This is a genomic window from Streptomyces sp. NPDC013317, from assembly GCF_055563155.1.
This window is the reverse complement of record NZ_JBVHDX010000006.1, coordinates 339,482-393,852: the sequence shown is the minus strand read 5'-3', so window position 1 is coordinate 393,852 and position 54,371 is coordinate 339,482. Positions and strand designations below refer to the sequence as shown.

57 protein-coding genes (2 of these 57 running past the window's edge) are annotated in these 54,371 nt (G+C 71.2%); 35 read left to right on the top strand and 22 right to left on the bottom strand.

The genetic code is table 11. The features are described from left to right. The 8 genes from ACZ3IJ_RS19345 to ACZ3IJ_RS19310 all read left to right on the top strand — a co-directional run. Positions 1–227: the 3' end of an HAD family hydrolase gene (locus ACZ3IJ_RS19345; RefSeq protein ID WP_467469686.1), read on the top strand. 421 nt of this gene lie to the left of the window's left edge; 227 of the gene's 648 nt are visible here — the last part of the coding sequence; the start codon falls outside the window, past its left edge; its stop codon occupies positions 225–227. 43 nt (positions 228–270) lie between these two features. Beyond that, a complete protein-coding gene (locus ACZ3IJ_RS19340) occupies positions 271–1,476 on the top strand; it encodes an MFS transporter (protein WP_467469685.1) in 1,206 nt (401 codons plus the stop codon). Further along, the gene (locus ACZ3IJ_RS19335; RefSeq protein ID WP_467469718.1) at positions 1,445–2,623 is read left to right on the top strand and encodes an acetoin utilization protein AcuC; all 1,179 of its coding nucleotides are present in this window, start codon (positions 1,445–1,447) and stop codon (positions 2,621–2,623) included. The genes ACZ3IJ_RS19340 and ACZ3IJ_RS19335 overlap by 32 nt, the downstream gene beginning before the upstream one ends. Positions 2,624–2,752: 129 nt before the next feature. Beyond that, positions 2,753–3,568 (top strand): phosphatase, encoded by an 816-nt coding sequence (locus ACZ3IJ_RS19330; protein ID WP_467469683.1) that lies wholly within the window; start codon positions 2,753–2,755, stop codon positions 3,566–3,568. Between the two features lie 128 nt (positions 3,569–3,696). Continuing rightward, positions 3,697–3,906, top strand: a complete 210-nt coding sequence (locus tag ACZ3IJ_RS19325; RefSeq protein WP_158988220.1) for a helix-turn-helix domain-containing protein — start codon at positions 3,697–3,699, stop codon at positions 3,904–3,906. A 120-nt stretch (positions 3,907–4,026) separates the two neighbouring features. Then, positions 4,027–4,125 (top strand): 30S ribosomal protein bS22, encoded by a 99-nt coding sequence (locus ACZ3IJ_RS19320; RefSeq protein WP_003948845.1) that lies wholly within the window; start codon positions 4,027–4,029, stop codon positions 4,123–4,125. Between the two features lie 194 nt (positions 4,126–4,319). Then, on the top strand, positions 4,320–5,360 hold the full coding sequence (locus ACZ3IJ_RS19315) for an NAD-dependent epimerase/dehydratase family protein (RefSeq protein ID WP_467469681.1): 1,041 nt from the start codon (positions 4,320–4,322) through the stop codon (positions 5,358–5,360). A 2-nt stretch (positions 5,361–5,362) separates the two neighbouring features. Next, positions 5,363–6,454: a lysophospholipid acyltransferase family protein gene (locus ACZ3IJ_RS19310; RefSeq protein WP_467469679.1), complete on the top strand. Its 1,092-nt coding sequence runs from the start codon at positions 5,363–5,365 to the stop codon at positions 6,452–6,454. Between the two features lie 65 nt (positions 6,455–6,519). Here ACZ3IJ_RS19310 and ACZ3IJ_RS19305 read toward each other — a convergent pair whose 3' ends face one another. The 3 genes from ACZ3IJ_RS19305 to ACZ3IJ_RS19295 all read right to left on the bottom strand — a co-directional run bounded on the left by ACZ3IJ_RS19305 (position 6,520) and on the right by ACZ3IJ_RS19295 (position 10,303). Further along, on the bottom strand, positions 6,520–7,725 hold the full coding sequence (locus ACZ3IJ_RS19305; protein WP_467469677.1) for a DUF5667 domain-containing protein: 1,206 nt from the start codon (positions 7,723–7,725) through the stop codon (positions 6,520–6,522). Positions 7,726–8,071: 346 nt separating this feature from the next. Next, on the bottom strand, positions 8,072–8,863 hold the full coding sequence (locus ACZ3IJ_RS19300) for an ECF subfamily RNA polymerase sigma factor, BldN family (RefSeq protein WP_137988687.1): 792 nt from the start codon (positions 8,861–8,863) through the stop codon (positions 8,072–8,074). 489 nt (positions 8,864–9,352) lie between these two features. After that, positions 9,353–10,303 carry an HAD family hydrolase gene (locus ACZ3IJ_RS19295; protein ID WP_467469675.1) on the bottom strand — a complete coding sequence of 317 codons (951 nt, stop codon included), beginning with the start codon at positions 10,301–10,303 and terminating at the stop codon, positions 9,353–9,355. Between the two features lie 135 nt (positions 10,304–10,438). On the opposite strand from ACZ3IJ_RS19295, the gene ACZ3IJ_RS19290 reads away from it, so the two are divergent. The 6 genes from ACZ3IJ_RS19290 to hemB all read left to right on the top strand — a co-directional run bounded on the left by ACZ3IJ_RS19290 (position 10,439) and on the right by hemB (position 16,987). Beyond that, entirely contained in the window at positions 10,439–10,729 is a 291-nt protein-coding gene (locus ACZ3IJ_RS19290) for a glutaredoxin family protein (protein WP_383178063.1), read from the top strand. 272 nt (positions 10,730–11,001) lie between these two features. Further along, complete coding sequence (locus tag ACZ3IJ_RS19285) at positions 11,002–11,793, top strand: redox-sensing transcriptional repressor Rex (RefSeq protein WP_467469672.1); 792 nt, start codon at positions 11,002–11,004, stop codon at positions 11,791–11,793. Beyond that, a complete protein-coding gene (locus ACZ3IJ_RS19280) occupies positions 11,790–13,145 on the top strand; it encodes a glutamyl-tRNA reductase (protein ID WP_467469670.1) in 1,356 nt (451 codons plus the stop codon). The genes ACZ3IJ_RS19285 and ACZ3IJ_RS19280 overlap by 4 nt, the downstream gene beginning before the upstream one ends. Continuing rightward, complete coding sequence (gene hemC / locus ACZ3IJ_RS19275) at positions 13,142–14,128, top strand: hydroxymethylbilane synthase (protein WP_467469668.1); 987 nt, start codon at positions 13,142–13,144, stop codon at positions 14,126–14,128. The genes ACZ3IJ_RS19280 and hemC overlap by 4 nt, the downstream gene beginning before the upstream one ends. After that, the gene (locus tag ACZ3IJ_RS19270) at positions 14,125–15,795 is read left to right on the top strand and encodes a bifunctional uroporphyrinogen-III C-methyltransferase/uroporphyrinogen-III synthase (protein ID WP_361438144.1); all 1,671 of its coding nucleotides are present in this window, start codon (positions 14,125–14,127) and stop codon (positions 15,793–15,795) included. Before hemC ends, ACZ3IJ_RS19270 begins: the two co-directional genes overlap by 4 nt. A gap of 190 nt (positions 15,796–15,985) precedes the next feature. Beyond that, positions 15,986–16,987 (top strand): porphobilinogen synthase, encoded by a 1,002-nt coding sequence (gene hemB, locus ACZ3IJ_RS19265; protein WP_467469666.1) that lies wholly within the window; start codon positions 15,986–15,988, stop codon positions 16,985–16,987. Between the two features lie 39 nt (positions 16,988–17,026). Here the strand turns inward: hemB and ACZ3IJ_RS19260 are convergent, their stop codons facing one another. After that, entirely contained in the window at positions 17,027–17,575 is a 549-nt protein-coding gene (locus ACZ3IJ_RS19260) for a hypothetical protein (protein WP_467469664.1), read from the bottom strand. 161 nt (positions 17,576–17,736) lie between these two features. Between ACZ3IJ_RS19260 and ACZ3IJ_RS19255 the strand changes: the two genes are divergently transcribed. Further along, positions 17,737–18,006 carry a DUF1876 domain-containing protein gene (locus ACZ3IJ_RS19255; RefSeq protein WP_467469716.1) on the top strand — a complete coding sequence of 90 codons (270 nt, stop codon included), beginning with the start codon at positions 17,737–17,739 and terminating at the stop codon, positions 18,004–18,006. Positions 18,007–18,016: 10 nt separating this feature from the next. Here the strand turns inward: ACZ3IJ_RS19255 and ACZ3IJ_RS19250 are convergent, their stop codons facing one another. Continuing rightward, complete coding sequence (locus ACZ3IJ_RS19250; protein ID WP_467469662.1) at positions 18,017–18,748, bottom strand: DUF4232 domain-containing protein; 732 nt, start codon at positions 18,746–18,748, stop codon at positions 18,017–18,019. A gap of 272 nt (positions 18,749–19,020) precedes the next feature. On the opposite strand from ACZ3IJ_RS19250, the gene ACZ3IJ_RS19245 reads away from it, so the two are divergent. Then, entirely contained in the window at positions 19,021–20,484 is a 1,464-nt protein-coding gene (locus ACZ3IJ_RS19245; RefSeq protein WP_467469660.1) for a helix-turn-helix domain-containing protein, read from the top strand. Between the two features lie 61 nt (positions 20,485–20,545). Here the strand turns inward: ACZ3IJ_RS19245 and argS are convergent, their stop codons facing one another. Further along, positions 20,546–22,306, bottom strand: a complete 1,761-nt coding sequence (argS, locus tag ACZ3IJ_RS19240; protein WP_467469658.1) for an arginine--tRNA ligase — start codon at positions 22,304–22,306, stop codon at positions 20,546–20,548. 196 nt (positions 22,307–22,502) lie between these two features. On the opposite strand from argS, the gene lysS reads away from it, so the two are divergent. Next, on the top strand, positions 22,503–24,227 hold the full coding sequence (lysS, locus tag ACZ3IJ_RS19235; protein ID WP_467469656.1) for a lysine--tRNA ligase: 1,725 nt from the start codon (positions 22,503–22,505) through the stop codon (positions 24,225–24,227). Between the two features lie 163 nt (positions 24,228–24,390). Next, positions 24,391–24,597, top strand: a complete 207-nt coding sequence (locus tag ACZ3IJ_RS19230) for a hypothetical protein (RefSeq protein ID WP_467469654.1) — start codon at positions 24,391–24,393, stop codon at positions 24,595–24,597. Between the two features lie 57 nt (positions 24,598–24,654). Here the strand turns inward: ACZ3IJ_RS19230 and ACZ3IJ_RS19225 are convergent, their stop codons facing one another. The 3 genes from ACZ3IJ_RS19225 to ACZ3IJ_RS19215 all read right to left on the bottom strand — a co-directional run bounded on the left by ACZ3IJ_RS19225 (position 24,655) and on the right by ACZ3IJ_RS19215 (position 27,724). Continuing rightward, positions 24,655–25,845 carry a DUF2637 domain-containing protein gene (locus tag ACZ3IJ_RS19225; protein WP_467469652.1) on the bottom strand — a complete coding sequence of 397 codons (1,191 nt, stop codon included), beginning with the start codon at positions 25,843–25,845 and terminating at the stop codon, positions 24,655–24,657. A 139-nt stretch (positions 25,846–25,984) separates the two neighbouring features. Continuing rightward, entirely contained in the window at positions 25,985–26,707 is a 723-nt protein-coding gene (locus tag ACZ3IJ_RS19220; RefSeq protein WP_467469650.1) for a DUF3558 domain-containing protein, read from the bottom strand. A gap of 141 nt (positions 26,708–26,848) precedes the next feature. Then, a complete protein-coding gene (locus ACZ3IJ_RS19215; RefSeq protein WP_467469648.1) occupies positions 26,849–27,724 on the bottom strand; it encodes a DUF3558 domain-containing protein in 876 nt (291 codons plus the stop codon). Between the two features lie 162 nt (positions 27,725–27,886). Between ACZ3IJ_RS19215 and ACZ3IJ_RS19210 the strand changes: the two genes are divergently transcribed. After that, the gene (locus ACZ3IJ_RS19210) at positions 27,887–29,080 is read left to right on the top strand and encodes an RtcB family protein (RefSeq protein ID WP_391802258.1); all 1,194 of its coding nucleotides are present in this window, start codon (positions 27,887–27,889) and stop codon (positions 29,078–29,080) included. A 104-nt stretch (positions 29,081–29,184) separates the two neighbouring features. Here ACZ3IJ_RS19210 and ACZ3IJ_RS19205 read toward each other — a convergent pair whose 3' ends face one another. After that, entirely contained in the window at positions 29,185–29,949 is a 765-nt protein-coding gene (locus ACZ3IJ_RS19205) for an SDR family NAD(P)-dependent oxidoreductase (protein ID WP_391802281.1), read from the bottom strand. 62 nt (positions 29,950–30,011) lie between these two features. Further along, entirely contained in the window at positions 30,012–30,347 is a 336-nt protein-coding gene (locus ACZ3IJ_RS19200) for a YnfA family protein (protein WP_467469645.1), read from the bottom strand. Between the two features lie 75 nt (positions 30,348–30,422). On the opposite strand from ACZ3IJ_RS19200, the gene ACZ3IJ_RS19195 reads away from it, so the two are divergent. Beyond that, complete coding sequence (locus ACZ3IJ_RS19195) at positions 30,423–30,905, top strand: hypothetical protein (RefSeq protein ID WP_467469643.1); 483 nt, start codon at positions 30,423–30,425, stop codon at positions 30,903–30,905. A 29-nt stretch (positions 30,906–30,934) separates the two neighbouring features. On the opposite strand, the gene ACZ3IJ_RS19190 is transcribed toward ACZ3IJ_RS19195, so the two are convergent. Next, the gene (locus ACZ3IJ_RS19190) at positions 30,935–32,317 is read right to left on the bottom strand and encodes an FAD-dependent monooxygenase (protein ID WP_467469641.1); all 1,383 of its coding nucleotides are present in this window, start codon (positions 32,315–32,317) and stop codon (positions 30,935–30,937) included. A 124-nt stretch (positions 32,318–32,441) separates the two neighbouring features. On the opposite strand from ACZ3IJ_RS19190, the gene ACZ3IJ_RS19185 reads away from it, so the two are divergent. Together ACZ3IJ_RS19185 and ACZ3IJ_RS19180 are read left to right on the top strand one after the other, a co-directional pair. Continuing rightward, the gene (locus ACZ3IJ_RS19185; protein WP_467469639.1) at positions 32,442–33,002 is read left to right on the top strand and encodes a TetR/AcrR family transcriptional regulator; all 561 of its coding nucleotides are present in this window, start codon (positions 32,442–32,444) and stop codon (positions 33,000–33,002) included. A 24-nt stretch (positions 33,003–33,026) separates the two neighbouring features. Then, on the top strand, positions 33,027–33,512 hold the full coding sequence (locus ACZ3IJ_RS19180) for a MarR family winged helix-turn-helix transcriptional regulator (RefSeq protein ID WP_467469637.1): 486 nt from the start codon (positions 33,027–33,029) through the stop codon (positions 33,510–33,512). 25 nt (positions 33,513–33,537) lie between these two features. Here ACZ3IJ_RS19180 and ACZ3IJ_RS19175 read toward each other — a convergent pair whose 3' ends face one another. Continuing rightward, positions 33,538–34,275, bottom strand: a complete 738-nt coding sequence (locus ACZ3IJ_RS19175) for a Mut7-C RNAse domain-containing protein (protein ID WP_467469635.1) — start codon at positions 34,273–34,275, stop codon at positions 33,538–33,540. An 84-nt stretch (positions 34,276–34,359) separates the two neighbouring features. After that, positions 34,360–35,211, bottom strand: a complete 852-nt coding sequence (locus ACZ3IJ_RS19170; protein ID WP_467469633.1) for an NmrA family NAD(P)-binding protein — start codon at positions 35,209–35,211, stop codon at positions 34,360–34,362. Positions 35,212–35,556: 345 nt separating this feature from the next. Between ACZ3IJ_RS19170 and ACZ3IJ_RS19165 the strand changes: the two genes are divergently transcribed. Then, positions 35,557–36,006, top strand: a complete 450-nt coding sequence (locus tag ACZ3IJ_RS19165; protein ID WP_467469631.1) for a GNAT family N-acetyltransferase — start codon at positions 35,557–35,559, stop codon at positions 36,004–36,006. On the opposite strand, the gene ACZ3IJ_RS19160 is transcribed toward ACZ3IJ_RS19165, so the two are convergent. Both ACZ3IJ_RS19160 and ACZ3IJ_RS19155 read right to left on the bottom strand, forming a co-directional pair. Next, the gene (locus tag ACZ3IJ_RS19160; RefSeq protein ID WP_467469629.1) at positions 36,003–36,563 is read right to left on the bottom strand and encodes a GNAT family N-acetyltransferase; all 561 of its coding nucleotides are present in this window, start codon (positions 36,561–36,563) and stop codon (positions 36,003–36,005) included. The genes ACZ3IJ_RS19165 and ACZ3IJ_RS19160 overlap by 4 nt on opposite strands. Positions 36,564–36,577: 14 nt before the next feature. Next, positions 36,578–37,462, bottom strand: coding sequence for a DUF6597 domain-containing transcriptional factor (locus tag ACZ3IJ_RS19155; protein WP_467469627.1), 885 nt, complete (start codon positions 37,460–37,462; stop codon positions 36,578–36,580). 76 nt (positions 37,463–37,538) lie between these two features. On the opposite strand from ACZ3IJ_RS19155, the gene ACZ3IJ_RS19150 reads away from it, so the two are divergent. Further along, positions 37,539–38,123, top strand: a complete 585-nt coding sequence (locus tag ACZ3IJ_RS19150) for a TIGR03086 family metal-binding protein (protein WP_467469625.1) — start codon at positions 37,539–37,541, stop codon at positions 38,121–38,123. Positions 38,124–38,169: 46 nt separating this feature from the next. Here ACZ3IJ_RS19150 and ACZ3IJ_RS19145 read toward each other — a convergent pair whose 3' ends face one another. Beyond that, positions 38,170–38,415: a hypothetical protein gene (locus ACZ3IJ_RS19145; protein WP_467469623.1), complete on the bottom strand. Its 246-nt coding sequence runs from the start codon at positions 38,413–38,415 to the stop codon at positions 38,170–38,172. Between the two features lie 236 nt (positions 38,416–38,651). On the opposite strand from ACZ3IJ_RS19145, the gene ACZ3IJ_RS19140 reads away from it, so the two are divergent. Further along, entirely contained in the window at positions 38,652–39,548 is an 897-nt protein-coding gene (locus ACZ3IJ_RS19140; protein ID WP_467469621.1) for a substrate-binding domain-containing protein, read from the top strand. A gap of 190 nt (positions 39,549–39,738) precedes the next feature. Here ACZ3IJ_RS19140 and ACZ3IJ_RS19135 read toward each other — a convergent pair whose 3' ends face one another. After that, positions 39,739–40,146: a MerR family transcriptional regulator gene (locus ACZ3IJ_RS19135; RefSeq protein ID WP_467469714.1), complete on the bottom strand. Its 408-nt coding sequence runs from the start codon at positions 40,144–40,146 to the stop codon at positions 39,739–39,741. A 94-nt stretch (positions 40,147–40,240) separates the two neighbouring features. Between ACZ3IJ_RS19135 and ACZ3IJ_RS19130 the strand changes: the two genes are divergently transcribed. Beyond that, positions 40,241–42,205, top strand: coding sequence for an APC family permease (locus ACZ3IJ_RS19130; RefSeq protein ID WP_467469619.1), 1,965 nt, complete (start codon positions 40,241–40,243; stop codon positions 42,203–42,205). Between the two features lie 80 nt (positions 42,206–42,285). Here ACZ3IJ_RS19130 and ACZ3IJ_RS19125 read toward each other — a convergent pair whose 3' ends face one another. Further along, on the bottom strand, positions 42,286–42,876 hold the full coding sequence (locus ACZ3IJ_RS19125; RefSeq protein ID WP_391802243.1) for a hypothetical protein: 591 nt from the start codon (positions 42,874–42,876) through the stop codon (positions 42,286–42,288). A 257-nt stretch (positions 42,877–43,133) separates the two neighbouring features. Here ACZ3IJ_RS19125 and hemL point away from each other — a divergent pair, with 257 nt between their 5' ends. The 8 genes from hemL (at position 43,134) to ACZ3IJ_RS19085 (ending at position 51,573) form a co-directional block, all read left to right on the top strand. Continuing rightward, positions 43,134–44,441: a glutamate-1-semialdehyde 2,1-aminomutase gene (hemL, locus tag ACZ3IJ_RS19120; RefSeq protein WP_467469617.1), complete on the top strand. Its 1,308-nt coding sequence runs from the start codon at positions 43,134–43,136 to the stop codon at positions 44,439–44,441. After that, entirely contained in the window at positions 44,438–45,118 is a 681-nt protein-coding gene (locus ACZ3IJ_RS19115) for a histidine phosphatase family protein (protein WP_467469615.1), read from the top strand. Before hemL ends, ACZ3IJ_RS19115 begins: the two co-directional genes overlap by 4 nt. 332 nt (positions 45,119–45,450) lie before the next feature. Then, a complete protein-coding gene (locus ACZ3IJ_RS19110) occupies positions 45,451–46,704 on the top strand; it encodes a polysaccharide deacetylase family protein (protein ID WP_467469613.1) in 1,254 nt (417 codons plus the stop codon). Positions 46,705–46,816: 112 nt separating this feature from the next. Beyond that, positions 46,817–47,422 carry a TlpA family protein disulfide reductase gene (locus tag ACZ3IJ_RS19105; protein WP_467469611.1) on the top strand — a complete coding sequence of 202 codons (606 nt, stop codon included), beginning with the start codon at positions 46,817–46,819 and terminating at the stop codon, positions 47,420–47,422. A gap of 4 nt (positions 47,423–47,426) precedes the next feature. After that, positions 47,427–48,164, top strand: a complete 738-nt coding sequence (locus ACZ3IJ_RS19100; RefSeq protein WP_467469609.1) for a cytochrome c biogenesis CcdA family protein — start codon at positions 47,427–47,429, stop codon at positions 48,162–48,164. 4 nt (positions 48,165–48,168) lie between these two features. Then, positions 48,169–49,911, top strand: coding sequence for a cytochrome c biogenesis protein ResB (gene resB / locus ACZ3IJ_RS19095; protein WP_467469607.1), 1,743 nt, complete (start codon positions 48,169–48,171; stop codon positions 49,909–49,911). A gap of 11 nt (positions 49,912–49,922) precedes the next feature. After that, on the top strand, positions 49,923–51,008 hold the full coding sequence (gene ccsB / locus ACZ3IJ_RS19090) for a c-type cytochrome biogenesis protein CcsB (RefSeq protein WP_467469712.1): 1,086 nt from the start codon (positions 49,923–49,925) through the stop codon (positions 51,006–51,008). A gap of 37 nt (positions 51,009–51,045) precedes the next feature. After that, complete coding sequence (locus ACZ3IJ_RS19085; protein ID WP_467469605.1) at positions 51,046–51,573, top strand: SRPBCC domain-containing protein; 528 nt, start codon at positions 51,046–51,048, stop codon at positions 51,571–51,573. A gap of 60 nt (positions 51,574–51,633) precedes the next feature. Here the strand turns inward: ACZ3IJ_RS19085 and ACZ3IJ_RS19080 are convergent, their stop codons facing one another. Further along, entirely contained in the window at positions 51,634–52,374 is a 741-nt protein-coding gene (locus tag ACZ3IJ_RS19080; protein ID WP_467469603.1) for a response regulator, read from the bottom strand. After that, a complete protein-coding gene (locus ACZ3IJ_RS19075) occupies positions 52,371–53,501 on the bottom strand; it encodes a sensor histidine kinase (protein WP_467469601.1) in 1,131 nt (376 codons plus the stop codon). Before ACZ3IJ_RS19075 ends, ACZ3IJ_RS19080 begins: the two co-directional genes overlap by 4 nt. Positions 53,502–53,624: 123 nt before the next feature. Between ACZ3IJ_RS19075 and ACZ3IJ_RS19070 the strand changes: the two genes are divergently transcribed. Beyond that, the gene (locus ACZ3IJ_RS19070) at positions 53,625–54,203 is read left to right on the top strand and encodes an RICIN domain-containing protein (protein WP_467469599.1); all 579 of its coding nucleotides are present in this window, start codon (positions 53,625–53,627) and stop codon (positions 54,201–54,203) included. 58 nt (positions 54,204–54,261) lie between these two features. Here ACZ3IJ_RS19070 and ACZ3IJ_RS19065 read toward each other — a convergent pair whose 3' ends face one another. After that, positions 54,262–54,371, bottom strand: partial view of a DUF5959 family protein gene (locus tag ACZ3IJ_RS19065; RefSeq protein ID WP_467469597.1) — the final stretch only. The gene runs 340 nt beyond the window's last position; the window shows 110 of its 450 coding nt (coding positions 341–450); the start codon falls outside the window, past its right edge; the stop codon is at positions 54,262–54,264.

The window sequence follows — 54,371 nt, the reverse complement described above, 5'->3', positions numbered from 1 at the left end:
GCAGGGGCAAGCCGGAGCCCGATCTGTTCCTCCATGCCGCCGCTCGCATGGGGGTCCCGCCCGAGCGGTGTGTGGTCGTCGAGGACAGCCGGCTCGGGGTCCAGGCGGCGCTGGCCGCCGGGATGGACGTGTACGGGTTCGCCGCGATGACGCCCGAGGAGCGGCTCACCGGAGCCAACGGGTTCTTCCGGTCGATGGCCGAGCTGCCGCCGATTTTGGGTCTGTGATCCATCTACCCATGGGTAGGCCCGGGTCCTACGCTGTGCCGCCATGACGGATGCGCGTGTGCGGCGTGGGCGGGGAGCCCTGGCGGTCAGTTTCTTCGTGCAGGGAGTGACGTTCGCGCTCCTGGTGACCCGAATACCGGCCATCCAGGACCGGTACGGCATCTCCGACGGGCTGCTGCCCGTCTTCCTGGCCGCCGTGCCGATCCTCGCCGGTGTGTCCAGCGTGGCCACGGAGAAGGTGGTGGCCCGAGTGGGGCCGGGGACTGTGCTGCGGTGGGCGCAGCCGGTCGTCCTGCTGGCGCTGCTGGCCGTCGGCGCGGGCACGCGGCTGTGGCAGGTCGCCGTCGCCCTCGGGGTCTTCGGGCTCGCCGTCGGTGCGCTGGACGCGTCCATGAACATGCTCGGGGTGAGCCTCCAGCGGGCGTACGGGCGGTCCATCATGCTCGGGTTCCATGCCGCGTACAGCCTGGGCGGTATCGCCGGGGCCTCGCTGGCCTGGGCGGGGGCGCACTGGGATCTGCCGCTGCTCGTGTCGTACCTGCCGGTCGTCGCCGTGCTGCTGCCGGTGGCTCTCGTGGGGAGCCGCTGGTACACGCCGGGGGTCAGTCCCGGGGCCGAGGAGGCCAGGGAGGCCGGGGTGCGTGGGGGCGGGGTCTCCTTCGCGCTCCTGCTGCCGCTCTGTCTCGTGATGACCTTCGCGTACATCGGGGACTCGACGGTCTCCAACTGGAGTGCCAAGTACCTCCAGGACGTGCTCGGCAGTTCGGAGGAGCTGGCGACCGTGCCGTACAACGCCTATATGGTCACCACGCTCCTGGGGCGTGCGGTGGGCGACTTCGGGGTGCGGCGGCTGGGGGCGGCCACCGTCGTGCGGTGTGGCGCGGTCCTCGCCGCGCTGGGGTTCGCGCTGGTCGCGGTGGCGCCGGGGGCCTGGGTGGGGATGGCCGGGTTCACCGTCCTGGGGCTCGGGTTGAGCGTGGTGGTGCCGCAGACCTTTGCGGCCGCCGGGCGGCTCTTCCCCGACGCGAGCGACGCGGCGGTCGCGCGGCTGAACGTCTTCAACTACGTGGGGTTCCTGATCGGGTCCCCGTTGGTGGGGGCCCTCGGGGACGCCTGGAGCTATCGGGGGGCGATGCTCGTGCCGATGGTGCTGGTCCTGGTGACGGTGGCGTACGCCACGTCGTTCGGTTCTCGAGCGGCCCGATACGGTGGCGGGCATGAGCGGCCGCGCACTGTTGATGTGGGATGAAGCTGTCACGCAGTACGACTTCGGGTCCGAGCATCCGATGGATCCGGTACGGCTCGCGCTGACCATGGGCTTGGTGCGAGCGTACGAGCTCGACCGTGCCGTGGACGTGGTGGCGGCGAGGCCGGCCGGTGACTCGACGCTGCGTCTGGTGCACCGTGAGGACTATGTGTCGGCCGTGCGGGCGGCCTCGGCCGATCCGCGTCATGCGGACCAGTCGTACGGCCTGGGGACGGTCGACGATCCGGCGTTCGGGGGGATGCACGAGGCGTCGGCGCTGATCGCCGGGCAGTCGGTCGGGGCGGCGGAGGCGGTGTGGCGCGGTGAGGCGGCGCACGCGGTGAACTTCGCGGGTGGGCTGCATCACGCGATGCCGGGTGCGGCGTCGGGGTTCTGCATCTACAACGACGCGTCTCTGGCGATCGCCCGCCTTCTGGAGCTGGGCGCGGAGCGGGTCGCGTACGTGGATGTGGACGTCCACCACGGTGACGGGGTGCAGGCGGCGTTCTGGGAGGATCCGCGGGTTCTGACGATCTCGCTGCACGAGCATCCGCGGACGCTGTTCCCGCAGACCGGGTGGCCGGAGGAGACGGGTGCGTCGGGTGCCGCCGAGGGGTCCGCGGTGAACGTGGCGCTGCCGGCGGGGACCGGGGACGCCGGGTGGCTGCGGGCGTTCCACGCGGTCGTGCCCGAGCTGATCGCCGACTTCCGGCCGCAGGTGCTGGTGACGCAGCACGGTGCCGATACGCATTTCGAGGATCCGCTGGCGCATCTGGCGGTGTCGCTGGACGCGCAGCGGGCGGTGCAGGTGGCCTGTCATGAGCTCGCGCACGCGCATGTGGACGGGGGGAAGTGGGTCGCGCTGGGTGGTGGCGGCTACGCGGTGGTGGACGTCGTGCCGCGGTCGTGGACGCATCTGGTGGGGATCGCCGCGCACGCGGAGATCGAGCCCGAGTCGGTGATCCCTTCCTCGTGGCGTGACCTGGTCTACGCACGGACCCGGCAACCGGGGCCGATCCGGATGACGGACGGGCGCTGGCCGGTGGAGTGGCGGGAGTGGGAGCAGGGGTACGACCCGGCGGACCGGCTCGATCAGGCGGTGCTCGCGACGCGGCGGTCGGCGTTCCCGCTCCGGGGGCTGCTCGCGTAGTCGTACGTCCGCGAGGCATTCCTCAGGGACCTCTGGAGGTTGTCCGGGGACGGGCCGGTTGTTACGCCGACTGTGCGGTCTCCCTTGGGTTCTGGCCCCTCGTCACCTCCGCTCGGGCAGCATCGAGAGGTGCTGAGTACCGGGGCGCTGCGGGCGCATCTGTTGGCGGCGGGGTTGGCCGGGACCGTGGCGACCTCGCGTGAGGAGAGTCTGCGGAGCTATCGGCTCTTCGCGGCGCGGGATCCGCGGGTGATGCTGGGCCTCGACCCCGAATGGGGCTGGGGCGAGGGAGACTTGCTGCGGCTGATGGCGGACAAGTGCGGGGTGTCGCGGGATCCGTCGCACCGCTCGGGGCCTGATGTCATCGATCCGGAACGGACGTTGAGCGCGCTGGACGCCTTCGCCGGGCGGCTCGGCGAGGCGGCCGGCCGACGCGCTCCGGTGCTGTTCGGGACCGGTCATCCGCATCGGCTGCTCGGCTTCTACGGAGCGCTCGCAGACGCTTTGTCGGCGGCGGGATGTCTTGTTCTCACACCCGCGCAGGGGCGATGTGTCGACATAACGACCCGGTTCGGTCTACGCACGTACGTCCTCGACTACGCGCGGGGTGTCGCGCTGGTGCGAGAACCGGGTCTGCCGGGAACCGGGCGTGAAACGGGGGCGCACACCCACTCGCCGCTGCCGGTCAGGGCCGCACTGGAGGGGGTGGTGGAGGAAGGATGGCCGCTTCCGGAACTCGTCGTGGGGGACCACGGATGGGTCTGCGGTGCAGGTCAGCTGGGTATCGAGGCCATGGGGCTGGCCGATACGGACGATCCCGCGCTGTTCGTCGGAGAGGCGGAGGGGCAGGTCTCCGTAGCAGTTCCGCTCGATGACGGGGTCCGGTCCGATTACTACCGCCCGCTTACTCGCTATGTACTCAATCGAGCGTGTCTGTCACGGTAAACGGCCGATGGCTGCTCCTCTTCCCCACTCGTACCACACGCCCCTAGTCTGGAGCGTGAGCGCACAGCGACGCAGGGTCACCGGAGGGGAAGCCGGTGGGCGTCGTGTGCGGAAGGTACAGGTGGGTCATGGCTGCTGGCGATCGGCCTCTGAACGAGGTCAAGTTTCTTACCGTGGCGGAAGTCGCCTCGGTGATGCGAGTGTCGAAGATGACCGTGTACCGCTTGGTGCACAGCGGTCATCTGCCGGCGATCCGGGTGGGCAGGTCCTTCCGGGTCCCGGAACAGGCGGTTCACGAGTACCTCAGGGAGTCCTTCGTGGGGGTGGAGACGGCCTAGCCGAGGGCCCCGTACCCCTCGGATTACAACTGCGGCGCTCTGGCCGGTAGGCTAGGCCGACGTAGGTCGTGTGGGCCCAGACGCCCCGCACCGAGTGAGAAGAAGTGAGCGAGGGTAGTCGTGGGCTCTGTTATCAAGAAGCGGCGCAAGCGGATGGCCAAGAAGAAGCACCGCAAGCTGCTCAAGCGCACCCGCGTTCAGCGTCGCAACAAGAAGTAAGCGACGGCTGTAACGACGGCTGTTTGTGCGTCGAAGCGTGGCCCTTCACCGAAATCGGTGAGGGGCCACGTTTTTTTCGGCCGGTTCCACCCGGTTGCCCACGGCGGTCATCGCGGCGCAACAACGAAGCGCTACGGTGGCGCACAGGGCCCTGCGGGAGAACCCGGGGCCGAGAGCGACGGAAGGCGCTGATCTTGGGCAAGGTCGTGCTCGTCACCGGTGCGGCCCGGCACCTCGGAGGCCGATTCGTACGGCGTCTCCAACGGGACCCCGACGTGGACAGAGTGGTCGCCGTGGACGCCGTTCCACCGGCACACGACCTGGGCGGAGCCGGTTTCGTACGGGCGGACATCCGCCAGCCCGCCATCGCCAAGGTGCTCGCGGAGCACGAGGTGGACACGGTCGTCCACATGGACGTCACGGGTATCGCGCTGGGCGCCGGCGGCCGTGCCTCCACCAAGGAGACCAACGTCATCGGCACCATGCAGCTGCTGGGTGCCTGCCAGAAGTCGCCGCGGATCCGGCGCCTTGTGATCAAGTCCAGTACGAGCGTCTACGGCTCCGCGCCCCGCGACCCGGCCGTCTTCACCGAGACCACGCCGCCCAAGTCGCTGCCGAGCGGCGGCTTCGCCAAGGACGCCGTCGAGGTCGAGGGGTACGTACGGGGCTTCGCGCGGCGCCGCCCGGACGTGGCCGTCTGTGTCCTGCGGTTCGCGAACATCCTCGGGCCGCGGGTGGACTCGCCGCTCGCCGAGTATCTGTCCCTGCCGGTCATGCCGACCGTCTTCGGCTACGACCCGAGGCTGCAGTTCGTCCACGAGGACGACGTCGTCGACGTCCTGGAGCTCGCCTCGGGCGAGCCGCGCCGGGCGACGCTGAACAGCGGCACGTTCAACGTGGCCGGTGACGGTGTGCTGCTGCTGTCGCAGTGCGCGCGGCGGCTGGGGCGCCCGACGGTGCCCGTGCTGCTGCCCGCGGTCACCTGGGTGGGCTCGGCGCTGCGGACGGTCGGGGTGACCGACTTCTCGCCCGAGCAGATCCGGCTCCTCACCCACGGCCGGGTGGTCTCCACCGTTCAGATGCGCGAGACCCTCGGTTTCACCCCTCGGTTCACGACGGCCGAGACCTTCGCGGACTTCGTCCGCAGCCGAGGGCCGGGGCTGCTGCCGCCGGAGACGCTCGCGGGGGCCGTGGACCGGGTCGCGGCCCGGCTGGATCAGAAGGAGCCCAGGTAACGATGGCGGACGCCAAGGTCATTCCCTTCGACGACGACCGTTCACGGGCGCGCCGGCGGCCCGGCAGGGCGGCCAGGGACGCCGCCGTACGGGCTCTGCCGGGGCAGCAGGGGCTCGAGGACGCTCCGGGCCCCGCCGTGCCGGTGGATGCCGCGAAGAGCCCGAGAGCCGTGGAGGCCGTGGAGGCTTCCGACGGTGGCCCGGACGGCGCCGCGGACCGGTCGGAGGGCGCCTCGGGTGCGCAGGGGCGTCGGAGCGGGTGGGAGCGCAGGCTCGCGGGCGGGCTGTCCTTCCTGCGGCGGCGCGTGACCGGTGAGTACGAGGTCGACGAGTTCGGTTACGACGAGGAGCTCACCGACCAGGTCCTGATGTCGCTGGTGCGGCCGCTCGCGGAGAAGTACTTCCGTGTGGACGTGAAGGGCGTGGAGAACATCCCCGCCGAGGGTGGCGCTCTGGTGGTGGCGAACCACTCGGGGACGCTGCCGCTGGACGGTCTGATGATGCAGGTCGCCGTCCACGACCATCACCCGGCGCGCCGTCATCTGCGGTTGCTCGCGGCGGACCTGGTCTTCATGCTGCCGGTGATAAACGAGCTCGCCCGTAAGGCCGGGCACACGCTGGCGTGCGCGGAGGACGCGGAGCGGCTGCTGCGGTCCGGCGAGATCGTGGGTGTGATGCCGGAGGGGTTCAAGGGCATCGGGAAGCCGTTCAGCGAGCGGTACAAGCTGCAGCGCTTCGGCCGGGGCGGATTCGTGTCGACGGCGCTGCAGGCCGGTGTGCCGATCGTGCCGTGTTCGATCGTGGGGGCGGAGGAGATCTATCCGATGCTCGGGAACGCGAAGACGCTGGCGCGGGTGCTGGGCTTCCCGTACTTCCCGATCACACCGACGTTCCCCTGGCTGGGACCACTGGGCGCGGTGCCGCTGCCGACGAAGTGGACGATCCAGTTCGGTGAGCCGATCCCGACGGACGGCTATCCGCCGGAGGCGGCGGAGGACCCGATGCTGATGTTCAACCTGACGGACCAGGTCCGCGAGCAGATCCAGCACACGTTGTACAAGCTGCTGGTGCAGCGCAGGTCCGTGTTCTTCTGATCTGCCGGCCGTAGGTGTGTGGGGCGCCCCCTCCGGAGAGGGGGCGCCCTACACCCGTATCGGCGCTAGGGGGCGTCCTCGCTGTCGATGCCGAGACCGGGGAGCAGGCCCGGCAGCAGCGGCGGCAGCGTGACATCCGGCATGTCGGGTGTCGTGTGGCTGCCGGACGGCGTCGGGAGCGTCCCCGTCGACGGGTTGTCGAGCAGGCCGCCGGTGTTCCCGCCGAGCAGGCCGTCGTCCTGAGGGGAGCCCGTGCCCGAGCCGGAGCCCGAGGGCTGCGGCCGGGTGGAGCCCTCGCCGCCCGTGGAGGGGGCGGCCGGGGAGGACGGCGGACGCTGGGTGTGCGTACGCGGGGTGTCCTGCGGGGTGCCGGCGCCGCCGCTCTCGACGGCTCCCTTCTCCGGCGTGCGGGGGAGCATGCTCTGGAGCGGCTCGACCTCTTCGTCTATGGCGACGAAGACGTCGTTCACCTCCTTGCCGACGTCGCTGAGCTGGACGGGCAGCCGGTCGCGCAGGCCGTTCCAGGTGGAGCGGTGGGCCTGGGCGAAGGAGTTCAGCCGAGCCATCGGCCCGATCTCGCCGTCCCGTTCGTACGCCTGGCGCAGCAGTCGGTGGCCCTCGGAGGCGTCGTGCTTCATGCCGCCGAGGACGCGGCGGATCTCGCTGAGGGACTCGTGGTCGAGGTCGCCCGCGCGTCCTCGCTCCATGAGCCTGCGCGCCTCGCTGAGCCGCGTCGACGCCTGGTCCAGGAAGATCCCGCCCCGCTCGGAGTCGTCGTCGGCCATGCCGCGCTTGATGTCCTCCATCCCGCGCTTCAGCCCGTAGAGCGAGTCACCGGGGAGGGCGTCGGAGCTGGCAGCGGCCACACCGCTGAACGCTCCTGCGGCCACACCGACCGTGAGACCGCCCGCGGCGATGCCCTTCGACCAGCGGGAGCGGGGGCGCAGTTTCCGGAGCGGGGAGGCCCGGTGGGCTCCCCGCCCGCTCGACGTCCGTTGCTCCGGCACCGTAGGGCCCGCGGCTGCGCTCCCCTCCGCGAGCATCGCTTCCATGGCGGCGACGAGCTGCGCTCGTTGCACCACCTTGACCTCGGGGTCCATCTCCGGTCTCGGCAGCTCGCCGAGACCGTTCGCCAGGGCCAACAGCCGCCCCTGCTCCGCCGGTTCGGCCGACGCCTCGGGCTGCTCGGCCGTCGCGTCGTCGGGCGTCCGGTCAGCCAGGGCCTGGGCGAAGGCGTTCGCCCGCCGGTGCGCCGATACGTTCGCGATCACTGGCGGCACCTCCTCTCGTCATGACGGTCGACTCCCCGGGGTGTCCGGAAGGTTGCACGCCTTGAACACATCCACACGAAAGAGTGAGTGGCTGTGGGCATGGCGTGACCACAGGGAGCCTGCATTCCGCACAACGAGCGGCGCGGCACTTGGGTTACGCGCGAAAGATGATCGGACCAGTGCGTCATCGAGGCGTCACCGACTGTGAGTTGGACGGGGGTCGGGGGACGTGGGGGGAGTGGGGGGCGTGGGGGTGGGTGGGGACGGGCGGGGACGAAGCCGGGCGCGAGCCGTTGCGCGGGCGCGGGCGCGGCGGGCGGGGGCGCGTGTGGGGGGCGTGCAGCGGTCAGCGGGCGTCGTCCGGGAGGAGACGTGCGAGGGTGCGCACGGCCCGGTACTGGAGGGTCTTGATCGCGCCCTCGTTCTTGCCCATGACCCGGGCCGTCTCGGCGACCGACAGGCCCTGCAGGAAGCGCAGGGTCACGCACTCCTGCTGCTGGGGGTTGAGTCTGCGGACGGCGTCGAGCAGCGCGGCGTTGGAGAGGGACTCCAGGACGGAGTCCTCGGGGCTGCGCTCGACCTCGTTGGCGTCGAGCATCTCGCCGGTGGTCACCTCCAGCCGGAAGCGGCTGGACTTGAAGTGGTCGGCGACCAGGTTGCGGGCGATGGTGACCAGCCAGGCCCCGAAGTCGCGGCCCTGCCAGGTGAAGGTGGAGATCCGGCGCAGGGCGCGCAGGAACGTCTCGCTGGTGAGGTCCTCCGCCGTCGCCTTCCCGCCGACGCGGTAGTAGATGTAGCGGTAGACGGTGTCGCTGTACTGGTCGTACAGGCGGCCGAAGGCCTCGGCCTCGCCGGCTTGGGCGCGCTCGACCAGGTCCATCATGCGGGCGCTGTCGCTGTCGGCGGTGGGGCGGCGGGCGGCGGTCGAGGTTCCGGTGCCGCCGCGGCTGCCCCGTCTGCCGACAGCGGCACCGCTCTCGGCGAGGGCATAGCAGGGACCGGCGGGTGCCGGTGCGGCGAAGGCAAAGGCGGGGACAGGGCCGGCGTACGCGGTGGGGACGAAGCCGCGCAAGTGGTCGAGGACCGTTGCGCGCAGCGTAGCCAGGCCCGAGGCGTCAACCCCGACGTGTGGGTACACGGGACTCCCAGAGGCAGAGCTTCCATCACGTGCAGTGCGGGACCGTTCACTCGTCGTGGCGACGTGTGGGTTCCGTTGTGCGTCTGAGGAGAATAACGCTTCGTACAGGCAGCGCTACACCCAGTTGCTCAAATCATCGATTCCGTCGCATCCGTTACTACTTGCGGACGGGATTCTTAGCACTTGGTGACCGGTTGTTGATCAGTTGGCTTCCGAGTGTGACTGTGTGCACGCTCTGTTGTGGTCGAGTGCTAGGGCCGTGAGTGATCTGGGCCGCTGCTGGGTAGGGAGCCGCGAATGCCCCTGAGTCGACCTGCGCGGCGGTGTTCGACCACGTAAGGGTGAGGGCGGCGGTTCCCGCGTTGTCGCAGACGATCGCAGCCGAAACGTATCGGCAGGGGATGACGTGCCGTCGGTGCCGTCGTGTCGCGGCAGTGCGTTCGGTGGTGCCCGGTGTGTCGCGCGCGGCGACCGGTGCCGGGCGCCAGGTCAGCGGCGGCGGCGGTGCAGGGCCACGGCGGCGGCCGTGCCGCCCGCGAGCGCGCCGACCCCGGCAGCGGCGGGGATGCCGACCTTGGCGGCCTTGCGGCCCGTCCGGTAGTCGCGCAGCCGCCAGTCACGGGCCTTCGCGTGCTTGCGCAGCTTGGTGTCCGGGTTGATGGCGTAGGGATGGCCGACCAGCGAGAGCATCGGGATGTCGTTGTGCGAGTCGCTGTACGCCGCGCAGCGGTTCAGGTCCAGGCCCTCGGCCGAGGCCAGGGCGCGCACCGCCTCCGCCTTGGCGGGCCCGTGCAGGGGCTCGCCGACGAGCTTTCCGGTGTAGACGCCGTCGACGGACTCGGCGACCGTGCCGAGCGCGCCGGTGAGGCCGAGGCGCCGGGCGATGATCGTGGCGGTCTCGACGGGCGCGGCGGTGACGAGCCACACCTTCTGTCCGGCGTCGAGGTGGGCCTGGGCGAGTGCCCGCGTGCCGGGCCAGATGCGGTCGGCCATGTACTCGTCGTAGATCTCCTCGCCGATGGACATCAGCTCGGAGACGCGGTGGCCCTTGACGATGGACAGCGCGCTGTCGCGAGCGTCCTGCATGTGCTCGGGGTCCTCGACACCGGCGAGCCGGAACCAGGCCTGCTGCCAGGCGAAGCGGGCCAGTTCGCGGCGCTGGAAGAACTTCCGCTTGTACAGGCCGCGGCCGAAGTGGAAGATCGCGGCGCCCTGCATCACGGTGTTGTCGAGGTCGAAGAAGGCCGCGGCCTCGGCGTCGCCCGCGACGGGGAACTCGGGCTCGGCCGGCTGCTCGGGCTCGGCGCGCGCCGCCGTCTCCCGTTCCAGTTCGAGCTGTTGCGAGGTCTTGCGCGCCGCCTCGGCGGCGGCCTCGCCTGCCAGAACGCTGCGCGCGGTGGCGGAGCGCCTACGGGGGGTGAGCCATCCCATTGCGGCCATGTCGTGAGCATAGCCAGTCTGTTCGGTAGTTCCCGACGCGTCGGGATGCGGCGGCGTGAACACTCCGCGACTCTCCTGTTAAGCGGACATCGGGGGCAAGCTGGAGACAGGGGGCACGGCGCGGCGCGGCGCAGAATGGACGGCATGTTTGGACGAGCGAAGAAGAACACCTCCGCCGCTCCGGCCGCCGCGCGGACGGTGACGCTGATCGGCAAGCCGGGCTGTCATCTCTGCGACGATGCCCGTGCCGTGGTCGAGGCGGTCTGCGCCGAGACCGGAGCGAGCTGGGAGGAGAAGGACATCACCCAGGACGAGGAGCTCCACCGGGCGTACTGGGAGCAGATTCCGGTGGTCCTGGTCGACGGCGAGCAGCACACGTTCTGGCGTGTGGACGCCGGGCGGCTCAGGCGTGAACTGGGTGGCTGACGCGAAGACGGTTACCATCGTGGACGTTTTGTTGGGTTTCGGGGGCATGATCGTGAGGAGAGTGTGCGGTTTTGCCCCCTTCGGTTTCCCAACGGCTTGAGGCGCTCCGCGGTTCCGTCCTGGCGCGAACCGGTCGCGTGACCCCGGTCACTTTGGCCGGACAAAACGGACACCATCTTTGTGCACGCGTTCACAAAGACATAGCCTGCATTCGACGGGGCGGTCTTGGGACACACGGCCGCCTGCAGCCCCGCTCATCCCGCAGGAGCACCGTGGCAACTGGCCGAACTCACCGACCGGCGACCCGTAGCCGAGGAATTCCCGAGGCCACCGTCGCCCGCCTTCCGCTGTATCTGCGTGCGCTCACCGCACTGTCGGAGCGCTCCGTACCCACGGTCTCCTCCGAGGAGCTCGCGGCCGCCGCGGGCGTCAACTCCGCGAAGCTGCGCAAGGACTTCAGCTACCTCGGTTCCTACGGCACGCGGGGCGTCGGCTACGACGTCGAGTACCTCGTCTACCAGATCTCCCGTGAGCTCGGCCTGACGCAGGACTGGCCCGTCGTCATCGTCGGTATCGGTAACCTCGGCGCCGCGCTCGCCGGCTACGGCGGCTTCGCCTCCCGTGGCTTCCGGGTCGCCGCGCTCATCGACGCCGACCCCGCCATGACCGGCAAGCCGGTCGCCGGGATCCCCGTCCAGCACAGTGACGACCTCGAGAAGATCATCGAGGAGGACGGCGTCTCGATCGGCGTCATCGCGACCCCCGCGGGCGTCGCCCAGCAGGTCTGCGACCGGCTCGTGGCAGCCGGCGTGACCTCGATCCTGAACTTCGCCCCGACCGTGCTCTCCGTGCCCGACGGCGTGGACGTGCGCAAGGTCGACCTCTCCATCGAGCTGCAGATCCTCGCCTTCCACGAGCAGCGCAAGGCGGGCGAGGAGGCGGAGACCGAGGCCACCGCCGTACAGGCGCCGCCCGTGCCGCTCGGCTCGACGGGCGAGACCGCGGCCAAGGGCACCGGCCGCAAGGGACCCGACGGGGACGTCCCCGCCGTGATGCCGGCATGAGTCTCCTCGTCGTCGGCCTCAGCCACCGCAGCGCTCCGGTCAGCGTCCTGGAGCGGGCCTCGCTCGCCTCGGACACCCAGGCCAAGCTGCTGCAGGACACCCTCGCCGCCGAACCGGCCGCCGAGGGCGCGGTCCTGGCCACCTGCAACCGGATCGAGCTCTACGCCGACGTGGACAAGTTCCACGCCGGTGTCGCCGAGCTGTCCACGCTCCTCGCCCAGCACAGCGGCGTCGGGCTGGAGGAGCTCACTCCCTATCTCTACGTGCACTACGAGGACCGGGCCGTCCACCACCTCTTCTCGGTGGCCTGCGGGCTCGACTCCATGGTCGTCGGCGAGGGCCAGATCCTCGGCCAGATCAAGGACGCGCTCGCGCTCGGCCAGGACCTGCACACCGCCGGCCGCCTCCTCAACGACCTGTTCCAGCAGGCGCTGCGGGTCGGCAAGCGCGCCCACAGCGAGACCGGGATCGACCGGGCCGGGCAGTCGCTCGTCACGTTCGGCTTGGAGCAGCTCGCGGAGGGCGCGGACGTCGACGGCTGGGCTGCGGGCAAGCGGGCCCTGGTGATCGGCGCCGGCTCGATGTCCTCGCTGGCCGCGGCCACCCTGGCGCGCTCCGGCGTCGCCGAGATCGTGATCGCCAACCGTACGGCCGCGCGCGCGGAGCGGCTGGTGCAGATCCTCACCGAGCCCGGCGGTACGGGCGTGGCCGCACGCGCGGTCGAGATGGTTGCCGTCGGCGACGAACTGACACGTGCCGACATCGTCGTCTCCTGCACCGGAGCCACCGGACTCGTCCTGACCGGCGAGGCCGTCGAGACCGCGATGGCGGGCCGTACGGCCCCGCTCGCTCTGCTCGACCTCGCCATGCCGCGCGACATCGACGCCGCCGCCCACCGCACGCCGGGCGTCCGGCTCGTCGACATCGAGTCGCTCGCCGAGGCCTCCGCCGACGCCCCCATGGCCGCCGACGTCGACCAGGTGCGCTCCATCGTCTCCGATGAGGTGGCCGCCTTCGGCGCCGCCCAGCGCGCCGCGCACATCACCCCGACCGTGGTCGCCCTGCGCACCATGGCCGCCGACGTCGTCGCGGGCGAGGTGGCACGGCTGGAGGGCCGGCTGCCCGGCCTCGACGACAAGCAGCGCGCCGAGATCACCCAGACCGTGCGCCGGGTGGTCGACAAGCTCCTGCACGCGCCCACCGTGCGGGTCAAGCAGCTGGCCAGCGAGCCCGGCGGCGCCGGGTACGCCGACGCGCTGCGGACACTCTTCGACCTCGACCCGGAGACGGTCGCCTCCGTCTCCCGGGCCGACCTGAATGACGCCGACGTCAAGAACCGAGGGCGAGTATGACCGAGAGGGCACTGAGGCTCGGGACCAGGCGCAGCAAGCTCGCCATGGCCCAGTCCGGGCATGTGGCCGACGCCGTCCGGCGGACGACCGGCCGGCCCGTCGAGCTCGTGGAGATCACGACGTACGGGGACGTCTCCCGTGAGCACCTCGCACAGATCGGCGGCACCGGCGTGTTCGTCGCCGCTCTGCGCGACGCGCTCCTGGCCGGCGAGGTGGACTTCGCCGTCCACTCCCTGAAGGACCTGCCGACCGCGCAGCACCCCGACCTCGTGCTGGCCGCCATCCCGGAGCGCGAGGACCCGCGTGACGTGCTGGTCGCCCGCGAGGGAGTGACGCTGGACCGGCTGCCCCAGGGCGCCCGGATCGGCACCGGCTCGCCGCGTCGCACCGCCCAGCTCAACGCGTACGCGCGCAGCCACGGGCTGGCCATCGAGACCGTGCCGATCCGCGGGAACATCGACACCCGCGTCGGATACGTACGTGGCGGAGAGCTGGACGCGGTGGTTCTCGCCGCGGCCGGCCTCAACCGCATCGGCGGGACGGCGGAGCTCACCGGCTCCCTGTCGCTCGACCACCTGTCGGTCGACTCCGTCCTGCCCGCCCCCGGCCAGGGGGCACTGGCGATCGAGTGCCTGGCGTCCAACGCCGACCTCGTCGCCGCGCTCGCCGCGCACGACGACCCGCCCACCCGGGCCGCCGTGACCGCCGAGCGCTCCCTGCTCGCCGCCCTGGAGGCCGGCTGCTCCGCACCCGTGGGTGCGCTGGCCGACCTGCTGGCCGAGGATTCCGGCCGCGGGCAGACTGTCACCGAAATGCGCCTGCGCGGCGTCGTCGGCACCACCGACGGCTCGACGCTGGTGCAGCTGTCCACCACCGGTCCCGTACCCGCGTCGCACGACGAGGCGATGGCGCTCGGACGCGAACTCGCGGACGAGATGCTCGCCAAGGGTGCGGCCGGTCTTATGGGGGAGCGAGCACTTTGAGCCCCACCAGCCCGACCACCAGCCCCGCGCCCTCGGCCTTCTTCGGCCACGGGAGCGTCACCTTCCTCGGCGCCGGTCCAGGCGACCCCGGACTGCTGACACTCCGGGCCGTCGAAGCCCTCGCCGGCGCGGACGTACTGATCGCCGAGCCGGAGGTGCTCGAAGTCGTCCGGTGCCATGCGCGCGCGGGCGTGAGCACGCCTGAGCTGACGATTGTTGACGAGGCGTCAACAACCGCCGGTGTCCCCGTGTTGAGGGATGCCACCAATCTTGTCATGGAGGCCGCACGGGGCGGCAAGCGGGTCGTCCGTGCGGTGACCGGCGACCCCGGCCTCGACGGAAACGCAGGTCAGGAGATGCTCGCCTGCGCCGCCGAGGGCATCCCCTTCGAGGTCGTGCCCGGTGTCGCCACGGCGGTGGGCGTACCCGCGTACGCCGGTGTCCCGTTGCGCGACGCGCAGGGCACCGATGTGCGCTTCGTCGACGCCCGGACCGCCGACGACCGCTGCTGGACCGAGGTCGGAGCCTCGGACGGCACCGTGGTCGTGTCCACCTCGCTGGACGCGGTGGCGGCGGCGGCCGGTGAGCTGGTGGCGGCTGGCCGTAAGCCGGACACCCCGCTCACCGTGACGATCGGCGGCACGACGACCAGGCAGCGGACCTGGACCGCGACGCTCGGCACGATCGCGCAGGTCTTCAAGCAGGGGAAGATCCTCCCCTCGCCCGAGGGCCACCGGCCGGTCATAGCCGTGGTCGGCGAGCGCAGCGCCCCGGCGCAGCGGGACCAGCTGGCGTGGTTCGAGTCCAAGCCGCTCTTCGGCTGGCGGGTCCTCGTGCCGCGCACCAAGGAGCAGGCCGCGTCGCTCTCCGACCAGCTGCGTTCGTACGGTGCGGTGCCGCACGAGGTGCCGACCATCGCCGTCGAGCCGCCGCGGACCCCGCAGCAGATGGAGCGGGCCGTCAAGGGCCTGGTGACCGGACGCTACGAGTGGATCGCCTTCACGTCGGTCAACGCGGTGAAGGCGGTGCGGGAGAAGTTCGAGGAGTACGGGCTCGACGCGCGTGCCTTCGCCGGGATCAAGGTCGCGGCGGTGGGCGAGCAGACCGCCGCGGCGCTCGTCGACTTCGGTGTGAAGCCGGACCTGGTGCCGAGCGGTGAGCAGAGCGCCGCCGGCCTCCTGGAGGACTGGCCGCCGTACGACCCGGTCTTCGACCCGATCGACCGCGTCTTCCTGCCGCGGGCGGACATCGCGACGGAGACCCTGGTCGCGGGTCTGATCGAGCTCGGGTGGGAGGTCGACGACGTCACCGCCTACCGGACGGTGCGCGCGTCGCCGCCGCCGGCGGACACGCGTGAGGCGATCAAGGGCGGCGGTTTCGACGCCGTGCTGTTCACCTCGTCCTCGACCGTGCGGAACCTGGTGGGGATCGCCGGGAAGCCGCACAACGTGACGGTCATCGCCTGTATCGGTCCGGCGACCGCGAAGACCGCCGAGGAGCACGGGCTGCGGGTGGACGTGCTCTCGCCCGAGCCGTCGGTGCACAAGCTCGCGGAGGCGCTGGCGGACTTCGGTCTGCGGCGGCGGGCGGCGGCGCTGGAGGCGGGGGACCCGGTGACGCGGCCCTCGGAGCGCCGGCCGGGCGCGCGGAGGCGTCGGACGACGTAGTCGCCGTCGTGTTGCGCACGGGGTGCGGGGCCTTGTCCGGGTCCCGCACCCCGGTGCGTTGTCGGGGGCTCGGGCAGCCGCGGGGATCGCGGGTGGGCACGAGGGAGTCCTTGCTCGCGGCGCGGTGGCGGGGTGTATGCCCACAGGCGGTCGGTAAGTGCATCGGTCCAGTCGGCGTAGCCTCGGGCGTATGAACTCGTACGGAACCTTTCCCGGGGCGCGGCCGCGGCGGCTGCGGACGACGCCCGCGATGCGCCGGATGGTGGCCGAGACGCGGCTGAGCCCGGCCGATCTGATCCTTCCCGCGTTCGTGCGCGAGGGGATCACCGAGCCGCGGCCGATCGCCGCGATGCCCGGCGTGGTGCAGCACTCGCGGGACACCCTGCGGAAGGCGGCCGTGGAGGCGCTGGAGGCCGGGGTCTCCGGGATCATGCTCTTCGGTGTGCCGGAGGACGCGAAGAAGGACGGCGCGGGGACCGCGGGCACGGACCCGGACGGGATCCTGCAGGTCGCGATCCGGGACGTGAAGGCGGAGGTCGGCGACGACCTCGTCATCATGTCGGACCTGTGCCTGGACGAGTACACCGACCACGGGCACTGCGGTGTCCTGGACGAGCACGGGCGGGTCGACAACGACGCGACGCTGGAGCGGTACGCCGAGATGGCCCAGGTCCAGGCCGACGCCGGCGTCCACGTCGTGGGGCCGTCCGGGATGATGGACGGCCAGGTCGGGGTGGTCCGTGACGCGCTGGACACCATCGGCAAGGAGGACGTGTCGATCCTCGCGTACACCGCGAAGTACTCCTCCGCCTTCTACGGGCCCTTCCGCGAGGCCGTCGGCTCGTCGCTGCAGGGCGACCGCAAGACGTACCAGCAGGATCCGGCCAACCTCCGTGAGTCGCTGCGGGAGTTGGCGCTCGACCTGGAGGAGGGGGCCGACATGGTGATGGTGAAGCCCGCGGGCCCCTACCTGGACGTGCTGGCGAAGGTCGCGGACGCCGTGGACGTGCCCGTCGCCGCGTACCAGATCAGCGGGGAGTACGCGATGGTCGAGGCGGCGGCCGAGAAGGGCTGGATCGACCGCGACAGGGCCATCTTCGAGACGCTGACCGGGATCAGGCGCGCGGGCGCGCAGATGATCCTGACCTACTGGGCGACCGAGGTCGCCCAGAAGCTGGGCCGCGGCGTCTGACGCCGGACGGACGGGCTTCCCGGCCGGCTCCGGGCCGGACTACCGTGCGGCTCCTCGCACGACGCCCCGACAGGGACGGAACCGCAGGACGGTTCCGTCCCCTTCGTCTTCGTGGGCCGTGAGGACATGGACGCTCCTGCCGTCGGCCGCCCGGTGGACGTACTGCGCGACGCCGTCCTCGGACGCGCCCGTGCTGAGGCTGCGTATCGGCGCGTCCCGCAGCCTCACCGTGCGGTCGTGGGTGTAGCGGCCGGGCGGGCCGACCGTGATGAGGGACCGGATGCGGCCGGCGATGGCCAGCTGGTTGGCGGGATCCGCGGAGAAGGCCAGGTGGGCGGCGGAGTCGGCCCACTGGGCGTAGTTGAGGATCGTGCGGCCGTCGGAGCCCGCCAGGCAGTGGCGTGCGAGGAAGGTGTCCGGAAGCTCGGCCTGCGCCCAGACGTCCACGACCGCGTCCATCACGAAGCGCTGCCGTTCGGCGTCCTCCGTGAGCCACTCGGAGATCAGGACGAGGCCCGCGTCCGGCCGGCCGAAGAGAGGGATCGCGTCGGTCTCCACGAGCCCCGCGGGAGCTAATTCGTTAGTCATGACTAACAGTTTGCCCAGATGCCACCGAACGCGCAAACGAATTAACGGACGGTGATCATCTCGGTCGGCCGTGACAACCCGCGTGCCGTGTGCTCAGGGCCGGTTGGTGAGGACGGGCCGCGCGGCGCACCCTGGAAGTACCTCAGGAGGTGGTCCTCATGATGCACACGCTCGTCGGATGGCACATCGAGATGGAGTTCCAGGAGGACGGCGACCGGACGAGGTCGGCCGCCATGGTGCGCCTCGGTGACGGAACCGAGTTCCGCGCCCAGGGCAACGCCCACAGGCACCCGTCCGACCCGGAGCAGCTGCGGGTGGGCGAGGAGATCGCGGGCGCCCGCGCACTCATGGATCTCGCCTCGCAGCTGCTCCAGAAGGCACACACCGAGATCGACGAGGTGTCCGGGAGGACCTCCCGCCCGATCCGCTGAACCGGCGGGCTCAGAAGGTCAGAGCCTGGTCCATCTCGCGCTGCCAGTACGTGACGGTGGCGTCGTCGTCGGCGTACGTGCCGCTCGGCGCCGCCACCGTCCTGCCACTGCCCACGGATCCGCCCGAACCATCGCCCCGGGCGAAGTGGACAGACACGTTCCGCACGGTGCGGCCGTGCGCGTCGGGGTCGACGCCCCGCTCGCCCGTGAGGATGACCGAGGCGTACGCCGAGGCGCCGGGGGTGAGGGAGACGACGGCCTGGGGGCGCGACTCCTCGAGGGTGCCGAGGGGGGCCTGGGCGTCGTCGAAGCCGACGAACGGTGCGCCGTAGGCGTTGCAGGCACGGCTGCCGGTGTTGGTGACGGTCAGCAGCAGGTGGTTGACGGGACGGGACACCTTGCTCACGACGACCTTGGTCGTGGCACCGGTGCAGGCCGTGGTGACCGGGCCGTCGTCCTTGGCTCCGCTCGTGGGCCTCGTCCCCTGCCGCGACGACGGCTGGTTCCCCTTCTGCGGCTGACGCGAGGACGGGGCCGAGGCCGGGGCGGCCGACGGCGACGTCCCGTTCGGCTCGGTGGACGGCTCAGGCGCCGGAGCCCGCACGGCCGATGTCGTCCCCCCGGACGACTGCGCGGAGGCCGAGTCGGCGGACTCCGCGCCGTCCCCCGCGCAGGCGGTGAGCGACAGCGCGGCGACCAGGGCGGTCGCGGCGGTCGTGGCGGCGCGAATGGTGATGCGCATGGGTGTTCCCCCGTGAAGTGCGATGAACGGCTTGATCAGTGACGGTTGATCAGCACGATGGCGATGGCGGTGCACACGATCAGCACCGCGAGGGCCACGGCGTCCGTGGCTCGGCTGTTCGGCATGGCTCATACCCTGCGGGCCGATGCGTTCCGTCTGCAATCGGCACGGGACAATGGGGGAAGCTGGAACGCACGCACCTACCTGACCTGGGGAAACAAGGCTTCCCTGGAACGCGTTCCTGGGACGGCGAGACGAGGGGGACGGGGCGGGTGGCAACGGAGACGGGCGGTTTCGCGGAGCTCGTACGGGGACTGAAGGAGCGATCCGGGCTCAGCTACGGGGCGTTGGCCAAGAAGCTGCACGTGAGCACGTCGACGCTGCACCGGTACTGCAACGGGGACGCGGTCCCGACGGAGTTCGCCCCCGTGGAGCGGCTCGGGCGGCTGTGCGGGGCCACACGCGAGGAGTTGATCGCGCTCCACCGCAGCTGGATCGTGGCCGACGACGCGAGAAGGCGGCGGACCCTTCCGGAGCCGGCGTCTCCGGTCGCCTCGCCGGCCGAGACGACGGACGACGTGACCGCCACTGCGGCGGCGCCTGCAGCGGCGGCCCCCGTCGAACACGTCGAGTCCGAAGTGCCGGTGGAGCGTGGCGAGTCGGCGGAGCCTGCCGGGCCCGTCGGGCCTGGCGAGTCGGCCGAGCCGGTTGCCTCCGCCGGGCCGGCCGAGACCGGCGTGGCCGCGCCTGAGGGCGTCGAGCCCGGGAAGGACCCGGCCGAGCCCCTCGTCACCGTCAGAGCACCCTCCACGGCCGTCCCCCGGTCCCGCAAGCGGCTGCGGATCGCGCTCGCGGCGGCCGCCGTCGTCGCGCTCGCCGTACCCGTCGCGTACGGCATCGGGCGGTCGGACTCCGTGAAGCCCACCGGTGACGCGGGCAAGGGCGGGCGCGTCGCAGCCGCTTCCTCCACGGCGCCCGGCGTGACCGTCTCCCCGAGCGGCTCGCCGTCCGCCGCGTCCCCGTCCGCCTCCACGCCCCCCGTCTCGGCCGAGCCGTCGGGCGCATCCGCGACTCCGAGCCGCGTGCAGGGCAGCTCGGCGCCCGGCGGCAAGGGTGCCGGAACGCCCGTGCGGGCCGGCATCAGCTCGTACAACTGGACGGGACCCTGCGGGCAGCACTACCTGCTCGACCGCCGGCCCGACCAGGTCCCGCCGCCGCCGATGCAGGAGCAGTCCCGCCGCTGGGCGGCGTCTTTCGACGGGGTCGACGCCGGGCACATGTACCTGGAGCTCACCACCACCGGCCGTACCGACGCCGCCGTGGTCATCACCGGCCTCCACGTACGGGTGGTGGAGCGCGGCGAGCCCCTCGACCGGACGGTCTACTCCATGGGAGAGGGCTGCGGCGGCGGCGTCACGCCCCAGACCTTCGACATCGACCTCGACGCGGCGCAGCCGTCAGCCAGGCCCATCGCGGGCCAGGACGGCGACCGGACGGTCCCCGCCAAGGACTTCCCGTTCAAGGTGTCCACGAGCGACCCGCAGGTCTTCAACCTCGACGTGCACACCGAGGGGCATGTCGTGACGTGGTACCTGGAGCTGGAATGGAGCGACGGCGAACAGCACGGCAAGGTCGTCGTCGACGACGGCGGCAAGCCCTTCAAGACCAGTGCGATGGAGGGCGAGAAGCGCTACGGCTACCGGTACGACACGGACGAGTGGGCCCTGCTGGAGTGAGCGAAGGCCCCGGCACCGTACGGATACGGTGCCGGGGCCTTCGTCGTACGGCGGCGCGTCGTCAGAGGCGCTCGGGCGTCCGGATGCCCAGCAGGGCCATGCCCTGGTGCAGCGTCCGGGCCGTCAGGTCGCAGATGAACAGACGGTTCTCCGCGACCTCCTGCGGCGGCTCGGGCTTGATGACCGGGCACTGGTCGTAGAACGTCGTGTACAGCGACGCCAGCTGGTACAGGTACGCGGCGAGCTTGTGCGGGGCGTACTCGGCGGCGGCCTCGGCCACCGTCTCGCCGAACTGGTCCAGGTGCAGGCCGAGCGCACGCTCCGCCGGGGCCAGCTCCAGCTCGGGATGGGCGACCGGAGTGCGGTCACCGGCCTTGCCGAAGATCGACTTGATACGCGCGTACGCGTACTGGAGGTACACCGACGTGTCGCCGTTCAGCGACACCATCTGGTCCAGGTCGAACTTGTAGTCCCGCGCCGCCGAGGTCGACAGGTCCGCGTACTTCACCGCGCCGATGCCGACCTGGGCACCCCGCTCGGCGATCTCGTCCTCGGTCAGGTCGCGCGCCTTCTCGCGGACCACGGACGCGGCCCGGTCGATCGCCTCGTCCAGCAGGTCCACCAGCCGGACCGTCTCGCCCTCACGGGTCTTGAACGGCTTCCCGTCCTTGCCGAGCACCGTGCCGAAGGCGAGCTGGACGGCCTTCACGTCCTCGTTCAGCCAGCCGGCCCGGCGGGCGGTCTCGAAGACCATCTTGAAGTGGAGGGACTGCCGGGCGTCGACCACGTACAGCAGGGACGTCGCCTTCAGGTTCTGCACCCGGTCCCGGATCGCCGACAGGTCCGTCGCCGCATAGCCGAAACCGCCGTCGGACTTCTGGACGATCAGCGGCGTCGGGTTGCCGTCCGGGCCCTTGACATCGTCGAAGAAGACACAGAGCGCGCCGTTGGAACGGACCGCGACGCCGGACTCCTCCAGGATGCGGCAGGTCTCGGTCAGCATGTCGTTGTACCCGGACTCGCCGACGATGTCGGGGTCGCGGATGTCCATGTCCAGCTTCTCGAAGACGGAGAAGAAGTAGATCTTCGACTCGTCGACGAACTTCTGCCACATGGCCAGCGTCTGCGGGTCACCGGCCTGGAGGTCGACCACCCGGCGGCGCGCCCGCGTCTTGAACTCCTCGTCGGAGTCGAAGAACTTCCGCGCGGCCTTGTAGAGCCGGTCGAGGTTCGACATCGCCTCTTCGCCGGACACCTGCGCGTCCTTGTGGTCCAGCTCGTGCGGGTGCTCCTCCAGGTACTGGATGAGCATGCCGAACTGGGTGCCCCAGTCGCCGATGTGATGGCGGCGGACCACCTTCTCGCCCGTGAACTCCAGGATCTCCACCATCGCGGCGCCGATCACGGCGGAGCGGAGGTGGCCGACGTGCATCTCCTTGGCCACGTTCGGCTGGGCGTAGTCGATCACCGTCGTGCCCGCGTCCTGCGCGAACGGCACGCCGAGGCGGTCGTCGGCGGCGCGCGCGGCGAGGGTCCTGACGATCGCCTCGTCGGTGACCGTGATGTTCAGGAAGCCGGGGCCCGAGACCTCGATCTCCTTCAGCACGTCGTTCGCCGGGATGCCGTCGACGACCTTCGTCGCCAGCTCACGCGGATTGCCCTTGAGCTGCTTGGCGAGCGCCAGGATGCCGTTGGCCTGGAAGTCGGCCCGGTCGCTTCGTCGCAGCAGCGGGTCGGCGGAACCGGCCTCCGGCAGGGCTGCCGCGAGACCTTCCGCGAGACGCTGCTGCACGGTCGAAGCGAGGGAAGGGACCGAGGCCATGAGCTTCCGTTCCTGTCGGTGGTTCAGTGGTGGGCTTTATCGCTTGTCAAGTGTCCCATGGGCGGGCAACGTGTTTTCTCCCTGTGGACAACTCCAGCGCTGTGGACAACCTCGGAGTGGACTGTTCCGTCTGGGAGAATGACTGACGTAAGGCTGCAAGGCTTTCGAGGGACCAAGGAAGAAGGACGTACCGACCGTGGCTCAGAGCAGCACCGAGACCGACTGGGTCTCCCGTTTCGCGGACGAGGTCATCGCCGAGTCGGAGCGACGTGCGCCTGGCAAACCGGTCGTCGTCGCCTCCGGACTCTCCCCCTCCGGCCCGATCCACCTGGGCAACCTCCGCGAGGTCATGACCCCGCACCTGGTCGCCGACGAGATCCGCCGCCGCGGACACGAGGTCCGTCACCTCATCTCCTGGGACGACTACGACCGCTACCGCAAGGTGCCGAACGGCGTCGAGGGCGTCGACGAGTCCTGGGCCGAGCACATCGGCAAGCCGCTGACCTCCGTCCCGGCCCCCGCCGGCTCGGCGTACGCGAGCTGGGCGGAGCACTTCAAGGCCGCCATGGTCGAGTCGCTCGCCGAGCTGGGTGTCGAGTACGACCCGATCAGCCAGACGGAGCAGTACACGGCGGGCACGTACCGCGAGCAGATCCTGCACGCGATGAAGCACCGCGGTGACATCGACGCCATCCTCGACCAGTACCGGACGAAGAAGGCGCCGAAGAAGCAGTCGCAGAAGGCCGTCGACGAGGCGGAGCTGGAGGCCGAGGAGGGCTCGGGCGCGGCCGCCGAGGACGACGGCTCCGGCGGCACCGGCGGCTACTTCCCGTACAAGCCCTACTGCGGGCAGTGCGAGAAGGACCTGACCACCGTCACCTCGTACGACGACGAGACCACCGAGCTGGCCTACACCTGCACCGCGTGCGGCTTCTCCGAGACCGTCAAGCTGAGCGAGTTCAACCGCGGCAAGCTGGTCTGGAAGGTCGACTGGCCGATGCGCTGGGCGTACGAAGGCGTGATCTTCGAGCCCTCGGGCGTGGACCACTCCTCACCCGGCTCGTCGTTCGTCGTCGGCGGCCAGATCGTGCGCCAGATCTTCGACGGCGTCCAGCCGATCGGCCCCATGTACGCCTTCGTCGGCATCAGCGGCATGGCCAAGATGTCCTCCTCGCGCGGTGGCGTGCCCACCCCCGCGGACGCGCTGAAGATCATGGAGGCGCCGCTGCTGCGCTGGCTGTACGCGCGCCGCAAGCCCAACCAGTCCTTCAAGATCGCCTTCGACCAGGAGATCCAGCGGCTCTACGACGAGTGGGACAAGCTGGAGGCCAAGGTCGCCGACGGCTCCGTGCTGCCGGCCGACGCGGCCGCGCACGCACGTGCCGCGCGCACGGCCGCCGGTGAGCTGCCGCGCACGCCGCGCCCGCTCCCGTACCGCACGCTGGCCTCGGTCATGGACATCACCGCCGGCCACGACGAGCAGACCCTGCGGATCCTCACCGAGCTGGACCCGGAGACGCCGGTCACCAGCCTGGACGAGGTCCGTCCGCGCCTGGACCGCGCCGAGAACTGGATCACCACCCAGGTCCCGGCCGACCAGCGCACGATCGTCCGCGACGAGCCGGACGCCGAGCTCCTCGGCTCCCTCGACGACCAGGGCCGCGAGTCCCTGCGCCTCCTCCTGGAGGGCCTGGACACGCACTGGTCCCTGGACGGACTGACCACGCTCGTCTACGGCGTCCCGAAGGTCATGGCCGGTCTCGACCCCGAGGCCAAGCCGACCCCGGAGCTGAAGGTCGCCCAGCGCGCCTTCTTCGCCCTGCTCTACCAGCTGCTCGTCAGCCGCGAGACCGGGCCGCGCCTGCCGACGCTGCTGCTCGCGGTCGGCGCCGACCGGGTACGCAAGCTGCTCGGCTCGTAACCGCACGGAGGACACGAAGGGCCGCCACCGGTTCGGTGGCGGCCCTTCGCCGTGTCCCCTGCTGTCGTCCCGTTCCGTCTGCGGGCTCCTCCACACTTCGGACTAGGCCGGATTCCGACGTGGGCACGACGAAACCGGGTGCCGCGCGGGAGACCGTGGAGACATGAAGAACGACGTCATCGCGGTCATCGGATGGATCACGCTCGTGCAGGGCGCACTCGGCGCGGGCGGGCAGCTCTTCGGCGACAAGCCCTGGGGACTGCTCCAGAAATGGTGGGACATCCCCACCGCCGGATACCTCGCCCTCGCCGTCGTCGGCGCCGCGCTCGCCCTGTGGGGCGAGACCGCGAAGAAGCGGGCCAAGGCCTGAGACCCGGCCGGCCATGGCCTAGGCCCGGTCCCGGCCAGGGGCCCGGCCAGCGCGCGGCTACGGGATGTGGTTCTCCGCCACTTCCTGCTGGATGCGCTGCCGCAGGCCCGGAGTGACCTGCCGAAGAAGCGACGTGCTGCGAGGGTGCCGCGTGCCGTACCGGTCGCTGAGCAGTATGTCGAGCTCCTCGTTGCTCGGGAACTGCTGGTTCTCCTGGACGTAGTCCCACATCGCCTTGTACGCGACCTCCGCGAACTCGGCCGTGGACGGCTCCGGATCGACGTACTCCTGGTACTCCTCGAACTGCTGCTCCTGGCGAGGACCCGGATCCGGAAGGTCCTCGGGACCCTGCGGAACCGCCACCGGGGTCGGCTCCAGCCCCTCCACGTACTGAGGGTCGTAGGCCGTCTCGTGAGCCTCAGGCGGGAGCGTCTGCGCCTGGAACCACGGGCTGTCGTGGTTCGCCGGCAGCTGCGGCTGCGGGGCCGACTCGACAGCCGGCTGGACGACCTCGACCGGCACCGCCTCCGCCAGCACCGGCTGGGGAGGGAGCAGAACCGGTTCCACGCCCGCCGCCGCGAGGCCCGCCGGGGCCGTCTCGGCGAGCGGTACGCCGTACTTCGCCAACCTCAGCGGCATCAGCGCCTCCACCGGCGCCTTCCGCCGCCACGCCCGACCGAACCGCGCCTGCAGCCGCGCCTGGTAGATCAGCCGGTCCTGCTCCAGCTTGATCACCTGCTCGTACGAGCGCAGCTCCCACAGCTTCATCCGCCGCCACAGCCGGAACGTCGGTATCGGAGACAGCAGCCACCGCGTGAGCCGCACGCCCTCCATGTGCTTGTCCGCGGTGATGTCGGCTATGCGGCCCACCGCGTGCCGCGCCGCCTCCACCGCGACCACGAACAGCACCGGGATCACCGCGTGCATGCCGACGCCCAGCGGGTCCGGCCACGCGGCCGCGCCGTTGAACGCGATCGTCGCGGCCGTCAGCACCCACGCCGTCTGGCGCAGCAGCGGGAACGGGATCCGGATCCAGGTCAGCAGCAGGTCCAGTGCCAGGAGCACACAGATACCGGCATCGATACCGATCGGGAAGAAGTACGAGAAGGTGCCGAAGCCCTTCTCCACGGCGAGCTCACGCACAGCGGCGTACGAACCCGCGAAACCGATACCGGCGATGACCACCGCACCGGCGATCACCACACCGATCAGTATCTTGTGCGTGCGTGTCAGCTGCACCGCGGCCACCCGCGATCCCCTCCCGTCAATCCACATCTCGCGGGCACAGCGTGGCACACGTGTGAGGAGCCCGGCCCCCGGGGGAGGGACAGGCTCCTCGAAAACATGCGCAAATACGGGTGTACGCGACGCCCGCGGCCCGCATGGGCTACTTGTTCGCCGCCGCGACCGCCGCGACGGCCTCCTTCGACGCCTTCAGCGCACCGGCCAGGACCGTCTTGTCCGAGGGCGCGTCGGCACCGGCGTACCCCGCACCGTTGTACGTGAGCAGCACGAGCACGTTGCCCGTACGCGCCACCACCGAGGCGTACGTGAAGTCCTCGCCCGTCTTGCGCACCTCGTACGTCACGGCCTTCGCCTCGTCCCCGAGACCGGCCGAGTCCGAGGTCTTCAGCTTCTTCGCGCCCTCGGTCGCCTGGACCTTGGCAAGCTCCTTGGCGAAGTTCTCCTGGGCGCGCTTCTCGCCGCTGCCCAGAGAGGCGTCCGACTCGTAGCGGTAGAAGGAGACGTCGAGCCAGCGGTACTGCGAGCCCTTCACACCCTTGTCGTCGAGACCGTTCCACGAGCAGCCGCCACGGCTCGCCGTGTCGCTCGACGCGGCCGCCGTACCGTTCTTCGCCTTCGCCTTCGGCACCAGGCTCTCGGTCGTCTTCGCGGAGATCGACTTGCAGACCTCCGGCAGCTCCGCGAACTTCGCGGGCTCGGGCGCCTTCGTCGTCTGCTGGCTGGGGGCCGAGGAGGCCGAACCCTTGCCCTTGTCAGGCGTACCCGAACCGCTGTCGGAGTCCGAGGAGCAGCCGGCGACGACGAGCATCACCGGAACGGCTGCGCAGGCGAGTATGCGGGTGAGTCGCGGGGCTGATCGGTGCATGGTTCCTTCAGTCGCTTGTCGTACGGTCCGGTCACGGTCCGGCCAGGCGGCCACGGTACGCCGACACGTTACGTGGTCCCGGCGCGGTCGCGGAGTGCTCGCGGCGTGGCCGACGGACGGCCCCAGGGCGGGACGGGGCCGCTACTCCTCCAGGCGCTCGGAGAGCAGACGGGCCAGGTTCAGGGCCTTTTCCTGCAGTTCCCGGCTGTCCGGGGCCTCCGCGGAGCCGGTCGTCTGTTCCACGTACTCGACCGTCACGACCACGTTGGATGTGCGGAACACCACGCTCACGGTGCGATGCCGGCCGTTCGCCCCGCCGGCGCTGAGCGCGTCGTCGAGGAAGGCGATCTGGCCGAGGCCCTGCAGGACGCGCGGTTCCAGACCGGTCGTCGGGGCGCCCGTGGGGGTCTGCTGCGGGGACTCGGTGCCCGAGGCCGGCGGCTGCGCGCCGCCGCCCGGCGCCACGCTCGTGCTCGGGCCGGCGCCGCCGGAGGGGCTCGCGGGGCTCTGCGTGGGCTGGGTCGACTGGGTCGACTGGGTGGGCTGAGAGGGCGGGGGTGGCTGCGTCGGCTGGGGGAGGTCCGCCGCGAGCTGCTTGCGGGAGAACACCTCCTGCGCCCGGTCGTCGTCGCTCACGGCGGGGTCGTAGGAGACGACCCGCTCGATGTCGAGCCGCAGCCGGTGCATGGCGTCCGGGGTGTCGGCCTTCCAGCTGCAGCCGACGCGGCGGTCGGTGTCGTACGTGACGGCGGCGGAGCCGCGGTACACGGCGATCCGCTCCTCGTCGGGGAGCTGGGCCGCGCCGGGGAGCAGGTCGCGGAGCGTGTTCTGCGGGACGGCGCCGCAGGGCTCGAAGAGGGTGCGGTAGCGGCCGGGGGGCGCGGCGGGGGCGGCGGGGCCGGCCTTGGAGTCGACGGCGCCGGTTCCGGCCCCGCCTCCGGAGGAGCATCCGGTGAGTCCGAGGACGAGCGCTGCGGCGAGCGCTGCCAGACCGGGTACGTACGCCTGTCGCTGCACGCTCCCAGGCTCCCTTCTCCCGAAAACTGTTTGCCGCCGGATACCGGCCGGTGGACACAATGTCTATCGCACGCACGGCTGTTGATGCCGGTCCGTCGTCACCTGTACGGGCCTTGGTTCCGGTTTTTGCGTTATCAGGCTTTTGTGGGGAATCGAGGAAGTATGTCGTATGTAGAGGTACCGGGCGCGAAGGTGCCCATCCGGATGTGGACCGATCCTTCCACGGTCGAGGGCGGCGCGATGCAGCAGCTCCAGAACGTGGCCACGCTGCCGTGGATCAAGGGCCTGGCCGTGATGCCGGACGTGCATTACGGCAAGGGCGCGACCGTCGGCTCGGTCATCGCGATGCACGGTGCGGTCTGTCCGGCGGCGGTGGGCGTGGACATCGGTTGCGGGATGTCGGCGGTCAAGACGTCGCTGACGGCGAACGACCTGCCGGGGGACCTGTCGCGGCTGCGGTCGAAGATCGAGCAGGCGATCCCGGTCGGGCGTGGGATGCACCGCGACGAGGTGGACCCCTCGCGGCTCTTCCAGTTCCCGACGGCGGGCTGGGACGACTTCTGGTCGCGGTTCGACGGGATCGCGGAGTCGGTCAAGTTCCGTCACGAACGTGCCCAGAAGCAGATGGGAACGCTCGGCAGTGGGAATCACTTCATCGAATTCTGTCTCGACGAGTCGGGTTCGGTCTGGCTGATGCTGCACTCCGGGTCGCGGAACATCGGCAAGGAGCTCGCCGAGTACCACATCGGCGAGGCGCAGAAGCTGCCGCACAACCAGGGGCTCGTCGACCGTGACCTGGCGGTCTTCGTGTCGGACACCCCGCAGATGGCGGCCTACCGGAACGACCTGTTCTGGGCGCAGGAGTACGCGAAGTACAACCGCGCGATCATGATGGCCCTCTTCCAGGAGGTCGTCCGCCGGGAGTTCCGCAAGGCGAAGGTGACCTTCGACCCGGTGATCTCCTGCCATCACAACTACGTGGCGGAGGAGCGGTACGAAGGGATGGACCTGTTGGTCACCCGTAAGGGAGCGATCCGCGCCGGCTCCGGCGACTTCGGGATCATCCCGGGCTCCATGGGCACCGGCTCGTACATCGTGAAGGGGCTCGGCAACGAGGCGTCCTTCAACTCCGCCTCGCACGGCGCCGGCCGCAAGATGAGCCGGAGCGCGGCGAAGCGGCGCTTCTCGACCCGGGACCTGGAGGAGCAGACGCGGGGCGTGGAGTGCCGTAAGGACTCCGGCGTCGTGGACGAGATCCCGGGCGCGTACAAGCCGATCGAGAAGGTCATCGACCAGCAGCGGGACCTGGTCGAGGTGGTCGCGAAGCTGAAGCAGGTCATCTGCGTGAAGGGCTGATGCCCGTGGGGCGGAGGCCGACCCGCGGAAGGAGAGGGCCGGTGCAAGGGCACCGGCCCCTTCTGCGTCCGCTGATCCGGCGGGGGCCGGTCGCGGCCGGCTGCTCAGAGTTCGCGGTGGACCTTGGTGTTGGAGGCCTGGGCGCGGGGGCGGACCACCAGGAGATCGATGTTGACGTGGGAGGGGCGGGTGCAGGCCCAGGTGATGGTGTCGGCGACGTCGTCGGCGGTGAGGGGTTCGGCCACGCCCGCGTAGACCTTGGAGGCCTTCTCGGTGTCGCCGCGGAAGCGGGTGGTGGCGAACTCGTCCGTCTTGACCATGCCGGGGGCGATCTCGATGACGCGGACCGGGGTGCCCACGATCTCCAGGCGGAGGGTCTCGGCGAGGACGCGGGCGCCGTTCTTGGCGGCGACGTAGCCGGCGCCGCCCTCGTAGGTGGCGTGTCCGGCGGTGGAGGAGAGGACGACGACCGTGCCGTCGCCGCTCTCGGTGAGGGCGGGGAGCAGGGCCTGGGTGACGTTGAGGGTGCCGATGACGTTGACCTCGTACATCTGGCGCCAGTCGTCGGGGTTGCCGCTGGAGACGGGGTCGGCGCCGAGGGCTCCGCCGGCGTTGTTGACGAGGACGGCGATGGTGCGGAAGGCGGTCGCGAAGGTCTGGACGGCGTCGCGGTCGGTGACGTCGAGGGCGTAGGCGGTGGCCTGGTGGCCGGCCTCGACGATCTCGGCGGCCAGCGCCTCGATCCGGTCCTTGCGGCGGGCGGTGAGGACCACGCGGTATCCGGCGGCGGCGAGCTGCCTGGCGGTGGCCGCGCCGATTCCGCTGCTCGCTCCGGTGACGACGGCGATGGGGGTACCGGCGGCAGTCATGACGTGCTCCTCGCGCATGTGGTCGATTGTGTCGATCGCGTGGTCAGGATAGGTCCGGGGTCTCAGCGGCCGCGGGGGGCGTACATGATCACGGCCACGCCGGCCAGGCAGATGAAGGCTCCGGTGATGTCCCAGCGGTCGGGGCGGTAGCCGTCGGCGACCATGCCCCAGGCGAGGGAGCCGGCGACGAACACTCCGCCGTAGGCGGCGAGGATGCGGCCGAACTCGGCGTCGGGCTGGAGGGTGGCGACGAAGCCGTAGATGCCGAGGGCGGCGATGCCGGCGCCGATCCAGATCCAGCCGCGGTGTTCGCGTACGCCTTGCCAGATGAGCCAGGCTCCGCCGATCTCGAAGAGGGCGGCGACGGCGAAGAGGGTGGCGGACCGGGCGATGAGCATGGGGTCAGGGTGCCACGGGACACGCTGACTGACAGGTAGTCAGAATATATGTGGTGGTGTCGGTATCTTCTGGGCATGAGTGCGATGCGCAGGATCCTTCTCGGTGTGGTGCTGGCGGCCGCGGTGGTGGTCGGTACGGGTGAGGGCGCCCGCGCCGTCGGGGGCGAGGCCGAGGCCGAGGCGGATCTGGCGCATCACGGCCATCTGTCCCTGTGGGAGGGGCGGATGGGTGTCCGGCTGGTGAGTGAGAACCACGGTCCGTCGGACGTGTCCCAGGCGACGGTGCGGCTGGCCTTCTCCGAGGCGATGGCGGGCGGGCAGGTGCTTCCACCGTCCTGTCTGTGGGCGAGTGAGCGGGTCGTGGTCTGCCGTACGGGGGAGCTGCGCGCCGCCGGGGCGGTCGAAGAGCTGGTGCTCGATCTGCGGACGGCCGGCTCGCCGGACGAGGTGATGGTCGACATCGCGACGATCTGGTCCGACGGCGTCGCCGACGGGAACGCTCTGAACGACCGCCACCGCGTCCTGGTGCTGGCCACCGGGGACCCGTACGTCTTCTGAGCCGGCTCCCGCCCGCCTCGGCCGCATCGTCAGAAGGCGTAGCCGTCGGGGCGGACGAGGAGTGTCGTCCGGCGCGCGGGGTCGGTCCAGGTCGCCCGTACGACCCGGGTCGGTGTCGTGGGGGAGGCCGGCAGCGCGGGTGTGGCGCCCTCGGGGGCGATCAGGACGAACTCGCCCTCGCGCAGCAGCTCGTAGAGCCTGCCCTCGCGCAGCTTCAGGTCGGGGACGCGCCGGGTGTCCCGGCCGTAGGAGATGTCGATCCCGCTGATCATGCCCATCGCCTTGGCGGACGCGGCCGGGACGCGGTTGAGGAGGTGCGCGGCGAGAGCGCGCAGGCCGCGCCGGACGGGGCCGCGGGCCATGGCGAGCCGGATGATGGCGCCGCTGCTGCGGAGAACCGAGGCGCCGACGGGGTGACGCTCGGACTGGTAGCTGTCGAGGAGGGCCTCGGGGTCGGGCGCTTCGCCGCGCAGGACGGCCGTGAGCTTCCAGGAGAGGTTGGCGGCGTCCTGGAGGCCGGTGTTCATGCCCTGGCCGCCGGCCGGGGAGTGGACGTGGGCGGCGTCTCCGGCGAGGAAGACGCGTCCCGTGCGGTAGGACGGGGCCTGGCGTTCGTCGCTGTGGAAGCGGGAGAGCCAGCGGGCGTCGTGCATGCCGAAGTCGGTGCCGAGGGCGCGGCGGGCGATGGCTCGGACCTCGTCCAGATCGAGGGGTTCGCTGTCGGGGACCTCGCGGTCACGGTCCCAGCCCATGACGCGGTACCAGCCGTCGCCGAAGGGGGCGATGAAGGCGAAGGCGTCCCCGACTCCGTTGACCGTGAGCATTCCTTCGGGCTTCTCGGCGAGCCGGACGTCGGCAAGGACGATGGAGCGGATCACCGACTCGCCGGGGAAGGGCAGGCCGAGGGCGGTCCGCACGGTGCTGCGCACACCGTCGGCGCCGACGAGATAGCGGGCGCGGATGGTGGTCGGGGTGCCGTCGGGGCCGGTGACCTCGGCGGTGACGTGGTCGGAGTCCTGGCTCAGTCCGCGCAGTTCCGTTCCGTACCGGAAGTCCGCACCGGCGGACAGCGCGCGCCGTTCGAGGAGTCGTTCGACCTGGTACTGGGGAGTGATGAGGAGGTACGGGAAGCGCGAGCGGAGCCGGGTGAGGTCGAGGGAGAGGCGGCGGAAGAGCTTCAGCTCGGTGATGGGGGTGCCGGTGGCGATCAGTTCGTCCGCGAGGCCGCGGGCGTCGAGCTGCTCCAGGGTCCGGGCGTGTACTCCGAAGGCGCGGGTCATGTTGCTGATGCCGTGCGGGCGGCGCTCGATCACCGTGACGCGGAGGCCCGCGGTGGCGAGGTCGCCGGCGAGCAGCATTCCGGTGGGGCCGGAGCCGGCGACGAGGACGTCCGTGTCCAGGGGGTGGTTCATGACTCACTCCTGACTGACAGTGGTGCCCACGACCGTTGGCCAACGGGTGTTGGTCAACGCTTGTTGGCAAATGTAGGCTCCGCCCCTTTGGACTGTCAACACCCGTTGGCCTACAGTTGTTGGCATGATGACCGCACGTCGCTCCGACGCCACTCGCGCCGCGATCCTCGAGGCCGCCCGCGAGCGGTTCGCCTCCGACGGCTACGACCGCGCCACCATCCGGGCCATCGCCCGCGACGCGGGGATCGACCCCTCGATGGTGATGCGCTACTACGGCAGCAAGGAGGGGCTGTTCGCCGCGGCGTCCGAGTTCGAACTGGATCTGCCCCAGCTCGGCGCCCTCCCGTCCCAGCACATCGGCGCGGTCCTGGTCAGGCACTTCCTCGAGCGCTGGGAGCGCGACGACGTGCTGACCGGGCTGCTGAGGGTCGGCGTCACGAACACCGCGGGCGCCGAGCGGATGCAGGCGATCTTCGCCGGGCAGCTCGGCCCCGTCACCCTCGGGGTCTGCCCCGACCCCGCCGAGGCGCCGCGCCGCGCCGCGCTCGTCGCCTCGCAGGTCCTCGGCATGGCGCTCGCCCGCTACGTGCTCCGGCTGCCGCCCGCGGTCGAGATGACCCAGGACGAGATCGTCGCCTGGCTCGGACCGACCGTGCAGAGGTACCTGACGGCCCCCGAGCCGTAGGAGCCTGCTCCGTACACTTTCTGCATGCCGCAGAAGAGCTCCGCCCGGCGTGACGGCCTCATGACCGAGCTGTACGACGAGGCCCGCCGCTACATGGCCGCCTACGCGCTGTTCAACCAGGCCGTCGCCGACCAGCTGCGGCTGCACCCCACGGACGTGCAGTGTCTGAACCTGCTCTCCCTGGAGCCCGGCCCGGTGACCACCGGCCGGGTCGCCGAGCTCACGGGGCTCACCACCGGCTCCGCCACGCGGCTCGTCGACCGCCTGGAGCGCGCCGGTTACGTCACGCGCGAGCGGGACGCCGAGGACCGGCGGCGCGTCCTCGTCACCGCCGTGCCGGAGCGGATGGCGGAGCTGGGCGCCTTCTGGCGCAGGCTCAACGCGACCTGGGGCACCATGTTCGACGCGTACAGCGACGCGGAAGTCGCCCTGCTCATCGCCCATATGCGACGGACCGTCGAGCTCAGCGCCCTCCAGGTCGAGCGGCTGCGCAAGGGCGAACTCGACTGACCGTCGCGCCCGGTACGGCCCTCGGTCAGTGCGCGGCCGCGCCGCCGAACTCCCGTAGGGCGTCGGTGACGATCGCCTCCAGGCGGGCGTGGTGCGCGCCGCGCCAGTACACCCGCTCGCACTCCGTGCACCGCGCGAACACGTCGTACGTCTTCTCCGTGCCCTGCTCCAGGCGCTCGCGCACCGAGTCCTTGTCGGCGTCGGTCAGGGGTCCGTTGCAGGCGGTGCAGCGGGTCCACGGCCTCAGGGGCGGCGCGAACCGCTCCAGTACGTCACGGAGCTGGTCGTCGGGCTGGTCGCTGTAGACATACGCGCCGGCCCACAGCTCCCGGCGGCGCAGCAGCCCGCGGTCCCGGGAGAGCATCACGCGCCGCTCCTTGGCGGAGAGAGCCGCGAACGCCGGGTCGCCGATGTCCTCGCTCTCGTACGCCGCGTCGACCCCGAGGAGGCGCAACCGCCGGGCGAGCGTGCCCAGATGCACGTCGAGCAGGAACCGCAGCGGGGCACCGGGCACCTGCTGGGGCCGCTCGACGCCCTCGACCTCGATCGTCTCGCCCTCGGCGGGGATGTGGGAGACCTCCACCGGAAGCCCGTCCACCAGCAGCCGACCGGTCTCGGTCAGCGGCACGCCGAGCGACTCCACGACATGGCCGAGCGTCGAGGCGCCGTCGGTGGCCACGGCCGTGCGTCCCGAGCGCCGTTCGGCCGAGACGAAGAGGCGCAGTCCGGGGGCGAAACTGATCTGGATCTCCGGTCCGTTCACGGGGACAGGATGTCACCGCTGCCCACCGGGCGGCCAGGGAATTCGGCCCGATGACGGCCCTGCCGGTCGCCCGCGCACCCGCCCCTACGGGCGGAAGGCCTCCGCGTGCTCGGCGGCCCATTGGGCGAAGCTCCGCGCAGGGTGTCCGGTCAGCTCCTCGACGGTCCGCGTCACGGGGACCGGCCGGCCGTCGTGCGAGGCCCAGTAGGAGAGCAGGGCGTCGGCGAAGGGTTCGGGGATGTGTGCGGAGACGGACCTCTTCCACTCCTCGGGGGTGACCGCGGCGGAGGCCGCGGGGCGGCCCGTCGCCTCGGCGAGTATCGCCAGCTGCTCGGTGAAGTCGAGCGACTCAGGTCCGGTCAGCAGATGGGAGGAGCCTCGCAGCCCGGGATCGGTCAGGACGGCGAAGGCGGCCTCCGCGATGTCCTGCTCGTGGATCGGGTCACCGTGCGACCCGGGGTACGGCAGCTCCACCGCCCGCCCGGACCTGATCGCCCACGACCACTGCAGGGCGTTCGTCGCGAACGCGCCCGGCTGGAGGTGGGTCGCCTCGAAGGCCCCGCCGGCGGCCGCGGCCGCCAAGGCGCGCTCGACGGTCAGGTGCGAGGCGGCGATCGGGTTCTCCGTGGCGTCGGGGGCGAGGACGGAGCTGGAGGAGAGCAGGGCGATGTGCTGGACGCCGGCCGTCCGGGCCCGGGCCACGAAGGCGTCGATGTGCGAGGGCTCGGCGTAAAGGAAGACGGAGTCGACGCCGTCGAGCGCGGCCTCGAAGTCCGTCGGATCGGAGAGATCGCAGCGGACGGTGTCCACGCCGTCGGGTGGTGAGAGATCCGCGGGGTTCTTGGAAGCGGCTCTGGCCTTGATGCCGGCGCCGTGGAGAAGGGCGAGCAGGGCCGAGCCCACGCGGCCACGGCTTCCGGTGACGAGAACGGTCATGGCGGAGGTCCTTTCGTCGGGCTTCCCCACGTGATCAGTTGCGCAGAGAAGAATCTGTGTCACGCAGATAAATATCCGCGAGTGTGCCCGGCCCGTCAACCCCGATAAAACCCGGACGCCCACCCCGACGAGACCCGCACGCCCGCACCCGCAGAGCCCGGACGCCCGCCCCGACGAAACCCGCACGCCCGCACCCGCAGAGTCCGGACGCCCGCCCCGACGAAACCCGCACGCCCGCACCCGCAGAGCCCGGACGCCCACCCCGACGAGACCCGCACGCCCGCACCCGCAGAGCCCGGACGCCCGCCCCGGCAGGGCCGCCGGCTTCTGGGATACCGTCCCGCCATGAAGATCATCGACCTCGAGCTCGGCGACCCGCGCCTGGAGACCGAGCTGCTCCCCGTCCTGCGTGAGCTCCGCCCGCACCTCACGCCGGAGCTCTTCCACGACGTCCACCGCAACGGCCATCCGCAGGGGCTGCGCTTCAGCGCCGCCTACTCCGAGGACGGTCTCTGCGTGGGTGCCGCAGGCTGGCGGATCATCGACAACACCAGCTCGATCCGCAAGCTCTACGTCGACGACCTGGTCACCGCCGCCACCGCGCGCTCCGCCGGCGTCGGCCACGCGCTCCTGACCCACCTGGAGCACCACGCCCGTGAGGCCGGATGCCACGAGCTCAACCTCGACTCCGGCACCCACCGCACCGGAGCCCACCGCTTCTACCTGCGCGAGCGCCTCGACATCGTGGCCTTCCACTTCACCAAGGAGCTGACCACGGACACCCCGGAGAGCTAACGCGCCTCCAGGTCCAGGCGCCAGTCGTTGCAGCGCATCGGGCGGCCGGGCGGGTACTCCAGATCCCGCGCGCCGAGCAGCTCGAAGCCCGCCTTGCGGCAGACCGCGTTCGACGGTCCGTTCTCCGTCGAGGGGAAGGCGTGCAGGAAGCGGTGCGTGTGCTCGGCGCGCGCCAGCTCGACGACCAGGCGCGTGGCGGCCGTCGCGACGCCCCGGCCCTGGTACCCCGGGAGCACCGTCCAGCCCGTCTCGTAGACCGGATCCCCGTCCTCGGTCTGCTCCCAGAACCCGATACCGCCGACCGCGACCTCCTCGGGGAGCAGCACGATCCGGAACATCCGGCCCGTGCTCGTCCGCGCGGCGCTCAGGTCCACGTAGCGCCGATGCCGTTTGACGAGTGCCTCGTCGGTCTCCGGGCCGCCGAGATGCTCCATCAGCCCGGGTGCGTTCATGGCGGTCAGCAGCTCGAGGTCGCCCTCGGACCAGGGTTCGAGACGTACGGGCGAGGCGGCGGGGGAGGGCGAGGCGGACGAGGGGAGCGAGGCGTCGGCTTCCATGCCCGCACTGTAGGTCAGGGGTCTGACACCTGGCGTGCGTACGCGGTGGGCGGCACTCCCACCGTCGCCGTGAAGTCCCGCACGAGATGGGCCTGGTCGCTGTAGCCGAGTTCCGCCGCCAGGGCGGCCCAGTCGGGGGAGCTCCCGGCCTCCGTCGCCTCGGCGCGTTCCAGGGCCTCGTGGATGCGGTACCGCAGGATGACCCATTTCGGCCCGACGCCCACGCAGTTCGCGAACAGTCTCTGGAGCGACCGGCTCGACAGCCCCGCCACGGCGGCCAGTTCGGACGCGCGGCGGATCGTCCGGTCCGTACGCACCCGGTCCACCAGCGCCATGGCGTGTGAGGCCTGTGGATCGGGCGCGGGGCCGCGGGCGAGCAGGAAGGCGTCGAGCGCCGCCACGCGCGCGTGCTCCGCGTCCGGGGCGAGTACGGCCTCCACGGCGGTGGCGTCGGCGTCCGCGAACACCTCGCCGAGCGGGACGCGACGGCCCGTCCACTCCGCCACGGGCCAGGCGGGGGCGAACGGCCGGAAGCCGCCGGGCCGGAACTGCACGCCGCAGACCCGGCCGACGCCCGTGAGCTTCTTCGTGAAGAGTCCGAGCCCGATCCCGGCGACCTCGCCGAACGCCGCATCACCCTCGCCCGCGTCCCCGCCCTCGAGCTCGTCCCTGTGCCCGCCTCCGTCGTCGTAGCGCTGGAAGACGACGTTCACGGACGGATGCGGGACGACGTGGCTCGCGTACGGCTCGGAGAGGTCCCAGTCGATGAACCAGTAGTGCTCCAGGTACGGGCGCAGTTCCGGAGCCGGCTCGTGACGGCGGAAGCGGACGCGGGTGAGGAGTTCGGCCGCGTCGACGATTCCGCGGGTGTCTCGGCGCGGGCCGCCGGAGGACGTCATGCCGCTCAGCCTAGGCGGCCTTCCGCTGTCGTGTTTCTTCAAGACTCCGAGGGGAGGGATCACTTAGCGTCATCTCATGACGAACCGTACGCAACCTCTCAGCGAACTGCTCGGTACCGCCGCCGCCCACGCCGCCCCCGTGGTGCGCGGCATCCCCGACGGCAGTCTCAGCGCGCCCACGCCGTGTTCCGAGTACGACGTACGGGCCCTGCTCAACCACCTCTTCCACGTCATCGTGAACTTCCAGGCGCTGGCCGCCAAGCAGCCCGCCGACTTCTCCACGACCCCGGACCGCCTGAACGACGCCGACTGGCGCGCACGCTTCGAGGCCGAGACCGCGACGCTCGTCGAGGCCTGGGCCGCGCCCGGCGCGGAGGAGGGGACCTCGGGGGCGATGGGGCTGCCGGCCCGTACCGTCGGTTCGATGGCGCTGCTCGATCTGACCGTCCACATCTGGGACCTCGCCCAGGCCACCGGGCAGAGCTTCGAGCCGGACCCGGCCGTCGTGGCGAGCCTGGCGGAAACGGTGGAGGAGCTGGCGCCGACGGCCCGGAAGATGGACGTCTTCGGCGAGGCCGTGGAGGTTCCGGAGAGCGCCTCCGCCTTCGAGCGGCTCCTCGCGACGACCGGACGGAATCCGCGCGAGACGGCGGCGGCCTGAGGGTCCGCGCCCCTCGCAGGCGGCCTTGAGGTCCCGCGACCCGCGCCTATCGCAGGCGGCCCGGGGAGCCCGCCGAGAGGCGCGAGACGACCTGTCCGAACGCCTGCTCCTCGGCGTGGGTGAGCGGCACGGTCTCCTGGGGGTGCCAGACCCGCTCCAGCGGCGCTTCCGCCCGTGCGCGGCGCGCACGGGAGCGCAGGCTCAGCGCCACCCAGACCGCGGTGGAGACGGCGAGGAGTCCGACGAGGGTGATCACACGAGGGTCCGAGAACTGGCCGGGCAAGGACGACATGGCTGACTCCGGGGAGCGAGGGCCGGTACGGGGGCGTGCCCTGGCAGGGGGCGCGTTCGCTCGGCGCTGACGATTCCTACTGCTTCCTCCCGACCTGTTCAGTTAACACCACGGTGGGGGTCTTTCGGCAGGGGGGACCGGGACCGAAGTCCTGCCCGGAGGCCCTCTTGTGCGGCTCGGTGAACCGCCTCAGTGTGGCGGGGCAGGCAGGTTTCGGCCGGGGAGGGAGCAGCCGCATGTCGGACATGAAGGTGTGGGGGTTCACGGACGACAGGGGCACGGCGCTGGGCGCCGTGCGGGGGCCGGAGAGGGTGGTGGCCTACGTACGGGCGGGGGCGGCCCTGCTCGATCTGGGGGTGACGCCCGTCGCGGTGTACGGCTCGGGGCATGACGGCGAGGGCCTCGATCCGGTCAAGGCGGGAGAGCTGGCGGCGGCCGGGGTGCCGTACCTGGGGCCCGGGCGGGCCCTTGACGAGGCGCGGCTGCGGAGCCTCGGCCCCGAGCTGATCGTCGACGTCACGTACGACGGGAAGAGCGCGTACGCGCTGGACGAGGGTGTCGCCGAACGGCTCGGGGTGCCGCTGGCCGCGCTCTCCGTGGGCGAGGAGCTGCCGCTCGCGGCGATCATCGGACGCTTCCGTGAGCTGGCGGCGGCACTCGGTGTGACCTCCGCCGGTGTGGCGTCGGGCGACGTGACCTCCGCCGGTGCGGCTTCTCCAGGCGGGACGGCCGGCCCGGCCGCCGACCCCGTGGCCCCCGCCGAGGCGGCCCTGCGGGACGCGGCCTCCCGGGCGGACGTCACCGTGCTCGCGCTCTCCGGCGCCGGTCCCGACCGGGTCCACCTGGCCCGGCCGCAGGCCTGGCCCGAGCTGGCCCGCCTCCGGGAGCTGGGCGTCCAGGTGCTCGATCCCGGCCCCGGGCCCGGCGCCAACTGGCTCACGGCCGACTGGGAGCACGCCGCGACGCTCCGCCCGGACGTCGTGCTCTGCGACAGTCGCGCCAACGCCGTGGGGCCCGAGGCGCTCCCGCCCGTGGGGCACGCGCGCGTGGCGCCGTGGAATCCGGAGACCCCGCCGAGCCCGCGGGCGTACGCCCGCTTCTTCGAGGGCATCGCCCAGGCGCTTCTGCCCTAGGACCCGCCCGTACGACCCCCGCCCCGACGCTCCCGCCGTATGCTCCCGACCCCCGACGCTTCCGCCGTACGGCCTCCTGGCGGCCGACGACCGAGCGCCGACCCGACCAACCGCCGACCTCGGTCAAGCGCCGACCCCGGTCAAGCGCCCACCCGACCAATCGCCGACCTCGGTCAAGCGCCGACGCCCGTCAGACGCCACCGCCACCCCCGCCGCCCGCCACGCCCTCGCCCAGCTTCGCGCGCAGGGAGGCCGCGAACTCCTCCACGCGCGACAGCTGGGAGCGGAGCTCCGCGACGCGGGCGGCGGCCGCCTGCTCGTAGCGCCGTACGCGGGCGGCCAGGGCGGGCCGCTCGGCGGGGGAGAGGCGGGGGTCGGCGAGGCGGTCCACCGCCGAGAGGAGGTCGCGGGTCTCGTCGATCGTGAAGCCCAGCGGCTTCATCCGGCGGATCACCATCAGCCTGTCGACGTCGGCGTCCGTGTAGAGCGGGAAGCCGCCCTGGGACGAGGCGGAGGGCACGACGAGACCGTTGTCCTCGTACTGGCGGATGGTCCGCAGTGACAGCTCCGTCCGGGCGGCGACCTCGCCGATCTGCATGGGCTCGCCGGCGATGCGCACTCTGCTCACAGTGCCCGTCCTTCCCGCGCGGCTTCCGCGCACTCCATAGGCGTTTGTCCTAACTTCAGCACTTATGAGAGCTGGAAGTGCGGCGAAACGCCTGCTGGTGGGGCGGCCTTTGGACAGCGGCCGGCTCGGCGAGACCCTGCTGCCCAAGCGACTCGCGCTGCCGATCTTCTGCAGCGACCCGCTCTCCTCCGTCGCGTACGCCACCGAGGAGATCCTGCTCATCCTCGCGCTCGGCGGCCTCGCCGTACTCCATCTGGCCTGGTACGCGGCGATCGCGATCGTCATCCTGCTGGTGGTCGTCGTCGCCTCGTACCGGCAGACCTGTCACGCCTATCCGGGCGGCGGCGGGGCCTACGTCGTCTCCGCCGAGAACCTGGGCCAGACCGCCGCGCTCACCGCCGCCAGCGCGCTGCTGATCGACTACGTGATGACCGTCGCCGTCTCGATCGTCTCGGGCGTCGCGGCCCTCACCTCGGCCGCCCCCGCACTCGACCCGTACGCGGTGGGTCTCTCGGTCACGTGCGTGGTCGTCCTGGCCTGGCTCAATCTGCGCGGGGTCCGCGAGTCGGGGCGCTACTTCGCCATCCCGACGTACGCCTTCATCTCCACCATCTACCTGATGTTCGCCGTCGCGGCCGTCCGGATGGCGACCGGGACGACGATCCGCGCCGAGTCGGCCGACCTGCCCGTCCACGCCGTCTCCAGCTACACCGGACTCGCGCTCGTCCTCCTCGCCATGCGCGCCTTCGCCTCCGGATGCACGGCGCTCACCGGCGTCGAGGCCATCAGCAACGGCGTGCCCGCCTTCGAGAAGCCCAAGAGCCGCAACGCCGCCACGACCCTGGCGATCATGGGGGCGCTCGCGGTGACCATGTTCTTCGGGATCACCACCCTGGCCATGGTCTACGAGGTGCACGTCGCCGAGGACCCGACCGAACTCGGGCTCGCCCCCGGCACCGCCATGCCGACCGCGCTCGCCCAGATCGGCCGTGCCACCTTCGGCAGCTGGCACTTCCTCTTCTATCTGCTCCAGGCCGTCACCGCGGCCGTCCTGATCATGGCCGCCAACACCGCCTTCAACGGCTTTCCCATGCTCGCCTCCGTCCTCGGCCGCGACCGCTACGCGCCCCGCCAGCTCTTCCACCGCGGCGACCGGCTCGTCTACTCCAACGGCATCGTCCTGCTCTCCCTGGCCGCCATCGCCCTGATCGTCGCCTTCGACGCCAACCTCACCCGCCTCATCCAGCTCTACATCCTGGGTGTCTTCGTCTCCTTCACCCTGTCCCAGGCCGGCATGGTCAGGCACTGGCGGCGAGAACTCGCCACCCCGGCGGGCTCCGGAGAGCGGGGCGCCATCCTGCGCCGCATGGCCATCAACGCCTTCGGCGCCTGCCTGACGGCCGTCGTCCTCGTCATCGTCCTGATCACCAAGTTCACGCACGGCGCCTGGATCGTCGTCATCGCCATGCCCGTCCTGTTCGCCGGGATGAAGGGCGTGCGCCGGCACTACGAGACCGTGGCCGCCGAGGTCGCCGTCGAGCCGGGCACCCGCCCCCGCACACTCACCGAGAACCACGTCATCGTCCTCGTGGCCTCGGTCAACGCGCCGAGCCTGCGGGCCCTGTCGTACGCGCGGACCCTGCGCCCCGCCTCACTGACCGCGGTCACCGTCGCCGAGGACCCGGCGGAGGCGGAGGTACTGCGGGCCACCTGGGAGGCCCACGGCATCGAGGTACCCCTGCGGGTCCTCAGCTCTCCGTACCGCTCCGTCGTGCAGCCGGTCCTGCGGCACATCAGGGACGCGCCCGAGCGGACCGAGGACTCGGTGGTGTCGGTCGTCATCCCCGAGTACGTGGTGGGGCACTGGTGGGAGCAGCCGCTGCACAACCAGAGCGCGCTGCGGCTCAAGGCGCGGCTGCTGTTCATGAAGCACGTCGTCGTCATCGACGTGCCGTACCGGCTCGCCTCCGCCCGTGAGCTGGCCGCGGAGAGCGCGAAGGCCGCCGCGGCCCGCGAGGGCGAGGAATGACCCCCGGCGGCCGGCCCCTGCGCCACGGAACACCTCTGCGCCACGGAGCCACTCCTGCGCCACCGGGCCCCGGCGGACCCTTACGGCCAGACCAGGCAGTACGGCTGGTGTCCCGCCTCGTGCAGACGGTGCGAGAAGTCCTGCCACTCGTGGAGCAGCTGGTAGACGTTGAACGCGTCGCGCGGGCCGCCGCGGTCCGGGACGGTGGACCAGATGAAGGCCGCCGCGCCGACGGACTCCTCACCGATGCCGCGCAGCGGGTCGACCACGGTCATGGGCAGTTTCACCACGGCGTAGTCGGGGTGGAGGACCACCAGTTCCAGCGGGGGCACCTTGTGCAGGGGCATGCCCTGGATGCCCGTGAGGACCATCGCGGCTATGGTCTCGGGCTTGATCTTGCTGAACATGCCGCCCATGCCGAGCTCGTCGCCGCCCAGCTCCTCCGGGCGCATCGAGATCGGGACGCGTGCCGCCGTCGCGCCGTCCGGCGCGCCGAAGTACTTGTAGGTCACCCCCAACCGGCCGCCGCCCCCCGTCGTGGGTTCCGAGGACCCCGTGGGTCCTGTTGATTGCGTGGGCTCTTCCGTACGCCGTCGCCGGTGCCTCCCCCGCCGGGCAGGCTCGGGACCCAGGTCGTCGGTCCCCTCGCCCAGTCCGCCACCGCGATGCATATCTCCACCCGACTGCTTTTTAGGCAACACGACCCCCGCCGCGCAACCCGATCATCGTGACAGTGACCTCCCCCACGCTCTCGCGGTGAAACACCTGTCCGCAAGAACGTCCGGCCCTCTGACACCATGGATTCCGTGAGCCATCCCTATGACGCCCCAGTTTCGCAGACGCCGGGGATCGACGCCCCGGCGTCATGCGCGGGGTGCTCACGCCCGTACCGTAGTACTCGCAGCCGTACTCGCAGGTCAGGACCACAGTGCCGTATTCATACGAAGCCCCAGTCTCACAGACGCTTTTCGACCGCGCGTCCCTCGTGACGCCAGGCGGCGTGAACTCACCGGTGCGCGCCTTCCGGGCCGTGGGCGGAACGCCCCGGTTCATGGTGTCCGGTACCGGCCCGTACCTCACCGACGCGGACGGCAGGGAGTACGTCGACCTCGTCTGCTCGTGGGGGCCGATGATTCTCGGCCATGCCCACCCCGAGGTCATCGCGGCGGTCCAGGCCGCCGTCGCCCGCGGCACCTCCTTCGGCACGCCCGGCGAGGGCGAGGTCGCCCTCGCCGAGGAGATCGTCGGCCGGATCGAGCCCGTCGAGCAGGTTCGGCTGGTTTCCTCCGGTACGGAAGCCACGATGTCCGCGATCCGGCTCGCCCGTGGCTTCACCGGCCGGGCGAAGGTCGTGAAGTTCGCCGGCTGCTACCACGGGCACGTGGACGCGCTGCTGGCCGCCGCCGGCTCCGGTGTGGCCACCTTCGGCCTGCCCGACACGCCCGGCGTGACCGGCGCGCAGGCGGGGGACACCATCGTCCTGCCGTACAACGACCTGGACGCGGTCCGGGCCGCGTTCGCCGCGCACCCCGGCGAGATCGCCTGTGTGATCACCGAGGCCTCGCCCGGCAACATGGGCGTCGTCCCTCCGCTGGACGGCTTCAACGCCGGCCTCAAGCAGCTCTGCTCCGAGAACGGCGCGCTGTACATCTCCGACGAGGTCATGACCGGCTTCCGGACCTCCCGCGCCGGCTGGTACGGCGTCGACGGGGTGAAGCCCGACCTGATGACGTTCGGCAAGGTCATGGGCGGCGGCTTCCCGGCCGCGGCCTTCGGCGGCCGCGCCGACGTCATGGGGCACCTCGCGCCGGCCGGCCCGGTCTACCAGGCGGGCACCCTCTCCGGTAACCCGATCGCCACCGCCGCGGGCCTCGCGCAGCTGCGTCTGCTCGACGACGCCGCGTACGCCAAGGTCGACGCCGTGTCCAAGGAGATCCAGGAGCTCGTCACCGGCGCGCTCACCAAGGAGGGCGTGGCGCACCGGCTGCAGACCGCCTCCAACATGTTCTCCGTCTTCTTCACGGCCGACGAGGTCCGGAACTACGACGACGCGAAGACGCAGGAGGCGTTCCGCTTCAACGCGTTCTTCCACTCGATGCTCGCCGACGGCGTCTACCTGCCGCCGTCGGCCTTCGAGTCGTGGTTCGTCTCCACGGCCCACGACGAGCGCGCGATCGAGCGGATCGCCGCCGCGCTGCCCGCCGCCGCCCGCGCCGCCGCGGAGGCCACCGCATGAGCGCCGCCGACATCACGGTCGTCCACCTGGTCCGCCACGGCGAGGTGCACAACCCCGACGGAGTCCTCTACGGCCGCCGCTCCGGTTACCACCTCTCCGAGCTGGGCCGGCAGATGGCCGACCGGGTCGCCGAGCACCTGGCCGACCGGGACGTCACGTACGTCGTCTCGTCCCCGCTGGAGCGCGCGCAGGAGACGGCACAGCCGGTCGCCAAGGGCCACGGCCTGGACCTGGCCACGGACGAGCGGCTCGTCGAGGCGGGCAACGTCTTCGAGGGCAAGACGTTCGGTGTCGGCGACGGCGCGCTGCGCAAGCCGGGCAACTGGAAGCACCTCACCAACCCGTTCAAGCCGTCCTGGGGCGAGCCGTACGTCGAGCAGGTCGTACGGATGATGGGCGCGCTGGACGCGGCGAAGGACGCGGCGCGGGGGCACGAGGCGGTCTGCGTCAGCCACCAGCTGCCGATCTGGATCGTGCGGAGCTTCGTGGAGAAGCGCCGGCTGTGGCACGACCCGCGGCGGCGTCAGTGCACGCTGGCCTCGCTGACCTCGTTCACGTACCAGGGCGACAAGATCGTCTCGGTCGGGTACAGCGAGCCGGCCCGGGACCTGGTGCCGGCGCATCTGCTGGCGGGCGCGAAGCCGGTGAAGGGGAAGTCGAAGGCCTTCGGCGCGTAGCGCTCCGCGGGGAGAGCGGTAGCCGGGCTGCGGTAGTCCCGGTAACCGGCCTGCGGGTGAGCGGTCGACCGCGGGCCGGTGGGGCCTCGTCGCGCAGTTCCCCGCGCCCCTTCAGGGCGCCCCTTCGCACGGTTCCCCCCGACCCTTCGGGGGCTGCGCGTTCGGGTGGGTGTTTCGTGGGTAGGGCCTCAGGGCGATCGGATGACGTGTAGTCATCTGGTCGCCCTGAAATTTTTGTGCTAATTCCCGGAACCTCCCCGTTCCTCCCGGCATCTCACTCATTGTCGGTTTGGATGACCGGCCGGTCGTACGTACACGCGAATGGGGACGTCATGCGCGGGATCACTCGAAGGGGACTTCTCGGGGCGGGTGTTGGTGCCGCCGCCGCGATCGGGATCGCGGGTTGCAGTGACAACGACTCCGGCAAACCGGGCAATTCGGGCGCTGGTAAGGGTGGTGACGCCTCGGGGACCCCGGGCAACCCCACTCCCACCAAGGAAGAGGCCCGGCTCATAGGCGACGGTTCCACGTCCGACACCGGGAAGCAGCCGAACCAGCCCGACGCGCCCGTCCCGCTCGAACCGGGCCAGACCCCGCCGCAGTTCGTGATCTTCTCCTGGGACGGCGCCGGCGAGGTCGGCAACGGCCTCTTCCCGCGCTTCCTCGAACTCGCCAGGAACCACGACGCCGCGATGACCTTCTTCCTCTCCGGGATCTACCTCCTGCCGGAGTCGAAGAAGAGCCTCTACCGCCCGCCGAACAACCGCGTCGGCGCCTCCGACATCGGCTACCTCACCGACGACCACATCAAGGACACGCTCAAGAACGTCCGCCAGGCCTGGCTCGACGGACACGAGATCGGCACCCACTTCAACGGCCACTTCTGCGCCGGCTCGGGATCGGTCGGCAACTGGACCCCGGCCCAGTGGCAGAGCGAGGTCGACCAGGCCGTGAAGTTCGTCACCGAGTGGAAGACGAACAGTGGCTGGACCGACCTCGACCCGCTGCCCTTCGACTACCGCAAGGAGCTGATCGGCGGCCGCACCCCCTGCCTCCTCGGTCAGGACAACCTCCTGCCCACCGCGAAGCGCCTCGGCTGGCGCTACGACGCCAGCTCGCCCGGCGGCCGCCAGATGTGGCCCGTCAAGCGCCAGGGCATCTGGGACCTCCCGCTGCAGGCCGTGCCGTTCCCCGGCCACTCCTTCGAGGTCCTCTCGATGGACTACAACATCCTCGCCAACCAGTCGAAGAACACCACCAAGGGCATGCCCTCGCGCTACCCGGGCTGGCGCAAGCAGGCCACCAAGGCGTACCTCAACGGGTTCGAGCGCGCGTACGAGTCCAACCGGGCGCCGTTCTTCATAGGCAACCACTTCGAGCAGTGGAACGGCGGCATCTACATGGACGCCGTCGAGGAGTCCCTCAAGGCCATGGCGGGAAAGAAGGACGTCCGGCTGGTCTCGTTCCGCCAGTTCGTGGACTGGCTGGACGTGCAGGACCCGGCGATCCTCGCCAAGCTCCGTACGCTCGAGGTCGGGCAGTCACCGGCCGGCGGATGGAACACCTTCCTCAAGGCCGCCGCATAGTGATCGGGGGCGCTTGGCCCTCGTACGTCCCTTAAGCCCCCTTGACAAGGGGCTTTACGGGCAGTCAGGGGGGTGCCCAAGATCCCCCAAACGCCCATGCGAAACTTTTCACATGAGCCTTAGCCGTGCCCCTCGACGCACCCTGCTCGCCGTCGGAACCCTGTCGGCCGCCCTCGCTCTGTCGGCCTGCGGCTCGGACTCCAACGGCAAGTCGGGCGGCGGCGGCGGAACCAACTTCGTGACCAACACGGGCGGTATCTCCACGGTCGCCAAGGGCGAGCGCACGGCGCCCACGAAGATCGCCGGCGAGACCGTCGACGGCGAGAAGCTGGACATCGCCGACCTCAAGGGCAAGGTCGTCGTCCTGAACGCCTGGGGCTCGTGGTGCGGCCCCTGCCGCGCCGAGGCGCCGCACTTCGCTAAGGTCGCGAACGACCTCAAGGCGAAGGGCGTGGAGTTCGTCGGACTGAACACCCGCGACTTCAACAAGCAGCAGGCGGTGACCTTCGAAGAGGACTACGAGGTCCCTTATCCCAGCCTGTACGACCCCGCCGGAAAGCTGATCCTCAACGGGTTCCCCAAGGGCACGCTCAATCTGCAGGCCATTCCGTCCACCGTCGTGCTCGACAAGGACGGGAAGATCGCCGCCCGCGCCCTCATGGCACTCGACGAGAAGAAGCTCCGCTCGATGATCGAGCCGCTTCTCGCGGAGAAGTGATCCGGTGAACGAGACGGTCTTCAGCGGGGCCCTCCTGCTCGCCCTGCCCATCGCCGTGCTCGGCGGTCTGGTCTCCTTCTTCTCCCCGTGCGTCCTGCCCCTCGTGCCCGGCTACCTGAGTTACGTGACCGGCGTCACCGGCACCGACCTGGCCGAGGCCAGGCGCGGCCGGATGGCGGGCGGGGCCGCGCTCTTCGTCCTGGGCTTCACCGCCGTGTTCGTCTCCGGCGGCGCCCTCTTCGGCGGCTTCGGCAACACCCTGCAGGAACACCGCGAGGTCATCTCCAGGGCCCTCGGCGCGCTGACCATCGTGCTCGGCGCCTTCTTCATGGGCGCGATGCCATGGATCACCCGCCGGGAGTTCCGCTTCCACAAGCGGCCCGTGACGGGACTCCTCGGCGCGCCCATGCTCGGCGTGCTCTTCGGCGTCGGCTGGGTCCCGTGCATCGGCCCGACCCTCGCCGCCGTTCTCGCGCTCGCCTCCAACGAGGCCAGTGCCGGCCGGGGCGCCCTCCTCACCGTCGCCTACTGCCTGGGCCTCGGCCTGCCGTTCATCCTCACCGCGATCGCCTTCCGACGGGCGCTCGGCGCCTTCGGCTGGGTGAAGCGGCATTATGTCTGGGTCATGCGCATCGGCGGCATCATGCTGATCGCAACCGGCCTGCTGCTCGTCACCGGAGCCTGGGATCGCATCGTGTCCGAGATGCAGGTCTGGACTGCCGGCTTCACCCCGGGGATCTGAACCCATGACCCACACCAGCCCGAGCGACACGAACGTGAGCGGAACGAACGCGAGCGACACGAGCGCGAGCGAGGCGGAGGAGCGCGCGGATCTCGGCGCCGCGGGCTCGCAGCTCTCCACCGCCCCCCGCGAGGAGAGCGCCGTCGGCGGTCCCGCCCTCGGGGTCGTCGGCTGGATCCGCTGGTTCTGGCGCCAGCTCACCTCCATGCGGGTGGCGCTGATCCTGCTCTTCCTGCTCTCGCTCGGCGCGATCCCCGGCTCGCTCATCCCGCAGACCAGCGCGGACGAGCTGAAGGTGCAGACCTTCCAGAAGGCGCACCCCACGCTCACGCCGATCTACGAGAAGCTCCAGCTCTTCGACGTCTACAGCTCGGTGTGGTTCTCCGCGATCTACATACTGCTGTTCGTCTCCCTCATCGGCTGCATCGTGCCCCGCAGCTGGCAGTTCGTCGGCCAGCTCCGAGGCCTGCCGCCCGCCGCGCCCGGCCGCCTGACCAGGCTGCCCGCGTACACGACGTGGCGTACGGAGGCCGAGCCCGAGCAGGTCCGCGAGGCCGCGCTCGCCCTGCTCAAGGGCCGCCGGTTCCGCGCGCACACCGTCAAGGACGCCGTCTCCGCCGAGAAGGGCTACCTCCGCGAGGCGGGGAACCTGGCCTTCCACATCGCGCTGATCGTGATGCTGGTGGCCTTCGCCTGGGGCCAGCTCTTCAAGTCCGAGGGCGGCAAGCTGATCATCGAGGGCGACGGCTTCTCCAACACCCTCACGCAGTACGACGACTTCAAGTCGGGCTCCCTCTACAGCACCGACGACCTCGCCCCGTTCGGCTTCCAGCTGGACAGCTTCACCGGTACGTACGAGAAGAGCGGCCCGCAGCGCGGCACCCCGCGCACCTTCGAGGCCGCCGTCACGTACGCAGAGGCGGGCGGCAAGGACAAGAAGGCGGTCATCCGGGTCAACGAGCCGCTGAAGGTCGGCGGCTCCAAGGTCTATCTGATCGCCCACGGGTACGCGCCCGTCGTCACCGTCAAGGACGGCCGCGGCAAGGTCGTGTTCCACGGCGCCGTGCCGCTGCTGCCGTTCGACAACAACATCACCTCCACCGGCGCGATCAAGGTGATGGACGGCTACCGCGACAAGAACGGCGAGAAGGAGCAGCTGGGCTTCCAGGCCTTCTTCGTGCCGACCTTCGCGGGCGCCGGCAAGGGGAGCATGTTCTCCCAGTTCCCGGCGCTCGACTTCCCCGTGATGGCCCTGACCGGCTACCACGGCGACCTGCGCGTCGACTCGGGGCTGCCGCAGAACGTGTACCAGCTCGACACCTCCAAGATGAAGCAGTTCAAGGTCGCGGGCGGGACCGGCGTCGCGCAGCGGATGCTGCCCGGCGAGACCATGACCCTGCCCGACGGTGCCGGCTCGATCACCTTCGAGAAGGACATCAAGGAGTGGGCGAGCTTCCAGATCTCCCAGCAGCCGGGCAACGGCCTCGCCCTCGCGGGCGCGATCGCGGCGATCGCGGGCCTCACCGGCTCGCTCTTCATCCAGCGCCGCCGGGTCTGGGTGCGGGCCGTACGGGGGAAGGACGGCGTCACCGTCGTCGAGATGGCGGGCCTTGGCCGGAGCGAGTCCGCCAAGCTCCCCGAGGAGCTGGCCGGACTCGCGGCCACGCTCCACGCACAGGCGCCGACCGCGCCGGAATCCGCAGAACCTGCCGAAGCCGAAGCAGAAGCCGAAGGGGCTGAGAAGTGAATCTCGCCGCCGTGAGTCTCGCCGCCGAGACCAACGAGAGCCTGGCGCGGATGAGCGACATGCTCATCTACTCGTCGATGGCCGTCTACACCCTGGCCTTCTTCGCGCACATCGCCGAGTGGGTGCTGGGCAGCCGGAGCAAGGTCGGCCGCACGGCCGCCGCTCTGACCGCCCAGGCGAAGGCGACCGCTTCCGCCCCGGCCGTCCAGGTCAGGACGGCCGGCGGAGGCACCGCCGTGCTCGACAAGCCCACCGTCGTCACCCGGTCGGGCGCGGGCGCCCGCGACGTCCCCGACGGTCCCGGCGCGGCCGGCGGCACGGTCAAGGGCGATCTGTACGGCCGTATCGCCGTCTCGCTCACCGTCCTCGCCTTCCTGGTCGAGGCGTCGGGCGTGGTCACCCGGGCGCTCTCCGTGCAGCGGGCCCCCTGGGGCAACATGTACGAGTTCTCCACCACCTTCTCCACCGTGGCGGTCGGCGCGTACCTCGGCTTCCTCGTCGCCAAGAAGAACGTGCGCTGGCTCGGCCTGCCGCTGGTCACCACGGTCCTGCTCGACCTGGGCATGGCCACCACCTGGCTGAAGACCCCCAGCGACCAGCTGGTCCCCGCGCTGGACTCGTACTGGCTGTGGATCCACGTCTCCACCGCGATCTTCTGCGGCGCCGTCTTCTACCTGGGCGCCACCGCCACCCTGCTGTACCTCTTCCGCGACTCGTACGAGAACAAGCTCGCGACCGGCGGCAACCCGGGCTCCTTCGCCCGCTCCGTCCTGGAGCGGCTGCCGTCGGCGGCCTCGCTCGACAAGTTCTCCTACCGGGTGAACGCGGCGATCTTCCCGCTGTGGACCTTCACGATCATCGCCGGAGCGATCTGGGCCGGCGACGCGTGGGGCCGCTACTGGGGCTGGGACGCCAAGGAGGTCTGGTCCTTCATCACGTGGGTCGGTTACGCGGCGTACCTGCACGCCCGGGCGACGGCGGGCTGGAAGGGCCGCAAGGCCGCGTACATCGCGCTCATCGCCTTCGGTTGCTTCCTCTTCAACTACTACGGCGTCAACATCTTCGTGAGCAGCAAGCACTCGTACGCGGGCGTCTGAGCTGGCACGGCGCCCGCCCCGGCGTGACGCTTGAGGTATGAGCGAGATCCCCCGGGGCAGGTGCGAGACCCATGACGGCAACCTCCATCACCTGCGGTACGTGATCGACCTGCCCCACCCTGTGGTGCGGGTCTGGGCGGCCGTCGCGACGCCGGAGGGGCTGCCGCAGTGGCTCTGTGCGGCTGATCCGCTGGAGCCGAGGCTCGGCGGAGCGGTGACGCTGCGCTGGCTGAACGGTGACACGGAGGTCTCCGGGCAGGTGACGGCCTGGGACCCGGAGTACGTGGCCGAGTACACGGTCGGCCCGTCGCACGGCCGGATCCGGTTCCATCTGGAACCGGCCGGGAGCGGCGGGACGACCGTTCTGCGTTTCACCAACGAGTTCCGGGCGACGCACGAAGAGAAGCTGGACGTCATGGCGGGGTGGCACGACCACTTCGAGCGGCTGTCGGAGGCGCTGGAGGGCAGGCCCACGGACTGGCGCGTGTGGTCGCCCGAGCGCTGGCAGCATCTGCGCGAGCTGTACGTACGGGACGACGCGCCGTGGCCCAAGTGGGAGCCGTGAGCGGCCCGCGGTGACCCGGCGACCGGCCCGCGGCCGCCCACCGCACGGCCCGGCCGCCGGTCACCGAGGGGTGTCGAGACCGTCCTCCCGGACCCGTGACGCCAGGTCGATCTTGGTGTGGGCGGGGCGGCCCGCGCGCTGGTACTTCTCCTTGACCTGATCGAGGTAGTACTTGGCGGTGTTCGGGCTGATCCTGGCCCGGCGGGCCGTCGCCTTCAGCGTCAGCCCGGAGGCGTAGTCGAGAAGGACCTGCAGCTCGCGCGGGGCGAGCCGGGGGCGCTCGGGGCGCGTGTCGTGCGCCAGCGCGAAGGCCAGCTCGGGGGAGTGGACGCGGCCGTCGGAGGCGACCTCGCCGATCGCCGTCACGAGGGAGTCCAGGGCGTGGTCCTTGGTCAGATAGCCGTCGGCCCCGGCGGAGAACGCGGCGACGATACGGGACCGGTCGGCGACCGTGCTGATGACGAGGACGCGCGGACCGGCCGCCCGTACCCTGCGGACGTTCTCCTCCGCCACGGAGCCGTCCCGCAGGACCAGGTCGAGCAGGACCACGTCCGCGTGTCGGCCGGGGCCGGCGAGCAGCTCGTCCACGGTGTCCGCGCAGCCGAGCATGCGGAGCTGCGGCACGCCGTCCAGCCAGGAGCACAGCCCGTCGAGAAGCATCCGGTCGTCGTCGACCGCCGCCACCCCGACGACGACCCGGCCGTCCGTGCGGGTGGGGGGCCGGCCCGGCGCGTCGGTGGCCCGGCGGTCCGGAGCGGGTGTCGCGTGGGCCTCGCCCGGCCGGTCCGCCGGGTCGTTCACGACGGCCATCGCAGTTCGACCCGGGTGCCTTCGCCCGGGGCGCTGTCCACCTCGGCCGTGCCGCCGATCTCCCGCATCCGGGCGTGCACCGACCGCCGCAGGCCCGTCCCCGTCCCGCGCCCGCCCACCAGGGCCGCGTCGACGTCGAAGCCCCGGCCGCGGTCCACGACGGTGACCGTGATGCCGTCGACCCGTCCGGTCGCGGTGAGGTACGCGGCCTGGGTCCCGGCGTGGTGCCGCACGTTGTTCAGCGCCTCCGTCACCGCGGCGGTCAGCGCGGCCGCCACGGGCCCCGGGAGCGCGGGCAGTTCGTGGTACTGGGCGGTGACCGTGAGCCCGAGGCACTCCGCGGCCGTCACCACGTCCTCCAGGGCCTCGCCCGCCGGCACCTCGGAACCCGGCTTCTCGCCGCCCCCCTGCGTCTCCGGCTCCGCCTCGTCCGACCGCTGGACCAGCCGGCGGAGATAGGCCGCCTCCCGGGCACAGCGCTCCCGCACCCCCGAGGTGTTGGCGTCCACACGTCCGGAGGCGATCGTGGTCAGCGTGGCCAGGACCGTGTCGTGCAGGGCGCGGTGGTGGGCCATCCGCTCGGCCTGCCGGGCCCGTTCGGCCTCGGCCCGCACCGCCTGCTCGCGCGCCTCGTCGAGCAGGGTGCCCTGGCGGTGCAGGTACCACCAGAAGACGCGGGCCATCACGGCGGAGGAGACCACCGACATGAGGTGCCCGGTCAACGGCCGTGCCGTGTCCGTCTGCAGCTGGGCGCCCAGGTGGGAGACGAGGATCAGGGCCACCGCGCAGGCCCCTTGGCGCGCGCTCAGTCCGGCGGCCGCCGCCGCGGCGGCCGACCCGCCCAGCAGCAGCGGCCAGAACCCCGGCTCCGGCACGTGCCCGCCGCTCGCCCACAGCATCGCGTGCGGCAGCAGACAGCCCGTCAGCAGCACGTCGGTCCATACGAGACGCGGGCCGAACCCGCCCTGCGCGTACCCCTTCCCGTACAGCGACAGGCTGGTGGCCAGCGCCACTCCGAGGAGCGCCCGGACGACACCCCCGGCGGCGGGGGCGTGCACGAGGGCGGTGATACCGGCGGTGAGATGACTCGCCCGGTACAGACCGGTGGCGAGAAGCATGAACCGCTGCGCCCGTTGCAGCCCTGACCCCACCCAAACCCCCCTGAAAAGACGGGTACCGGGGGGTCAGTTGATCTCGCTAGCTTCCTTGGCGTCAAGGCAATCCCCAGCCAGGAGGAAAACGTGGCTCGAAGAACGTTCCGACGGCTCGGCAGGCATGGATTCGTGGCCTCGCTGGTCGCGCTCTTCACCCTGCTGATCCCGACGGCGGCACACGCCGACTACAACCCGAACGTGCGCTACACGAGTACGCCGTACAACGCGGCCATCCACGAGATCCGGGCGTCGTACAGCTGGCAGTGCCTGGACATCCGCGGGGAGTCGACCAGCGTCGGCGCGGTCATCCAGCGGTACGACTGCAAGGGGCAGCACCACCAGCGCTTCGTCTTCTACCCGATGGGCGGGGAGAACTTCGCCGTTGGCACCTACGGCGGCGCCATGTGCCTGGGCACCCCGAACGCGAGCAAGGCCCCGGGTACCGGCGTCATCCAGGCCACGGGCGGCAACTGCCTGACCCTGCGCTGGCAGGACCGCGGCTCCAACCACTGGGAGATGGTCGAGGTGGGCACCGGCCAGTGCCTGCTCGACACCGGGCGGCGCAGCCAGGTGGTGCTCGGTACCTGTGGCGGCGTCGGCGAGCCCTGGCCGTCGCTGTGGACCCCGAGGTTCGACCGCTACTTCAACTACCCGGGCGGCTTCTAGCCCGAGGCGGCCGCCGGGTGCCGGGCCGTACCCGGCGGCCCCTCCTCGGGGTCGCGTCTCAGGAGCGCGAGGTGCGGGGGCGGTCAGCCCAGGTCTCCCGGACCCGGGCGAGCCGTGCGCGGTGGTCGGCGATCCAGTGGTCGGCCGGCTCCAGCAGGACCCGGGCGG

Excerpts from the sequence above, each read along its gene's own strand:
- ACZ3IJ_RS19340 (WP_467469685.1), top strand. The coding sequence starts at position 271 with ATGACGGATGCGCGTGTGCGGCGTGGGCGGGGAGCCCTGGCGGTCAGT.
- ACZ3IJ_RS19335 (WP_467469718.1), top strand. The coding sequence starts at position 1,445 with ATGAGCGGCCGCGCACTGTTGATGTGGGATGAAGCTGTCACGCAGTAC.
- ACZ3IJ_RS19325 (WP_158988220.1), top strand. The coding sequence starts at position 3,697 with ATGGCTGCTGGCGATCGGCCTCTGAACGAGGTCAAGTTTCTTACCGTG.
- ACZ3IJ_RS19310 (WP_467469679.1), top strand. The coding sequence starts at position 5,363 with ATGGCGGACGCCAAGGTCATTCCCTTCGACGACGACCGTTCACGGGCG.
- ACZ3IJ_RS19295 (WP_467469675.1), bottom strand. The coding sequence starts at position 10,303 with ATGGCCGCAATGGGATGGCTCACCCCCCGTAGGCGCTCCGCCACCGCG.
- ACZ3IJ_RS19290 (WP_383178063.1), top strand. The coding sequence starts at position 10,439 with ATGGACGGCATGTTTGGACGAGCGAAGAAGAACACCTCCGCCGCTCCG.
- ACZ3IJ_RS19280 (WP_467469670.1), top strand. The coding sequence starts at position 11,790 with ATGAGTCTCCTCGTCGTCGGCCTCAGCCACCGCAGCGCTCCGGTCAGC.
- hemC (WP_467469668.1), top strand. The coding sequence starts at position 13,142 with ATGACCGAGAGGGCACTGAGGCTCGGGACCAGGCGCAGCAAGCTCGCC.
- hemB (WP_467469666.1), top strand. The coding sequence starts at position 15,986 with ATGAACTCGTACGGAACCTTTCCCGGGGCGCGGCCGCGGCGGCTGCGG.
- ACZ3IJ_RS19260 (WP_467469664.1), bottom strand. The coding sequence starts at position 17,575 with ATGACTAACGAATTAGCTCCCGCGGGGCTCGTGGAGACCGACGCGATC.
- ACZ3IJ_RS19255 (WP_467469716.1), top strand. The coding sequence starts at position 17,737 with ATGCACACGCTCGTCGGATGGCACATCGAGATGGAGTTCCAGGAGGAC.
- ACZ3IJ_RS19250 (WP_467469662.1), bottom strand. The coding sequence starts at position 18,748 with ATGCGCATCACCATTCGCGCCGCCACGACCGCCGCGACCGCCCTGGTC.
- argS (WP_467469658.1), bottom strand. The coding sequence starts at position 22,306 with ATGGCCTCGGTCCCTTCCCTCGCTTCGACCGTGCAGCAGCGTCTCGCG.
- ACZ3IJ_RS19230 (WP_467469654.1), top strand. The coding sequence starts at position 24,391 with ATGAAGAACGACGTCATCGCGGTCATCGGATGGATCACGCTCGTGCAG.
- ACZ3IJ_RS19220 (WP_467469650.1), bottom strand. The coding sequence starts at position 26,707 with ATGCACCGATCAGCCCCGCGACTCACCCGCATACTCGCCTGCGCAGCC.
- ACZ3IJ_RS19210 (WP_391802258.1), top strand. The coding sequence starts at position 27,887 with ATGTCGTATGTAGAGGTACCGGGCGCGAAGGTGCCCATCCGGATGTGG.
- ACZ3IJ_RS19205 (WP_391802281.1), bottom strand. The coding sequence starts at position 29,949 with ATGACTGCCGCCGGTACCCCCATCGCCGTCGTCACCGGAGCGAGCAGC.
- ACZ3IJ_RS19200 (WP_467469645.1), bottom strand. The coding sequence starts at position 30,347 with ATGCTCATCGCCCGGTCCGCCACCCTCTTCGCCGTCGCCGCCCTCTTC.
- ACZ3IJ_RS19195 (WP_467469643.1), top strand. The coding sequence starts at position 30,423 with ATGAGTGCGATGCGCAGGATCCTTCTCGGTGTGGTGCTGGCGGCCGCG.
- ACZ3IJ_RS19190 (WP_467469641.1), bottom strand. The coding sequence starts at position 32,317 with ATGAACCACCCCCTGGACACGGACGTCCTCGTCGCCGGCTCCGGCCCC.
- ACZ3IJ_RS19185 (WP_467469639.1), top strand. The coding sequence starts at position 32,442 with ATGATGACCGCACGTCGCTCCGACGCCACTCGCGCCGCGATCCTCGAG.
- ACZ3IJ_RS19180 (WP_467469637.1), top strand. The coding sequence starts at position 33,027 with ATGCCGCAGAAGAGCTCCGCCCGGCGTGACGGCCTCATGACCGAGCTG.
- ACZ3IJ_RS19170 (WP_467469633.1), bottom strand. The coding sequence starts at position 35,211 with ATGACCGTTCTCGTCACCGGAAGCCGTGGCCGCGTGGGCTCGGCCCTG.
- ACZ3IJ_RS19165 (WP_467469631.1), top strand. The coding sequence starts at position 35,557 with ATGAAGATCATCGACCTCGAGCTCGGCGACCCGCGCCTGGAGACCGAG.
- ACZ3IJ_RS19160 (WP_467469629.1), bottom strand. The coding sequence starts at position 36,563 with ATGGAAGCCGACGCCTCGCTCCCCTCGTCCGCCTCGCCCTCCCCCGCC.
- ACZ3IJ_RS19155 (WP_467469627.1), bottom strand. The coding sequence starts at position 37,462 with ATGACGTCCTCCGGCGGCCCGCGCCGAGACACCCGCGGAATCGTCGAC.
- ACZ3IJ_RS19150 (WP_467469625.1), top strand. The coding sequence starts at position 37,539 with ATGACGAACCGTACGCAACCTCTCAGCGAACTGCTCGGTACCGCCGCC.
- ACZ3IJ_RS19145 (WP_467469623.1), bottom strand. The coding sequence starts at position 38,415 with ATGTCGTCCTTGCCCGGCCAGTTCTCGGACCCTCGTGTGATCACCCTC.
- ACZ3IJ_RS19140 (WP_467469621.1), top strand. The coding sequence starts at position 38,652 with ATGTCGGACATGAAGGTGTGGGGGTTCACGGACGACAGGGGCACGGCG.
- ACZ3IJ_RS19135 (WP_467469714.1), bottom strand. The coding sequence starts at position 40,146 with ATGCAGATCGGCGAGGTCGCCGCCCGGACGGAGCTGTCACTGCGGACC.
- ACZ3IJ_RS19130 (WP_467469619.1), top strand. The coding sequence starts at position 40,241 with ATGAGAGCTGGAAGTGCGGCGAAACGCCTGCTGGTGGGGCGGCCTTTG.
- ACZ3IJ_RS19125 (WP_391802243.1), bottom strand. The coding sequence starts at position 42,876 with ATGCATCGCGGTGGCGGACTGGGCGAGGGGACCGACGACCTGGGTCCC.
- ACZ3IJ_RS19115 (WP_467469615.1), top strand. The coding sequence starts at position 44,438 with ATGAGCGCCGCCGACATCACGGTCGTCCACCTGGTCCGCCACGGCGAG.
- ACZ3IJ_RS19110 (WP_467469613.1), top strand. The coding sequence starts at position 45,451 with ATGCGCGGGATCACTCGAAGGGGACTTCTCGGGGCGGGTGTTGGTGCC.
- ACZ3IJ_RS19105 (WP_467469611.1), top strand. The coding sequence starts at position 46,817 with ATGAGCCTTAGCCGTGCCCCTCGACGCACCCTGCTCGCCGTCGGAACC.
- resB (WP_467469607.1), top strand. The coding sequence starts at position 48,169 with ATGACCCACACCAGCCCGAGCGACACGAACGTGAGCGGAACGAACGCG.
- ACZ3IJ_RS19085 (WP_467469605.1), top strand. The coding sequence starts at position 51,046 with ATGAGCGAGATCCCCCGGGGCAGGTGCGAGACCCATGACGGCAACCTC.
- ACZ3IJ_RS19075 (WP_467469601.1), bottom strand. The coding sequence starts at position 53,501 with ATGCTTCTCGCCACCGGTCTGTACCGGGCGAGTCATCTCACCGCCGGT.